The 56214-nt window shown below is 69.1% G+C and carries 57 protein-coding genes (1 of these 57 only partly in view); 41 read left to right on the top strand and 16 right to left on the bottom strand.

Going from position 1 to position 56214, the window contains the following annotated elements; all coding sequences use genetic code 11:
* The 5 genes from dacB to ACWEQQ_RS00265 form a co-directional block, all read left to right on the top strand.
* A protein-coding gene (gene dacB / locus ACWEQQ_RS00285; RefSeq protein ID WP_452346638.1) for a D-alanyl-D-alanine carboxypeptidase/D-alanyl-D-alanine endopeptidase crosses the window boundary here: on the top strand, positions 1-393 show its end. It extends 1068 nt beyond the left edge of the window; the window shows 393 of its 1461 coding nt (coding positions 1069-1461); its start codon lies off the left edge, out of view; its stop codon occupies positions 391-393.
* A 13-nt stretch (positions 394-406) separates the two neighbouring features.
* A complete protein-coding gene (locus ACWEQQ_RS00280) occupies positions 407-1477 on the top strand; it encodes a zinc-dependent metalloprotease (RefSeq protein WP_452346637.1) in 1071 nt (356 codons plus the stop codon).
* 94 nt (positions 1478-1571) lie between these two features.
* Complete coding sequence (locus ACWEQQ_RS00275) at positions 1572-2588, top strand: tRNA lysidine(34) synthetase (protein WP_452346861.1); 1017 nt, start codon at positions 1572-1574, stop codon at positions 2586-2588.
* Positions 2589-2630: 42 nt separating this feature from the next.
* Positions 2631-3188, top strand: a complete 558-nt coding sequence (gene hpt, locus ACWEQQ_RS00270; protein ID WP_354831477.1) for a hypoxanthine phosphoribosyltransferase — start codon at positions 2631-2633, stop codon at positions 3186-3188.
* Between the two features lie 377 nt (positions 3189-3565).
* Positions 3566-4453, top strand: a complete 888-nt coding sequence (locus ACWEQQ_RS00265; RefSeq protein ID WP_452339676.1) for a LysR family transcriptional regulator — start codon at positions 3566-3568, stop codon at positions 4451-4453.
* Between the two features lie 153 nt (positions 4454-4606).
* On the opposite strand, the gene ACWEQQ_RS00260 is transcribed toward ACWEQQ_RS00265, so the two are convergent.
* Positions 4607-5992, bottom strand: a complete 1386-nt coding sequence (locus tag ACWEQQ_RS00260; RefSeq protein WP_452346636.1) for an amidase — start codon at positions 5990-5992, stop codon at positions 4607-4609.
* Between the two features lie 259 nt (positions 5993-6251).
* On the opposite strand from ACWEQQ_RS00260, the gene ACWEQQ_RS00255 reads away from it, so the two are divergent.
* The 3 genes from ACWEQQ_RS00255 to ACWEQQ_RS00245 are packed head-to-tail and all read left to right on the top strand — an operon-like array spanning position 6252 to position 11700.
* Positions 6252-8795, top strand: a complete 2544-nt coding sequence (locus ACWEQQ_RS00255) for a serine/threonine-protein kinase (protein ID WP_452346635.1) — start codon at positions 6252-6254, stop codon at positions 8793-8795.
* Complete coding sequence (locus ACWEQQ_RS00250; RefSeq protein WP_452346634.1) at positions 8792-10993, top strand: protein kinase domain-containing protein; 2202 nt, start codon at positions 8792-8794, stop codon at positions 10991-10993. Before ACWEQQ_RS00255 ends, ACWEQQ_RS00250 begins: the two co-directional genes overlap by 4 nt.
* 26 nt (positions 10994-11019) lie before the next feature.
* Entirely contained in the window at positions 11020-11700 is a 681-nt protein-coding gene (locus ACWEQQ_RS00245) for a nucleoside/nucleotide kinase family protein (RefSeq protein ID WP_452346633.1), read from the top strand.
* A 5-nt stretch (positions 11701-11705) separates the two neighbouring features.
* On the opposite strand, the gene ACWEQQ_RS00240 is transcribed toward ACWEQQ_RS00245, so the two are convergent.
* Genes ACWEQQ_RS00240 through ACWEQQ_RS00230 form a run of 3 tightly spaced genes read right to left on the bottom strand, consistent with a single transcriptional unit; the run spans position 11706 to position 15105 of the window.
* Entirely contained in the window at positions 11706-12599 is an 894-nt protein-coding gene (locus ACWEQQ_RS00240) for a PfkB family carbohydrate kinase (RefSeq protein WP_452346632.1), read from the bottom strand.
* 20 nt (positions 12600-12619) lie between these two features.
* Positions 12620-13450 (bottom strand): SDR family oxidoreductase, encoded by an 831-nt coding sequence (locus ACWEQQ_RS00235; RefSeq protein ID WP_452346631.1) that lies wholly within the window; start codon positions 13448-13450, stop codon positions 12620-12622.
* The gene (locus ACWEQQ_RS00230) at positions 13450-15105 is read right to left on the bottom strand and encodes an aldehyde dehydrogenase family protein (protein ID WP_452346630.1); all 1656 of its coding nucleotides are present in this window, start codon (positions 15103-15105) and stop codon (positions 13450-13452) included. Before ACWEQQ_RS00230 ends, ACWEQQ_RS00235 begins: the two co-directional genes overlap by 1 nt.
* A gap of 158 nt (positions 15106-15263) precedes the next feature.
* Between ACWEQQ_RS00230 and ACWEQQ_RS00225 the strand changes: the two genes are divergently transcribed.
* A complete protein-coding gene (locus ACWEQQ_RS00225; RefSeq protein WP_452346629.1) occupies positions 15264-16511 on the top strand; it encodes a PucR family transcriptional regulator in 1248 nt (415 codons plus the stop codon).
* Positions 16512-16522: 11 nt separating this feature from the next.
* Here ACWEQQ_RS00225 and ACWEQQ_RS00220 read toward each other — a convergent pair whose 3' ends face one another.
* Positions 16523-16792 (bottom strand): DUF2277 family protein, encoded by a 270-nt coding sequence (locus tag ACWEQQ_RS00220; protein WP_356998658.1) that lies wholly within the window; start codon positions 16790-16792, stop codon positions 16523-16525.
* A 216-nt stretch (positions 16793-17008) separates the two neighbouring features.
* Between ACWEQQ_RS00220 and ACWEQQ_RS00215 the strand changes: the two genes are divergently transcribed.
* A complete protein-coding gene (locus ACWEQQ_RS00215) occupies positions 17009-17833 on the top strand; it encodes a DUF1266 domain-containing protein (RefSeq protein WP_379393533.1) in 825 nt (274 codons plus the stop codon).
* A gap of 56 nt (positions 17834-17889) precedes the next feature.
* On the opposite strand, the gene ACWEQQ_RS00210 is transcribed toward ACWEQQ_RS00215, so the two are convergent.
* The gene (locus ACWEQQ_RS00210) at positions 17890-18756 is read right to left on the bottom strand and encodes a hypothetical protein (RefSeq protein WP_452346628.1); all 867 of its coding nucleotides are present in this window, start codon (positions 18754-18756) and stop codon (positions 17890-17892) included.
* Positions 18757-19124: 368 nt separating this feature from the next.
* On the opposite strand from ACWEQQ_RS00210, the gene ftsH reads away from it, so the two are divergent.
* The 21 genes from ftsH to ACWEQQ_RS00105 all read left to right on the top strand — a co-directional run bounded on the left by ftsH (position 19125) and on the right by ACWEQQ_RS00105 (position 39946).
* Positions 19125-21488, top strand: a complete 2364-nt coding sequence (ftsH, locus tag ACWEQQ_RS00205) for an ATP-dependent zinc metalloprotease FtsH (protein WP_452339665.1) — start codon at positions 19125-19127, stop codon at positions 21486-21488.
* Positions 21489-21663: 175 nt separating this feature from the next.
* Complete coding sequence (gene folE / locus ACWEQQ_RS00200; RefSeq protein WP_379425124.1) at positions 21664-22263, top strand: GTP cyclohydrolase I FolE; 600 nt, start codon at positions 21664-21666, stop codon at positions 22261-22263.
* Positions 22264-22274: 11 nt separating this feature from the next.
* Positions 22275-23204 (top strand): dihydropteroate synthase, encoded by a 930-nt coding sequence (gene folP / locus ACWEQQ_RS00195; RefSeq protein WP_364606788.1) that lies wholly within the window; start codon positions 22275-22277, stop codon positions 23202-23204.
* Positions 23201-23596: a dihydroneopterin aldolase gene (gene folB / locus ACWEQQ_RS00190; protein ID WP_452346627.1), complete on the top strand. Its 396-nt coding sequence runs from the start codon at positions 23201-23203 to the stop codon at positions 23594-23596. Before folP ends, folB begins: the two co-directional genes overlap by 4 nt.
* Positions 23597-23600: 4 nt before the next feature.
* Positions 23601-24134 (top strand): 2-amino-4-hydroxy-6-hydroxymethyldihydropteridine diphosphokinase, encoded by a 534-nt coding sequence (gene folK, locus ACWEQQ_RS00185; RefSeq protein WP_452339663.1) that lies wholly within the window; start codon positions 23601-23603, stop codon positions 24132-24134.
* Between the two features lie 16 nt (positions 24135-24150).
* Complete coding sequence (locus tag ACWEQQ_RS00180) at positions 24151-24621, top strand: DUF3180 domain-containing protein (protein ID WP_452339662.1); 471 nt, start codon at positions 24151-24153, stop codon at positions 24619-24621.
* Positions 24622-24690: 69 nt separating this feature from the next.
* Positions 24691-25731 (top strand): DUF6779 domain-containing protein, encoded by a 1041-nt coding sequence (locus ACWEQQ_RS00175; protein WP_452346626.1) that lies wholly within the window; start codon positions 24691-24693, stop codon positions 25729-25731.
* Between the two features lie 225 nt (positions 25732-25956).
* Positions 25957-26889, top strand: a complete 933-nt coding sequence (locus tag ACWEQQ_RS00170; RefSeq protein WP_452339660.1) for a Rossmann-like and DUF2520 domain-containing protein — start codon at positions 25957-25959, stop codon at positions 26887-26889.
* Positions 26890-26894: 5 nt separating this feature from the next.
* Positions 26895-27821, top strand: coding sequence for a pantoate--beta-alanine ligase (gene panC / locus ACWEQQ_RS00165; protein ID WP_452346625.1), 927 nt, complete (start codon positions 26895-26897; stop codon positions 27819-27821).
* A gap of 13 nt (positions 27822-27834) precedes the next feature.
* Positions 27835-28254 (top strand): aspartate 1-decarboxylase, encoded by a 420-nt coding sequence (gene panD, locus ACWEQQ_RS00160; RefSeq protein ID WP_452339658.1) that lies wholly within the window; start codon positions 27835-27837, stop codon positions 28252-28254.
* Positions 28255-28264: 10 nt separating this feature from the next.
* The gene (locus tag ACWEQQ_RS00155; protein ID WP_364606510.1) at positions 28265-29080 is read left to right on the top strand and encodes a type III pantothenate kinase; all 816 of its coding nucleotides are present in this window, start codon (positions 28265-28267) and stop codon (positions 29078-29080) included.
* Positions 29081-29272: 192 nt separating this feature from the next.
* A complete protein-coding gene (locus ACWEQQ_RS00150; RefSeq protein WP_364606507.1) occupies positions 29273-29884 on the top strand; it encodes a cysteine dioxygenase in 612 nt (203 codons plus the stop codon).
* A gap of 5 nt (positions 29885-29889) precedes the next feature.
* Positions 29890-30312, top strand: a complete 423-nt coding sequence (locus ACWEQQ_RS00145) for a rhodanese-like domain-containing protein (protein ID WP_364606785.1) — start codon at positions 29890-29892, stop codon at positions 30310-30312.
* Between the two features lie 159 nt (positions 30313-30471).
* Entirely contained in the window at positions 30472-31938 is a 1467-nt protein-coding gene (gene lysS / locus ACWEQQ_RS00140; protein WP_452346860.1) for a lysine--tRNA ligase, read from the top strand.
* A 116-nt stretch (positions 31939-32054) separates the two neighbouring features.
* Positions 32055-32417, top strand: a complete 363-nt coding sequence (locus ACWEQQ_RS00135) for a histone-like nucleoid-structuring protein Lsr2 (protein WP_452339657.1) — start codon at positions 32055-32057, stop codon at positions 32415-32417.
* A 191-nt stretch (positions 32418-32608) separates the two neighbouring features.
* Positions 32609-33232, top strand: a complete 624-nt coding sequence (locus ACWEQQ_RS00130; RefSeq protein ID WP_379425133.1) for an FHA domain-containing protein — start codon at positions 32609-32611, stop codon at positions 33230-33232.
* 151 nt (positions 33233-33383) lie between these two features.
* Positions 33384-34028, top strand: coding sequence for an anthrone oxygenase family protein (locus ACWEQQ_RS00125; RefSeq protein WP_452339656.1), 645 nt, complete (start codon positions 33384-33386; stop codon positions 34026-34028).
* 189 nt (positions 34029-34217) lie between these two features.
* Positions 34218-35171 (top strand): esterase/lipase family protein, encoded by a 954-nt coding sequence (locus tag ACWEQQ_RS00120; protein ID WP_452346624.1) that lies wholly within the window; start codon positions 34218-34220, stop codon positions 35169-35171.
* 258 nt (positions 35172-35429) lie between these two features.
* Complete coding sequence (locus ACWEQQ_RS00115; RefSeq protein WP_379383285.1) at positions 35430-37988, top strand: ATP-dependent Clp protease ATP-binding subunit; 2559 nt, start codon at positions 35430-35432, stop codon at positions 37986-37988.
* 170 nt (positions 37989-38158) lie between these two features.
* Complete coding sequence (locus ACWEQQ_RS00110; protein ID WP_452346623.1) at positions 38159-38947, top strand: phytanoyl-CoA dioxygenase family protein; 789 nt, start codon at positions 38159-38161, stop codon at positions 38945-38947.
* 75 nt (positions 38948-39022) lie between these two features.
* The gene (locus ACWEQQ_RS00105; protein WP_452339652.1) at positions 39023-39946 is read left to right on the top strand and encodes an LLM class flavin-dependent oxidoreductase; all 924 of its coding nucleotides are present in this window, start codon (positions 39023-39025) and stop codon (positions 39944-39946) included.
* Here ACWEQQ_RS00105 and ACWEQQ_RS00100 read toward each other — a convergent pair.
* Both ACWEQQ_RS00100 and ACWEQQ_RS00095 read right to left on the bottom strand, forming a co-directional pair.
* Positions 39927-40589: a response regulator transcription factor gene (locus ACWEQQ_RS00100; protein WP_452339651.1), complete on the bottom strand. Its 663-nt coding sequence runs from the start codon at positions 40587-40589 to the stop codon at positions 39927-39929. The two genes, ACWEQQ_RS00105 and ACWEQQ_RS00100, sit on opposite strands and share 20 nt — an antisense overlap.
* Positions 40590-40611: 22 nt before the next feature.
* On the bottom strand, positions 40612-41838 hold the full coding sequence (locus ACWEQQ_RS00095) for a sensor histidine kinase (protein WP_452346622.1): 1227 nt from the start codon (positions 41836-41838) through the stop codon (positions 40612-40614).
* 167 nt (positions 41839-42005) lie between these two features.
* On the opposite strand from ACWEQQ_RS00095, the gene ACWEQQ_RS00090 reads away from it, so the two are divergent.
* Together ACWEQQ_RS00090 and ACWEQQ_RS00085 are read left to right on the top strand one after the other, a co-directional pair.
* A complete protein-coding gene (locus tag ACWEQQ_RS00090) occupies positions 42006-42935 on the top strand; it encodes an ABC transporter ATP-binding protein (protein ID WP_452346859.1) in 930 nt (309 codons plus the stop codon).
* Complete coding sequence (locus tag ACWEQQ_RS00085; RefSeq protein WP_452346621.1) at positions 42932-43780, top strand: ABC transporter permease; 849 nt, start codon at positions 42932-42934, stop codon at positions 43778-43780. The genes ACWEQQ_RS00090 and ACWEQQ_RS00085 overlap by 4 nt, the downstream gene beginning before the upstream one ends.
* Positions 43781-43841: 61 nt before the next feature.
* On the opposite strand, the gene ACWEQQ_RS00080 is transcribed toward ACWEQQ_RS00085, so the two are convergent.
* Entirely contained in the window at positions 43842-44444 is a 603-nt protein-coding gene (locus tag ACWEQQ_RS00080) for a TetR/AcrR family transcriptional regulator (protein WP_452339648.1), read from the bottom strand.
* 105 nt (positions 44445-44549) lie between these two features.
* On the opposite strand from ACWEQQ_RS00080, the gene ACWEQQ_RS00075 reads away from it, so the two are divergent.
* The 4 genes from ACWEQQ_RS00075 (at position 44550) to ACWEQQ_RS00060 (ending at position 46573) form a co-directional block, all read left to right on the top strand.
* Positions 44550-45197: an FMN-dependent NADH-azoreductase gene (locus tag ACWEQQ_RS00075; RefSeq protein ID WP_452346620.1), complete on the top strand. Its 648-nt coding sequence runs from the start codon at positions 44550-44552 to the stop codon at positions 45195-45197.
* A 1-nt stretch (position 45198) separates the two neighbouring features.
* A complete protein-coding gene (locus ACWEQQ_RS00070; RefSeq protein ID WP_354831388.1) occupies positions 45199-45519 on the top strand; it encodes a DMT family transporter in 321 nt (106 codons plus the stop codon).
* A gap of 30 nt (positions 45520-45549) precedes the next feature.
* Complete coding sequence (locus tag ACWEQQ_RS00065; RefSeq protein ID WP_452346619.1) at positions 45550-45990, top strand: SRPBCC family protein; 441 nt, start codon at positions 45550-45552, stop codon at positions 45988-45990.
* Positions 45991-46129: 139 nt separating this feature from the next.
* Complete coding sequence (locus tag ACWEQQ_RS00060; RefSeq protein WP_452346618.1) at positions 46130-46573, top strand: OsmC family peroxiredoxin; 444 nt, start codon at positions 46130-46132, stop codon at positions 46571-46573.
* Between the two features lie 73 nt (positions 46574-46646).
* Here the strand turns inward: ACWEQQ_RS00060 and mhuD are convergent, their stop codons facing one another.
* Positions 46647-46958 (bottom strand): mycobilin-forming heme oxygenase MhuD, encoded by a 312-nt coding sequence (gene mhuD / locus ACWEQQ_RS00055; protein WP_364606466.1) that lies wholly within the window; start codon positions 46956-46958, stop codon positions 46647-46649.
* Positions 46959-47031: 73 nt separating this feature from the next.
* On the opposite strand from mhuD, the gene ACWEQQ_RS00050 reads away from it, so the two are divergent.
* The 3 genes from ACWEQQ_RS00050 to ACWEQQ_RS00040 all read left to right on the top strand — a co-directional run bounded on the left by ACWEQQ_RS00050 (position 47032) and on the right by ACWEQQ_RS00040 (position 50052).
* Complete coding sequence (locus tag ACWEQQ_RS00050) at positions 47032-47775, top strand: alpha/beta fold hydrolase (RefSeq protein WP_452346617.1); 744 nt, start codon at positions 47032-47034, stop codon at positions 47773-47775.
* Between the two features lie 78 nt (positions 47776-47853).
* The gene (locus ACWEQQ_RS00045) at positions 47854-49026 is read left to right on the top strand and encodes an acyl-CoA dehydrogenase family protein (RefSeq protein WP_452339642.1); all 1173 of its coding nucleotides are present in this window, start codon (positions 47854-47856) and stop codon (positions 49024-49026) included.
* 213 nt (positions 49027-49239) lie between these two features.
* Positions 49240-50052, top strand: a complete 813-nt coding sequence (locus ACWEQQ_RS00040; RefSeq protein WP_452339641.1) for an enoyl-CoA hydratase/isomerase family protein — start codon at positions 49240-49242, stop codon at positions 50050-50052.
* A 37-nt stretch (positions 50053-50089) separates the two neighbouring features.
* On the opposite strand, the gene ACWEQQ_RS00035 is transcribed toward ACWEQQ_RS00040, so the two are convergent.
* From ACWEQQ_RS00035 to carD, 6 genes are all read right to left on the bottom strand, one after another.
* Positions 50090-50368 carry a DUF4190 domain-containing protein gene (locus ACWEQQ_RS00035; RefSeq protein ID WP_452339640.1) on the bottom strand — a complete coding sequence of 93 codons (279 nt, stop codon included), beginning with the start codon at positions 50366-50368 and terminating at the stop codon, positions 50090-50092.
* Between the two features lie 114 nt (positions 50369-50482).
* Positions 50483-51466: a 23S rRNA (guanosine(2251)-2'-O)-methyltransferase RlmB gene (gene rlmB / locus ACWEQQ_RS00030; protein WP_452339639.1), complete on the bottom strand. Its 984-nt coding sequence runs from the start codon at positions 51464-51466 to the stop codon at positions 50483-50485.
* 328 nt (positions 51467-51794) lie between these two features.
* Positions 51795-53195, bottom strand: a complete 1401-nt coding sequence (cysS, locus tag ACWEQQ_RS00025; RefSeq protein ID WP_452346616.1) for a cysteine--tRNA ligase — start codon at positions 53193-53195, stop codon at positions 51795-51797.
* Positions 53196-53240: 45 nt separating this feature from the next.
* Positions 53241-53708: a 2-C-methyl-D-erythritol 2,4-cyclodiphosphate synthase gene (gene ispF / locus ACWEQQ_RS00020; RefSeq protein WP_364606775.1), complete on the bottom strand. Its 468-nt coding sequence runs from the start codon at positions 53706-53708 to the stop codon at positions 53241-53243.
* A gap of 14 nt (positions 53709-53722) precedes the next feature.
* On the bottom strand, positions 53723-54469 hold the full coding sequence (ispD, locus tag ACWEQQ_RS00015) for a 2-C-methyl-D-erythritol 4-phosphate cytidylyltransferase (RefSeq protein WP_452346615.1): 747 nt from the start codon (positions 54467-54469) through the stop codon (positions 53723-53725).
* A 2-nt stretch (positions 54470-54471) separates the two neighbouring features.
* A complete protein-coding gene (carD, locus tag ACWEQQ_RS00010; RefSeq protein ID WP_019931623.1) occupies positions 54472-54960 on the bottom strand; it encodes an RNA polymerase-binding transcription factor CarD in 489 nt (162 codons plus the stop codon).
* A gap of 440 nt (positions 54961-55400) precedes the next feature.
* On the opposite strand from carD, the gene ACWEQQ_RS00005 reads away from it, so the two are divergent.
* Complete coding sequence (locus ACWEQQ_RS00005; protein WP_452339636.1) at positions 55401-56045, top strand: hypothetical protein; 645 nt, start codon at positions 55401-55403, stop codon at positions 56043-56045.
* Positions 56046-56214: the final 169 nt, after the last annotated feature.

Below are 56214 nucleotides of genomic sequence, written 5' to 3'. Positions count from 1 at the left end.
ACCGACGACCACATTCCCCCGCGCCTGCTCAACCGGGTGCTGACCGTGTCCGCGCTGCCCAACGGTGCTGGTCCGCAAGGCAATTCGACCGCCGATACGGCCGCGACCAGCACCGACGGCTCCCCGCTCGCGCCGCTGCTGGACTTCCTGCCGGTGGCGGGCGGCACCGGCTCGCTGGCGACCCGCTATGTCGACCGGGATCGCGACGGGGCGGGGTGGATCCGGGCCAAAACCGGAACTCTGTCCGTCTCGAGTGCGTTGGTGGGTTATGTGCTGGACCGCGACGGACGGGTCCTGACGTTCGCCTTGATGTCGAACGATCGGCCGCCGGAGGTGAGCCGACCTGCGCTGGATGCCGTCGCCAACGCACTGCGCAACTGTGGCTGCTCCTGACGGGTGGATGAACATGACCGGATCCGAAAACCCTGTGGCCCCCGCTCGCACCCGGACCAATCTGACCGGTGTCGTGGACTGGAAGGTGGCCGCCCGCACCGGCGCCGCGCTGGTGCCCGCCGGGCCGCGGACATCCCGGTACTCGGCCGAACACGCGGTCGCCGAACTCGCCGCCGCCTCGGTGCGCGCCGAGGGGCCGGTCCGCGAGGTCAGCGGTCTCGACGACGGGTCGGTGGTACCGGACGCGCTGATCGTCGACCGGCCCGGCTGGATCCACGCCGCCGCCGAATCCATGGCCCAGCTCACCGGCAGCGGCGTGGAACCCGGGGAGAAGGGCAAACTCGTCGGCAAACCGGCCGGCGTGCAGGCCGGGGCCATGCTGGCGTTTCTGTCGACGGCCATCCTGGGCCAGTACGACCCGTTCACCGGGCCCGACGGCACGCTGCTGCTGGTCGCGCCCAACATCATGGCGGTGGAACGCGCGCTCGGCGTGCCGCCCAGCGACTTCCGGCTCTGGGTGTGCCTGCACGAGGTCACCCACCGGGTCCAGTTCTCTTCCGCCCCTTGGATCGCCGGCTACATGCGCCGCAATGTCGAGGTGCTCGGTGAGGCGGGCGACGAACCGCTCGCCGACATGCTGGCCCGGCTCGTCGACGCCGTGAAGGAGCGCCGCCGCGGCGACGACCCGGCCGGCGGTGTCATCGGGCTGCTGCGCGCCACCCAGGCCGCACCGCAGCGCGAAGCCCTCGACCGCCTGCTCATGCTCGGCACGCTGCTGGAGGGCCACGCGGACCACGTCATGGACGCCGTCGGACCCGCCGTGGTGCCCTCGGTCGCCCGCATCCGCGCCGCCTTCGATCAGCGCCGCAAGCGCCCCGCCAACCCCATCCAGCGGCTGCTGCGGGCACTGCTCGGCATGGACGCCAAGGTCGCCCAGTACGTGCGCGGCAAGGCCTTCGTCGACGAGGTCGTCGACACCGTCGGCATGGCGCGGTTCAACACCATCTGGACCGACCCCGAAACCCTGCCCCGCACAGACGAAATCGGTGAACCGCAGCGCTGGGTCGCCCGCGTCCTCGGCTGAGCCGTTGCCGCCGCACCGGGCCCCGGGGCCCGCGTGCGACGATCAGGGCGTGAACGATCGGCCCCGGCTGCCCGAGACGCCTGCCGCACTGGAGATGCGGCACGCCGTGCGGGAATGGCTGGAACGGTACGCACCTGCGGGGGTGGTCGCCGTGGCCCTCTCGGGTGGGGCGGATTCGGTTGCACTGACGGCCGCCGCCTGTGCGGAGGCGGACGTGGTGGACGCCCTGACGGTCGATCACGGTTTGCAGGCGGGGTCGGCGGAGGTGGCAGCGACGGCGGCCGCGCTGGCGTCGAAGCTGGGCTGCCGGTCGGCGCGGGTACTGACCGTGACGGTCGAGCGTGCCGGGACGGGCCCCGGCATCGCCGATCGCGACCCGGACATCGGCCGCCCCGCAGGCCTCGGCGAGCGCGCGGGCAAGGCCCGGTATCCGGGTGGTCCGGAAGCGGCGGCCCGGCGCGCCCGGTACGCGGCGCTGGACCAGGCGCGGCAGGGATTGCCGGTGTTGCTCGGGCACACGCTGGACGATCAGGCCGAGACGGTATTGCTCGGGCTCGGGCGCGGGTCGGGGGCGCGGTCCATCCGGGGGATGCCGGAATTCGATGCGCCGTGGGGGCGGCCACTGCTGGGGGTGCGGCGGAGCGTGGCCCGCGAACTGTGCGCGGATCTGGGGATCACGCCCTGGGAGGACCCGCACAACAGCGCGCCGGAATTCACCCGGGTACGCCTGCGGCACGAGGTGCTGCCGTTGCTGGAGGACGTGCTCGGCGGCGGCGTGGCCGCCGCGCTCGCGCGCACTGCAGCGCACCTGCGGGAGGACGGGGAGGTGCTGGATGCGCTCGCCGGAGAGTTGCTGGCGGCCGCCCGGGACGGTGACGGGCTGCGAATCGAGATGCTCGCCACTGCCGCGCCCGCGGTCCGCCGCCGCGTCATTCGCGAATGGTTGCTCGAGCGTGGCGCAAAATCATTGACGGACAGCAATTTACGGGCGGTCGAGGCGCTGGTCACGCGGTGGCGGGGGCAGGGCGGGGTCGCGGTGGGCGGTTCGCCCAGTGGGACGAGGTTGGTTGCCGCGCGTGAACATGGCAGGCTCATACTCGGTTCGGAGTGAACCCGGATTCGGGTCGACATCACTGAAGGGAAACCAGCGGACGTGTACGGGGACGACATCGCGTCGGTGCTGATCAGCGAGGAACAGATCGCCGACAAGGTCGAGGAACTGGCCGAACTGGTCGCCAAGCGCTATCCCGCCGATGCCCCCGAGGGCGACCTGCTGCTGGTGGGCGTGCTCAAGGGCGCCATCTTCTTCATGACCGACCTGGCCAAGAAGCTCACCGTGCCGACGCAGATGGAGTTCATGGCCGTCTCGTCCTACGGGTCCTCCACCTCGTCCTCGGGCGTGGTGCGCATCATGAAGGACCTGGACAAGGACATCGCCGGGCGCAATGTGCTGATCGTCGAGGACATCATCGACTCCGGCCTGACGCTGTCGTGGTTGCTGCGCAACCTGTCCAGCCGCAACCCGGCCTCGCTCGAGGTGGTGACGCTGCTGCGCAAGCCCGACGCGCTGCGCACCCAGGTGGATGTGATGGCCGTGGGCTTCGACATCCCGAACGAGTTCGTGGTGGGCTACGGCCTCGACTACGCCGAGCGCTACCGTGATCTGCCGTACATCGGCACCCTGGACCCGAAGGTCTACGGCGGGGAGTAACAACTCTCGAGGATCGAAACGAAGGCCGCTGCCGGTTACCGGGAGCGGTCTTCTGCGTTGATGTGACGAAACTCACTCGGTGGGCTGGTTTGGGGCGTGGGCCGGGGGGAGTGGTCGTTGCTGGATGTCAGCGCTCGGGTCGAGCGGGAATCGGGCACGGGCGCGGATTTATGTGTAACTGCTGGTCAAGTGTCCGCTAGGGGGTCGGTGGGTGAGCGTCGGTGAATGGCCAGGAATTCGCGGGTCCGGTTAACAGAATGTTTCGGGGGAGTCCTATGCTGTCTGTAACAAACCTGACGGCTGTTTTCTGATCCAGTTGCAAACTTTTGGGTCAGATACGGCTGGAAAATCAAGACCGATTCTGATAGCAAGGGGCTATGGACCCGCATTTGCGCGACCTGCGGTATTTCGTCGCCGTCGCTGAGGAACTGCATTTCACCAACGCCGCTCAACGGCTGCACATCGCACAACCCACCCTGTCACGACAGATCCGTCAGCTGGAGCGCCAGCTCGACGTCGTGCTGTTCGACCGCAACCAGCGCAGCGTGGCCCTGACCGTCGCCGGCAAGGAACTCCTCGAAGGCGCGCGGAAAATTCTGGAACTGTGGGAAGTCACCAATGTCGCCCTGCAGGAGGCCGGTGAGGTGCTGCGCGTCGGCATCCAGTCCTCCATCGGCCGCGGCCTGATCACCGACCTGGAGAGCGCCAGCGGCCACCGGCTCGCCCTGCACTCCGCGTCCTGGACCGACCCGTCCAGCGGGCTGGCCGGCCGTCAGGCCGACCTCGCGCTCATGTGGCTGCCGGTGCCCGACACCAGCCGCTACCGCTGGCAGGTGCTGCGCACCGAACCGCGCTGGGTGCTGCTGCCCGAGAACCACGCCCTGGCCGGCCGGGAGCAGATCGACTTCGCCGACCTGATCGACGAGCCCTTCATCGCCATGCCCGCCGAAGCCGGTGCGGCACGGGACTTCTGGCTCGGTGCGGACGCCCGCGGCGGCCGTCAGGCCAAGATCGGCGCGGAAGCGGCCACCGCCGAGGAGCGTCTGGAGGCGGTCAGCCTCGGCCTGGGCGTGTGCCTGCTGGCCGAGAACAATGTCCCCATGTACCGCTGGCCCGGCCTCACTGCCCGCCCGGTCGCCGGCCTGGCCCCCTGCGAACTGGCAGTGGCCTGGCGCGCCGACGACGACCGCCCCACCATCCTCGAGTTCGCCGTCCGCGTCCTCGACGGCGGCTTCGCCGAGAAGGAACCGGTCGCGGCCCAGTAGGCCCCGGCCCGGACCGGTCGAAATGGGCGGCGGCAGAGGGTCGGAGGTTGCCGCGGTCCGTCCTGGAGTACGGGATCGAGACAGAAGCACAGCGCCGCGTCACCGAGTGACGCGGCGCTGTGCTGTATCCTGGCGCGCTGTGCCGGGGTGTGCTCAGGGAGCGACGCGCTGCCAGGGGTGGGCGGCCTCGATCTGCGCGGCCAGCCGGAGGATGGTCGACTCGCTGCCGGGCGGGCCCGCGATCTGCGCCGCGACCGGGGTGCCGGTGCGCGGGTGCAGGCCCATGGGTAGTGACAGCGCGGGCCAGCCGACCAGGTTCCACAGCGGCGTGAACGGCGAGAACTTCGTGTTCGCAAGGACATTCGCCAGCCAGGGACGGGAATGCCAGCGGCGGGCGCGCGGGGCAGGGGTCGCCAGGGTGGGTGTGATGACCACGTCGTAGCGCTCGAAGTAATCGAGCAGCCGGGCCTCCACCCGATCGACCTGCGACGGGCGCAGCAGTCCGGACTTCAGCACCGCCTTGCCGAGGGCGACGTGCACCCGGGTGCGGCGCTGCAGGCGATCCGGGTGCTGGACGGTCGCGGCCTCGCGGGCGGCATTGCCCAGCCAGCGCAGCAGCAGCGCGAAAGTCGAGCCCTGGTACGGGAGTTCGGCGACGCCGATGATGTGGCCGGCCCGGGAGGCGGCCGCGGCGGCCTTGTCGGCGGCTGCGGTCCAGGCCAGGTCGATATGGCCGAGTGGTGTCGGAGCCCCCGTGGCCAGGCCGATGCGCAGCGTCGAGGGCGTCTCCAGATCGGCCAGGTCGGGGCGGTCCGCCAGCACCGAGAGCATGAGCGCGGTATCCGCGACCGTCGTCGCGAGGACCCCGTTCTCGGTCATCCCGCCCCACGAGTCCAGCCCCACCTCGGCGGGCACCAGACCGCGGCCGGGCTTGAGGCCGACCACGCCGCAGCAGGCCGCCGGAATGCGGACCGAGCCGAGCCCGTCATTGCCGTGCGCGATCGGGACCATGCCGGAGCCGACCGCCGCGCCGGAACCACCCGACGAGCCGCCCGCGGAGTAGCGGGTGTTCCACGGGCTGCGGGTGATGCTGCCCGGGCCGTCGGTGACACCCCAGAGCCCGAATTCGGGCACCGTGGTCAGGCCCACGACGACCGCGCCCGCGGCCCGCAGCCGCCGCACCACCGGGTGATCGCCGGTGGCGGGGGTATCGGGACCGGCCAGCGAGCCGCCCCGGGTGACCTCGCCGGCGACGTCGATATTGTTCTTCACCGCGATCGGCACGCCGGCCAGTGGCAGCATGTCCAGATCCGGTCGTTCGGCCACCGTGCGGGCCTCGGCGCGGGCCGCTTCCTCGCGAACGAGACTGAAAGCGTTCAATTTCCGATCGCGGGCGCGAATCCGGTCCAGCGCCGCGCCGACCGCGTCCTCGGGGGAGATCGAGCCGTTCTGGACGGCCGCGGCGATGCCGGTGGCCGTGGTCAGGTCCACGGGGGGACGGTCGGATGGGGTGTCGGAATCGGCCGTTGTGCGTGCCACCGCTACCTCCTCGGCGGTGCCGGCTGTGGCGATTTCAGCCGCTAGCGCCGTGCCCTCGTCGTGCATGCTGGTCTTCCCCCGTCGCCTCGTGTCGAAATCGGGTGATCCGCTCGTGAGCCGCAAGTTATCATTCCGGCTAGCAGTCGGGGATGATGGTGTGGGGTGTGGCGGGTTCTTTGTCCCAATCTCAGAATCCACGACATCCTCGGATCGACAGTGCGGATCGACGACATCCGTGCCGAGCCAGAGGGGTGCGGACATGGCTTCTGGTTCCGACCACCGTTCCGGCGGTTACTCGGCGAAAACGGAATCAAGTGCGATCGCCGCCTTCACGGCGGCGTGGGACTCCACTGCGGCCCCACCCCGGATCGCCGACTATCTGCCCGATGCCACCACGCTGCGGCGGGGTGCGCTGATCGAGCTCATCCGGGTGGACATGCGTCACCGCTGGCTGCACCGACCCGCCGGAACCGAGGTCTCCCCGGCCAAACGGCTGCACGACTACTGCGCCGAATTCCCCGAACTCGCGGATCGGGATCTGCCCGCCGGGCTGGTGTACGAGGAGTTCGTCATCCGCCGGCACAGCGGCGAGCGCGTGGATCCGCGCGACTGCCTGCGCGAATATCCGCATCAGGCGACCGAACTGCGGGAACTGCTGAATGCCGACGACGACGATCAGAGCACGCGGCGGGCCGGGCTGGACGAATCCACGCGCGGTGACTTCGGGCTCGAACGCTCCGAGCGGACACAGCTCGAGCGGACGCAGCTCGAGCGGACGCAGCTCGAGCCGACCGCCCGGCCCGGGCCGCTCGTGGACGGCGACACCACCCGGGTACCCGAACCGGGTGAGGTGACGCTGTACGAGGATCCCTCGCAGCTGGTCGGCGCACCGGCCGAGCCCACCCGGGCCACCGGCGGGATCACCACGCCCGAGACCGGGGAACTGCTCGATCGCATCGAGATCGGGCAGCGCATCGATGATTTCGACCTGCTGACCAGTCTTGGTTCCGGGGCGTTCGCCCGGGTCTTCCTGGCCCGGCAGCGTTCCCTGCAGCGGCTGGTGGCGGTGAAGATCTCCGCCGACCACGGCACCGAGCCGCAGACCCTGGCCCAGCTCGACCACGACTACATCGTGCGCGTCTTCGACCAGCGGCTGATGTCGGACCTGCGCACCGAATCCGGGCGGCGCCTGCGACTGCTGTACATGCAGTTCCTGCCCGGCGGCACCCTGCTCGGCGTGCTGCGCTGGGTGCGGGCCACCCCGCCCGCGCAACGCAGCGGACAGCTGCTGCTCGACGCGGTCGATGCGGCGATGGAGGAGAAGGGCGAGATCCGGCCCACCGACTCCAGCGTGCGCGCCGAGCTGGCCGGGCTGTCCTGGCCGGAAACCGTGGCGTGGCTGGGCCGCCGGCTGGCCGAGGCACTGGACTACGCGGACGGGCACGGGGTCCTGCACCGGGATGTGAAACCCGCGAATGTGCTGCTCACCGCCGAGGCGGTACCGAAACTGGCCGACTTCAACATCAGCTTCAGCCGGAATATCGACAGCGCCGGCCCGGTCGCGTACTTCGGCGGTTCGCTGTCCTACATGTCCCCGGAACAGCTGGACGCGTGCCACCCCGGCACCGCCGTCAGCGCCGGCGACCTGGACACCCGCGCCGATATCTTCTCCCTCGGCGTGGTGCTGTGGGAGCTGCTCACGGGGGCGAAACCCTTCGACGACACCACCGCCGGGCCCGGCGACCACGGCGACCGCACCACCCTCGAGGCCATGCTGGCGCGGCGGCGCGGCGGCGTCGAAACCGCTGCCCTCGGCCGGGTGCCGCCCGACTGCCCCGCCGCGCTGCGCCGGGTCCTGCTCACCTGCCTGGAGCCCGCCCGCGAACAGCGCTGGAGCAGCGGCGGGATCCTGGCCAAACAGTTCGACATGTGCCTGGACGAACGCGCCCGCGACCTGGTCGACCCGCCGCCGCACAGCTGGCGAATGCGGTTGCGGCCGTGGATGATTCCGCTGGTCACGCTGGCCATCGTGGTGCCGAACCTGCTGGCGTCGCTGTACAACATCGCGCACAACCGGGCCTTCATCATCAACCACCTGTCCGAGTCGGCCATGCACACCTTCATGGTCACCACGACCACGGTGAACCTGGTGTTCTTCCCGCTCGGGACGGCCGTCATCGCCTATCTGTGCCGATCCCTGATCTTTGTGCCGCGCGGGGTGCGGCTGGGCCGCGAATACGACCCGGAGACGCTCCGCAGAGCCCGCGCGGACGTGCTGCTGGCCGGGGAGCGCATCTCCCTGGTGGTGTTCTCGCTGTGGGTGCTCGCGGGCATCACCTTCCCGACGGTGCTGCGCATGACGGCTCCCGACCTACCGGCCCGTGGCATGGTGCACTTCCTGGTGTCGCTGGTGGTGTGCGGGGCCATCGCCGTGGCATATCCGTTCTTCCTGGTGGCCTTCTATCTGGTGCGGTGCATCTATCCGATGTTCCTGCGGCACGGGGACATCAGCGCCGAGGACGCGGTGTGGCTGCACCGGCTGGGTCACCGCTGCACCACCTATCTGGCGGTCGCGGCGTCGGTCCCGTTGCTGGCGGTGGCGGGCGTGACGTTCCTCCCGCCGGACGACATTCCGCAGGTGATCGTCGCGGTGCGGGTGCTCAGCGTCGGCGGGATCGCGGCCTTTGTCCTGATCTATGCCATGTTCCGGGCGCTGGAGGCCGACCTGGCGGCGCTGGAGCGGGTGGTGTCGTCGACCCCGTCGTCGCGGGCGCCCGGAAACGGGGCGGGTACCGAATCGTGAGTGAACTCGCAGCGCAAGCCCTCGCCCGCTTCGCTGCCGACTGGGAATCCACCCTGCGCGGCGACCGCGACGAACCGCCGCCCCTGGCCGGTTACCTGCCCGACGGGCACGAGGTGCGGCTCGCGGTCCTCACCGATCTGGTGCGGGTGGACATGCGGCAGCGCCGGCGGCGCGCCGGAATGGAGAAGCGGCTCGCGGAGTACCGCCGGGAATTCCCGGAGGTGGGGACCAGTCCGGACTTCGCCGACCTGGTCTGCGAGGAGTACGTGGCCCGCAGCTGCTTCCGGCCGGTGGACGTGGACAGCTTCACCGCCGAGTACCCGGAGGCGGCCACCGAGATCCGCCGCCGCTTCACCGGCGACACCCCACCGCCCCCGCCGCCCGTGCTGCCCGAGGGCATCGGAACCGGCCGCAGCCTCGACGATTTCGACCTGCTCACCGATCTCGGCGGCCGCGAACACAGCCGCATGTTCCTGGCCCGGCAGCGGTCCATGCAGCGGCTGGTCGCGGTGCGGGTGGAGGCGGGCGTGGACAGCGACACCGACACCGTCGCGCAGCTCGACCACCAGCACATCGTGCGGGTCTTCGACCAGCGCCTGATCGCCGACGGCAGCACCGGAAAACCGTTGCGGCTGTTGTACATGCAGTATCTGCCCGGCGGCACCGTCGACGGCGTGCTGGCCCGGCTGCGGCAGGAATCCGCGACGGCCGGGCGCGACAGCGCCGATGGCGGACTGCTGCTGCGGGCCATCGACGCGGCCATGGAGGCCAAGGGCGAGATCCGGCCGGCCGGGTCCCGGGTGCGGGCCGAGATCGCCGGGCTGAGCTGGCCGGAAACCGTGGCGTGGGTGGGACGGCGGCTGGCGGAGGCGCTCGACTACGGGTTGCGGCAGGGGGTGCTGCATCGCGACATCCGGCCCGGCAATGTGCTCTTCACGGCGGAAGGGGTGCCCAAGCTCGCGGATTTCGCGCTGGGGCCGGTGTACTGGAGTGGGGCGTTCCTCGGGGCGGGCGCGAATGATGCCGGGGCGCTGCGGTATCGGTCGCCCGAGGCGCTGGCCGCGCAGCTGGATCCGGCCGCGCCGCTGCCGGACACCCGGGGCGACATCTACTCGCTCGGACTCGTGCTGTGGGAAATGCTCACCGGCGCATTGCCATTCGACGATGCGGACGGCGGGACCGATACCGGGGCGGTGCGGGCCATGCTGGCCCGGCGGATGGCGGGCGTGCCCGCGGCGGCCCTGGATACCCTGCCCGCGGACACCCCGGCCGCGCTGCGGCGGGTGCTGCTGGAATGCCTGCAACCCGATCCCGCGCGGCGCTGGCAGACCGGCGGCCAGCTGGCCGGGCAGCTGAACCTGTGCCTCGACCCGCGGGCCCGGGATCTGGTGGATCCGCCGCCGCACACGCTGTGGGCCAGGTTGCGCGGCTGGCCGGTGCCGATCGCGATGCTGTGCGTGGGCCTGCCGAATGCCGTGGCCAGCTGGTACAACGTCCGGATCAACCGGAGTCTCGTCGTGAACGAGCTGCCGCTGGTGGATCAGCAGCGGTTCGAGCAGGTGGCGCTGGTGAACAATCTGGTCGCCTTCCCGCTGGCGGCGCTGCTGCTGTTGTGGTTGGCGCGGCGGCCGCTGACCGTCTCCTACCGCTTGGCCCGCGGGCACCGGTACACCCCGGCCCAGCTGGCCCACGCCCGCTCCGACACGTTGCTGATGGGGGAGCGGGCGGTGTGGGTGCCGTTCGCCATGTGGCTGATCGCCGGGGTGGCGTGGCCGCTGGCCCTGTCCGGTACGGGAGCGCGGTTGCCGCACAATGCCTTCGCGCACTTCTTCACCGCGCAGGTGGTGTGCGCGACCATCGCGCTGGCCTATCCGTTCTTCCTGATCATGGTGTACGCGGTGCGGTCGCTGTATCCGCAGCTGCTGGCGCGCGGTTCGGTGGGGCCCGCCGATCGCCGGCAGCTGTCGGCGCTGGCCCGGCGCAGCAATTTCTATCTCGCCGCGGCCGCGTCGGTGCCGCTGCTGGCGGTGGCCAGCGTGACCTTCGTGTCGACCGCCGATCTGTCGCTGGTGATCGTGCCGCTGCGGCTGATCAGTGTCGGCGGCGTGCTGGCGTTCGTGGTCACCTACCGGCTCTCGCGGCTGCTGGAGGAGGACCTGCAGGCGCTGGTGCGTGCCATTCCCGAAGGCGGGCATTGATTCCCCGTAGGCTCGGAGGGGTGGCGATGCGTGGCAGTGTCGAAACCTCGTTGGCGGAGTTGGCGGCTCGCGTTCGCCGCCGCGCCGACGGGCATTCCGGTCGGTTTCTGCTCGGTATCGCGGGCCCGCCCGGCGCCGGCAAATCCACCCTGGCCCGCGGCATTCGCGACGAACTGAATCTGGCCGCCGGCGCTACGATCGCCGAAGTCGCGCCCATGGACGGATTCCACCTCACCAACGCCCAGCTGCGCACCGCCGGATTCCTCGATCGCAAGGGCGAACCCGACACCTTCGACACCGACGGCTATGTGGCGCTGTTGCGCACCATTCGCGAGACCGCGCCGGGCACGCCGGTGTCCTGGCCCACCTACGATCGCGAGATCCACGAACCGGTCCCCGGCGGCATCGTGTTCGACCGCCAATCCATCGTGGTGACCGAGGGCAACTACCTGCTGCTCGACGACCGCGCCCATCCGGCCTGGGCCGCTGTGCGCCCCCTGCTCGACGAGACCTGGTACCTGGAGGTGCCGCGCCCGATCATCGAACAACGCCTGTTGCGCCGCCACATTCGCGGCGGCCGCACCCTCGCGGCCGCGCGGACCAAGGTGGCGCACAGCGACCTCCGCAATGCCGCCCTCGTCGAATCCACCCGCACCCGAGCCGATCTGGTGCTGCGCAAGGCCGGACGCGGCTACCGCATCGACTGAACGTGTTATCCGATCGACCGAATGTCGAAGTGCCGCATCCACTCCCGGGTACCGGGGAAACCGCAGGAGGCCGTTGCCACCGCGGCCGCGCGCCGCAGCGCGACCGGGAAATCCGCGCCACGCTCGTGGAAATGGCAGAACGCGCCGTGCAGAATGTCGCCCGCCCCGAGGGTGTCCACGGCCGGCGCCGCGGGGACGGGGATCTCGCCGCGTTCGCCGGGCATCGAGTATCGGATCGGGCCGCCACCACCGGTGATCGCGACCAGCCGCGGTCCCGCCGCGTGCAGGTGGTCGAATATCTCACCGGCCGAATCACCCTGTACCCCAGGTGGAGTGAAGGTACTCGAGCAGATGGCGATATCTACGACCGGCAGCAGCGCGCCGTGCACCGGACGCCAGCGGCCGGCATCCAGCACCACGGGCACGCCCGCCGCCCGCGCCGCCGTCGCCAGCCGTAGCGCGGGTTCGGGATAGTGGCCGTCCACCAGCAGCACCGTGGCGCTGTCGAGCACCTCGGCCGCGGACTCGTCGAGGGCCGGGTGGATCCGGGATCCGTCCAGCGACACGATGGTCCGGGTGGCCGCCGCGGTGGCGACGATGATCGAGGACACCGGCGGCTGCTGATCGCCGTCGGGCGTGAGGTCCACGGCGGTGACCCCGTGCCGGTACAGATCACCGCGAATCAGTTCCGCCAGTGGATGTTTGCCCAGCGCGGTCACCAGGGCCGGGGTCGCGCCGGACAGGAAGGCGTAGGTCACCGCCGCGTTGGCCGCCGGTCCGCCCGCGCCGAGGAACAGGTCGGCGGCCTGGGTCTTGGAGTCCTCGGCGGGATACCGGTCGACGGCATAGGCGAGATCCAGTGTCGACAATCCGGCGAAAACCGCACTCCTGCTACCCATGCCGCCGACCCTACGGTGAGCTACTCGCGCACCCGGTTCTCATAGGCCTTGCGCGCGTCGGAGTCCACATCGTCCAGGAACGCGGTCTGCGCACCCAGCGCGCGCCCGATGGCATCGCCCACCGACTGCGGCAGCAGACCCACCACCTGCGAGATGATGCCCGCCACCGCCGTGACGCGAACCTTGGAGCGCGGCTCCACGATCAGCTCGGTGATGGCGTCGGCGATCTCCTCCGGCTCGGCCGGGCGCAGCAGCTTGGGCCCCGTAACCCCGGATCCCAGTTCGGTTCTGGTGAGCGTCGGCAGCACCGAGGAGAAGCGCAGCCCGGTGCCCCGGTACTCCTCGCGCAGGGTGTCGGTGAAGCCCAGCACCGCGTGCTTGCTGGCGTTGTAGGTGGCCAGGCCCGGAATGTGGGTCTCGCCGGCGAGCGAGGCGATATTGATGACGTGCCCGCGCCCGCGCGGCAGCATGCGCCCGATGGCCAGCTTGGAACCCAGGATCACGCCGTACACATTGATATCGAGAATGCGGCGGGTGATCTGATCCGGTTCGTCCACCACGCGGCCGGTGGGCATGATCCCGGCATTGTTGATGAGCACGTCGATCGGGCCGAGGCGGCGCTCGACCTCGTCGAGAAAGGCGTCGAAGGACTGGTGGTCGGTGACATCCAGCCGGTCGTAGACGTCGAAACCCCGTGCGGCGCCGGACTCTTTGACGGTGGCCTCGTCGATATCGCCGATGGCGATCCTGGCGCCGAGGGCCTGCAGGGCGGTCGCGGTGGCCAGGCCGATGCCGCGCGCACCGCCGGTGATCACCACGACCTTGCCGGCGATCGTTCCGAAGTCGGCCATCACATCCCCCGCACGGTCTTGATGATGGCGGGCAGGTTGATCCGCCGCAGTCCGCGGGTGCCCGCGGCCCGCATGGCGCCCATGGCGATGGTCAGCTTGGCCGGCGAATACGGGAACCACAGCGGCTCTTTGGTTTGCGTGGGCAGGATCGGCTTGGTGATGGCCTGCTGACGGCAGTACTTGCGCACGCCGCTGGCCCCGCCCCAGCGCGCGCCGGTGCCGGACAGGCCCCAGCCGCCCATGGGCAGCGCGAAGCTGAACATATTGGCGAACACGTCGTTGATGTTCACCGCGCCCGCGTTCAGTTGGCGCGCAACGCGTTCGGCGCGATCCTTGTCGCCGGACCAGACCGAGGCGGACAGGCCGTAGATCGAATCATTGGCCAGGCGAATGGCTTCCGCCTCGTCGGCCACCTTCATGACCGGCAGCGTGGGCCCGAAGGTCTCCTCGGTCATGCAGGTCATGGTGTGGTCCACGTCGGCGAGCACGGTCGGCTCGAAGAGCGTGCCGACGCCGGTGCGCTTGCCGCCGGTCGTGACACGCGCACCCGCCTCGACGGCCTCCTCGACGTGCCGCTGCACGATCTGCGCCTGGTTCTCGTTGGCGAGTGCGCCCATGTCGTACTGGGGTTGGCGGCCGTCCACGCCCAGGCGGACCTCCTTGACGGCGGCGGTCAGCTTCGCCAGGAACTCGTCGTAGACAGGCGCTTCCACGTACACGCGCTCGACCGAGATGCACACCTGCCCGGCGTTGAACAGCCCGCCGAAGGCGATGCCGTGCGCGGCGCGCTCCAGGTCGGCGTCGGCCAGCACGATGGCCGGGTCCTTGCCGCCGAGTTCCAGGCTGTACGGGATCATCCGCTCGGTGCAGGCCGCCGCGATCTTGCGGCCGGTGGCGGTGGAACCGGTGAACTGGATGTAGTCGGCGTTCCCGACCACGGCCGCGCCCGTCTCGCCCGCGCCGGTGACCACCTCGAACACGGGCGGCGCACCGATCTCGCGCCAGCCGCGCGCCAGCTCGACCGCCGAAAGCGGTGTCACCTCGGACGGTTTCAGGATGACCGCCGCGCCCGCGGCCAGCGCCGGGATCACATCGATGACCGGCATGGCCAGCGGGAAGTTCCACGGCGTGATCACACCGACCACCTGGTAGGGCCGGAACACGGTGGTCAGCTGCTTGACCCGGGCCAGCGGGCTGTGCGGCGAAGGGTGTTCGTCGGCAAGGAATTTCGCGGCACGGCGGGCGTAGTAGCCGGTCAGGTCGACCGAGAACGCCGGGTCGATCAGCGAGTCCACCCGGGCCTTGCCGGTCTCGGACTGCAGCACGTCGGCCAGGCGATCGGTGTTGTCCACCAGCCAGTCCTGCAGTTTCAGCAGCCACTCCTTGCGCCCGTCGGGGCCCAGGGCCTCCCAGGCGGGCTGCTGCGCGCGCAGGGCGGCGACCTTGGCGGCGACCGTCTCGGCCGAATCGATCGGCACCGTGCCCGCGAGTGCGCCGGTCGCCGGATTGCGGACCTCGAGTTCGGTGGCGGGCGCCGGGGCCGCCTCCGGTTTCGGGGTGGCTCCCGGTTTCGGGGTGGCCTTGACGGCCGTCCCGGCCGGCTTGCGAGTCCCGGTCTTGCGAGCGGTGCCCGCGGCGGGTTCGGTATTGGTCACGATGTGCCTCTCCCCACGTGCGCTACGTTGCGACGGCGAGCTGTGCCCCAGCTCACTGGACTATGATCGTGACACAATTTCGTGAGCCCATGCTTGGCCAATCGGGTCAATTCTTCCGGTCGGTTTTGTGCTCTGAGTACAACCTCGGAGGAGTGCCCGTGGCGACGCCCGCGAACCCGGCGGAGATCCGGCTATGGATCGCCGATTTCGTCGCGGAAACCCTCCCGGCCGAAACCCTGGAACAGGTCGTCACCCGCCTCGACGACGCCATCATCGCCCGCATCCCGGAGATGCGGGACCGCGATATGCGCCGCGACCTGGCCGCCAGCAGCCGGGCCCACGCGGTCGCCGTGCTCAGCGGCCTCACCCAGGACCTGTTCGAATACCCGGTCCCGCCCGAGGCGCACGCCTTCGCCCGCACCGTCGCCCGCCGCGGCTACGACGTGCGGCTGCTGCTGCGCGTCTACCACCTCGGCCAGGAGGCGGTCATCGACTACATGACCGAGGTGCTCGAACAGCGGCAGCTGCCGCAGGACATCGAAAGATCGGTGCTGCTACGGCTTTTCGACCGCACCACGCGCTGGGTCAGCACCTCGGTCGAGGCTCTCACCGACACCTACATGGCCGAGCGGGAGCGGGGCCTGCGCGCCGCGCTCACCCAGCGCGCCGAGACCGTGCGCGCTTTGCTGGACGGCGCCGAGGTGGATATCGAAACCGCTTCGGGCCGGCTCGGATACCGGCTGTCGCAGCGGCATCTGGCGCTGGTGCTGTGGACGGACGAGGATGCCGCGCCACTGCCGTCGGACAGCAACGGCGAGGCCGTCGGCCGGCTCGACCGGATCGTGGCCCGCTACGCCGGCACGCTCGGCAACGGCAGCCTGCTCACCGTGCCCTCGGGTGCGACCGCGCTGTGGGCGTGGATCGGCGTGGACGACGCGCTGCCCGAGCCCGGCGATCCGGTGTGGTCGGTGGACGCGCCCGTGCGGGTGGCGATCGGCGTGCCCGCCGCGCACGCCGCCGGCTTCCGGGCCGGTCACCGCGAGGCGGTCGCCGCCCGGCAGGTCGCCGAGCGCGCCCGCCCGGGCCTGCCGCGCGCACTGCACTACGCGGAGGTGGAGATCGCCTATCTGGCGGGATCCGACGAGACCGCCATGCGGTCGCTCATCGACAGGGAACTGGGCGCACTCGCCGCACCCGACGCGCAGTCGGCGCGACTGCGCGAAACCTTGCATGCCTACCTGCGAGCCCGCCGCAGCCCGGACGGGGCCGCGAAACTGCTCGGCGTGCACAAGAACACGGTGCGATACCGGATTCAGCGCATAGAAGAACTACTCGGTCACTCTCTCGACCAGCGTGGTACGCGACTGGAGGTCGCGCTCGACTGCGTGGCGGTCTACGGCGTGTGAGTCCGCGAGCGTCAGCTCGCTTCCTCCGCGACGGTGTCCCGGGCGGCGCGTCGCCGGGTGGGCGGCTCGCCTTCGGAGGCCCGGCGCTCCGGTAATTCCGCCAGCAATTGCGTGGTGGCCGCGGCAATGGCGGCCACCGCCTTGTCCACCGCGGCCTTGGTGGCCGTCGTCAATCCCGACACCCCGCCGACTTTGCGCACGTATTCCTGTGCGGCGGCGTAGATTTCCTGCTCCGTGGCGGCCGGACTCAGCCCGCGGAGGAGGGTGATGTTCCCACTCATGCCCCCAGAGGTTAGCGCCCGATTACCCGCTGTGACAGGGCAAGATTCAGACAATTGCGTGAGTGCGTCGCGCAGCGCCCGTGAGAATGCCGCCCAGTGGCCGCCGGAATTCCGAACCGAATGGTTTGCCGATTATTCGCACCGGACGCGGCCGGTGTGGCACACGCGATCGGCGAATAGCGGGCCACTCCAAGATCGATGGGGAACAATCGGGGTATGGCTGCCCGCGACGTGCCCACGCTGACGACTTTTCCGTACCCGGAGCTGGACCAGCGCGAGGACGATCACTGGTCCGGTGCGCAGGTCTCCGACGACGAACTGCGCGCCCTCGCGCTCGGCGGCTTCTACTCCTCCCGCTGGGACGCCTTCCACGACGCCCTGCTGCTCGGCCCCGAACGCGACCATCCCCTCGGTGATCGCCGCGAACTTGCCATCGACACGCTGACCGGCGCCTGGGGCATCACGGACGGCACCGAGGCCATGGCCTCGATGGAACAGCTGCTGGACGGTATGCACGGCCCGCTCTACGCGCTCGTGCATCCACTCGTCACGGCGGCCATCAACTCCCCTGAACGGGATCGCTTCGGCGAGCGCGCCGACCGGCACCGCGCGTTCCTGCGGCAGGTCGGATCGTTCCGTGGCATGGAGAATCCGGAAGCGCTGGTCCGCGATTACGACATCTGGTCGCAGGCCATCAAACTCGGCCTCACCGACCATCTGGTGCGCCCGCTGCCCACCGACATCCAGGCCTGGGATCTGGCCCGCGTGGTCGCCGTCGCCCGCATGGCCTACACCGCGGGCTACCTCGACGCCGATGTCGCCTGGGATTACCTCATGCGCGCGCTGCCCCCGGCCCAGCGGAAATACCGGAACTGGCGGCAATTCGGCGATGCCTATCTCGCCGGGTGGACCTACTGGCAGGCGTGCGAGGACCTCGCGGAACTGAAATCCGGTGGCGTGGACCGGCGGATGGAATTGCTGCGCCTGTGGATGCGCCCCACCAGCCCGTGGCGGCGTATCGCGCTGCAACCGGACGAATAAGTCGCCCGGGTTCGGGGGGCTTGACCCCAAACCTTTCCACTCGATCCGCCCAGGGCTCAATCGGGCAGCGACCGGAGAATTCCGCGTCCGTACCGCTGGAACTGCGCGTCGTCGACCATGCCGAGCGAATGCCGCTCGACCAGCAATTCCCATTCGGAGTACAGCTTCGCCACGCCCGGATCCGCCGGCCCGGCGGCGCCGTCGACCACCTCGCGTTGGATGGCGAAATTCAAAGCGCCCGTCACGCGATCGGTGTCGGCCCGGTCGGTGCCGGTGAAATGCCAGGTCAGATTGCCGTCGCTGACCTCGACGCCGTACTCGGCGAGCACGGCGCCCGGCGCCTCGGCACCGTCGGTGGTGCGTGCCCACAGCAGGGTCGCCACCGGTAGCTCATGGGCGAAACGCTTGCCCGAGCTCAGCGAGACGAAGATCATCCGGGTGGTGGTGATCGCGAGCAGTCCGGTGGCCCGGGGCGCGGGCGCCTGCGCGGTGACGAGGGCGGTCTCCAGCACGTATTCGCCGGGGGTGACATAACGCTGCAGCGCGGCGACGGCCGCCTTTGCGTCCCGCTTGGGCGCCATCCGGCGCACCGCGCGATCCACATCCGCGCGGGCGGGCCCGCTGCGTCCCCAGGAGGGCGCGGGCGGGGCGAGGTCGGGGGCGGCCACGTCCAGTCGCTGGGTGGCCAGGATCTGATTGTTGATGCGCTCGACGATGACGGTGGCGGCGGGCACATCGTGCTCGGCGATGAGCACCGGCAGCGGGGTCCGGTCGGCGGGGACGCCGGTCAGGACGGGGGTCGGGTAGCGCAAATATATTTCGATGACGACGGCGTCATCGGCGCGCCGGTTCAAACGCACCTTGAGCAGGTCGCTTACCGGCACGTCGAGCACGCGCTCGCCGTCGGTTCCAGGCCGCAGCACCGTCAAACGCCCGTTGCCATGACGCACAATCGCTGTGGGTGTCCGTAGCTCGACTATGTCCATACCCCCTGCGCTCTGTTGTGTCGTCACTCACGATGAGACGACCATGCCATGATTGTGACCACTCGGTCCGACACCAGGGGGTGATCGACCCAGTGTGTTGCCGCAGATGGTCGGGGAACCACCCGCGTTCTCCAGCCGTTTACCTGTTGAACTGCACTAGCTGCCGAACTGCGCGATGTAACGACTAGACCGTACGCGGTAACGTGGCATGTCCGCATCCGTTCGCCGGAACGGGCGTGCCACGCAAGCATCGCAGGCAAACCGGATACACCCCCCGGAAAGGACTGGCCGCCGGCCGACGCTCTATGAACCGCAAGACTGTGTTCCGCAACCTGGCCATAGTCGCGGGCTTCCTGCTCGTGATCTGGTTGGTCAGCTATTTCAGCAACGACACGCGCGGCTGGCATAGCGTCGATACCTCGGTGGCGCTCTCCCAGCTCCAGGACAAGTCGAATGTCGATTCGGTCCAGATCGACGACAAAGAACAGCAACTGCGCATCACGCTGAAGAACGGCAACGATGCCACCAAGGGCGAGACCAAGCTCATCGCCAAGTATCCGGGCGGCGGCGAGGTGTCCGCGCAGGTCTTCAAGGCCGCGCAGGATTCCGGCGCCAAGGTCAACACCACCGTCAAGCAGGATTCGTGGCTGAGCCAGATTCTGCTGTTCATGCTGCCCATGGTGATTCTGCTGGGCCTGTTCATCTTCGTGATGGCGCGCATGCAGGGCGGCGGCCGCGGCGGCATGATGGGCTTCGGCAAGTCGAAGGCCAAGCTGCTGTCGAAGGACATGCCCAAGACCACCTTCCAGGATGTGGCGGGCGCCGACGAGGCCATCGAAGAGCTCTACGAGATCAAGGACTTCCTGCAGAACCCGGCGCGGTATCAGGCGCTGGGCGCGAAGATCCCCAAGGGCGTGCTGCTCTACGGTCCGCCCGGTACCGGTAAGACGTTGCTGGCCAAGGCCGTTGCCGGTGAGGCGGGGGTGCCGTTCTTCACCATCTCGGGTTCGGACTTCGTCGAGATGTTCGTCGGTGTCGGCGCCTCCCGCGTGCGCGACCTCTTCGATCAGGCCAAGCAGAACAGCCCCTGCATCATCTTCGTGGACGAGATCGACGCGGTCGGCCGTCAGCGTGGCGCCGGCCTGGGCGGCGGTCACGACGAGCGTGAGCAGACCCTGAACCAGCTGCTGGTGGAGATGGACGGCTTCGGTGAGCGCACCGGCGTCATCATCATGGCGGCCACCAACCGGCCCGACATCCTGGACCCGGCGCTGCTGCGCCCGGGCCGTTTCGACCGGCAGATCCCGGTCGGCAACCCGGACCTGAACGGCCGCCGCGCGATTCTGCAGGTGCACTCCAAGGGCAAGCCGATCGCGACCGACGCCGACCTGGAGGGTCTGGCCAAGCGCACCGTCGGCATGTCGGGTGCGGACCTGGCCAATGTGATCAACGAGGCCGCGCTGCTCACCGCGCGTGAACACGGCAATGTGATCACCGGTGCGGCCCTGGAGGAGTCGGTCGACCGTGTCATCGGCGGCCCCCGCCGCAAGTCGCGGGTGATCAGCGAGCACGAGAAGAAGATCACCGCCTACCACGAGGCCGGTCACACCCTGGCCGCCTGGGCGATGCCCGATATCGAGCCCGTCTACAAGGTCACCATCCTGGCCCGCGGCCGCACCGGCGGTCACGCCATGACGGTGCCCGAGGACGACAAGGGCCTGATGACCCGTTCGGAGATGATCGCCCGCCTGGTCATGGCCATGGGCGGCCGCGCGGCCGAGGAGCTGGTGTTCCACGAGCCGACCACGGGCGCCTCGTCCGATATCGACCAGGCCACCAAGATCGCGCGCGCCATGGTCACCGAGTACGGCATGAGCGCCCGCCTGGGCGCGGTCCGCTACGGCGAGGAGCAGGGCGACCCGTTCCTGGGCCGGTCGATGGGCATGGCCTCGAGCTACTCGCACGAGGTGGCCCGCGAGATCGACGAGGAGGTGCGCAACCTCATCGAGGCCGCGCACACCGAGGCGTGGGCGGTGCTCAACGAGTACCGCGACGAGCTGGACTCCCTGGCCACCGCGCTGCTGGAACGCGAGACCCTGCACCGCAAGGATCTCGAGGAAGTGCTGACGACGGTCGAAAAGCGGCCGCGCATCACGGCTTTCAACGATTTCGGTGACCGCACCCCGTCCGATCGCCCGCCGGTGAAGACCCCGCGCGAGCTGGCCGCCGAGCGCGGTGAGCCGTGGCCGGAGGAGGACTCGCGGCCGTCGCATCCGGTGGCGCAGCCCGCCAACGGCTATCCGGAACCGGTTTACGGCTCCGCGCAGCCGCAGTACGGCGGCTATCCGGCGCCCGCGCCGCAGGGCTACCCGCTGCCGCAGGCTCCGGCCTATCCGCGGCACGGTGCGCCGACACACGGTTCGCGTCCGGACTACGGCGCCCCGGCCGGCTGGTCGGCGCCGGGCTGGCCGCCGCAGGAGGACGAGGCTCAGGCCCCGCAGCCGCGCGGCGCGTACGGCGGCTGGGCGCCCGCGGGCAGCCAGCGCTATCAGCCGGGCGCCCAGTATCAGCCGGGCTACTCGCAGCCGGAGCATCCGGCCGCGCAGCCGGCGTCCGGGAATGACGAGGACGAGAAGAACGGTTGGGACGGACCGAACGGTCGTCGCTGACCGCGGTCCCGATAGGCTCAATGGGTTCGCGGCCCGCCTCGGGCGGGGTTCGGACGCTGGGTGAACGCCCCGTCCGGATCCGCCCGAGTGGTTCGGCGACCGCGTCCAGGCCGCGTGTGCACGTGCGGCAAGTCAACACAGGAGGTGTCGATTGTCGGCCACCAACAATCGTGTCGTGTCCGGCCTGATCGCGCTCGACACCGGTCGACCGTTCGATCAGGACCGTGCGGAGGCTGCCGTGCGGGAGCTGCTGATCGCGGTCGGCGAGAATCCGGATCGCCCCGGGCTCGCCGACACCCCGTCCCGGGTGGCGCGGGCCTACCGGGAGATGTTCGCCGGACTGTTCACCGATCCGTCCGAGGTGCTCAACACCACCTTCGAGGAGGGGCACCAGGAGCTGGTGCTGGTTCGTGACATTCCCATGTACTCGACCTGTGAGCACCACCTGGTGGCGTTCCACGGTGTCGCGCACGTCGGCTACATTCCGGGCCCGCACGGCCGGGTGACCGGACTGTCCAAGCTGGCCCGCCTGGTCGATCTGTACGCCAAGCGCCCGCAGGTGCAGGAGCGGCTGACCAGCCAGATCGCCGACGCGGTGATGGAGAAGCTGGATCCGCGCGGCGCCATCGTGGTGATCGAGGCCGAGCATCTGTGCATGGCGATGCGCGGTATCCGCAAGCCGGGCGCCTCCACCACCACCTCGGCGGTGCGCGGCCTGCTGCAGACCAACGCCTCTTCTCGCGCGGAGGCCCTGGACCTCATTCTGCGAAAGTGAGCGCACCGACCATGGCCGAGAGCGGTACACGGGGGGCCAACCTGGTTGTTCCTCGTGGGGGCCGCTCGTGCGTGGTGATGGGCGTCGTGAACGTCACCAGCGACTCGTTCTCCGACGGGGGCCGCTACCTGGATCCGGGTCTGGCGGTGGCACACGGTCTCGAGCTGTACGAGATGGGCGCGGACATCATCGATGTCGGCGGCGAGTCCACCCGGCCCGGTGCGATTCGCATCGACCCGGAAACCGAAGCGGCGCGGGTGGTTCCGGTGATCCGGCAGCTGGCCGCGGCCGGGGTGCCGACCAGCGTGGACACCATGCGGGCGAGCGTGGCCGAGGCCGCCATCGCGGCGGGCGTGTCCATGGTCAATGACGTGTCGGGCGGGCGTGCCGACCCGAACATGGTGAAAGTCGTTGCGGCGACCAGGATCCCGTGGATCCTCATGCACTGGCGGGCCGAGGCGGACTACCGTCACGCCGGTCCCGCGGAGCAGTACGACGATGTGGTGTCCAAGGTCTGGGAGGAGCTGAACGCGCAGGTCGAGTTCGCCCTCGCGGGTGGTGTCGACTTCGGGCAGCTGGTGCTGGACCCGGGTCTGGGCTTCGCCAAGAACGCCGACCACAACTGGGAGTTGCTGGGCGGCCTGTTCTATCGCATGACGGAGATGATGGACGCGGGCCTGCCGATCCTGATCGGGGCCTCCCGCAAGCGTTTCCTCGGCGGCCTGCTGGCCGATGCCGAGGGCCCGCGTCCGCCGGACGGCCGTGAGGTCGCCACGGCCACGATTTCCGCCCTGGCCGCCGAGCACGGCGCCTGGGGTGTGCGGGTGCACGATGTCCGATCGTCGCTGGACGCCATCGCGGTGGTCGACGCGACCACCAATGCGGCCCGGCGCCTGCGGGAGCGGTATGTCCGGGAGCGGGAGACGGGGGAGCGGCTGTGAGCATCCATCGCGCCGGATCACCGGGTGACCGTATCGAATTGCGCGGGCTGCGCGTCTTCGGCCATCACGGTGTCTTCGACTTCGAGAAGCGCGACGGCCAGGAGTTCGTCGTGGATCTGACGCTGTGGACGGATTTCACCGCCGCCGCGAAGTCGGACGACATCGCCGACACCGTCCACTACGGCGAGCTGGCCGAGCAGGTGGTGCAGATCGTGGCCGGGGAGCCGAAGGATCTGATCGAGACGGTGGTCTCGGCCATCGCTGACGAGGTGATGACCGATCCGCGCATCCAGGCCGTGGAAGTGGTGCTGCACAAGCCTTTCGCGCCGATTCCACATACCTTCGAAGACGTCCGTGTAGTCACGTCCCGTCGTCGCGAACCGGAGGAGTAGAGCGGTGACCCGCGTTGTCCTGTCGATCGGATCCAATCTCGGTGACCGGCTGGCGCATCTGCGCAGTGTCGTGGAGGCGCTGGGCCCGCGCGTGGTGGCGGTCTCGTCGGTGTACTCGACCCCGCCGTGGGGCGGGGTGCCGCAGCAGGACTACCTGAATGCCGTGCTGGTGGCCGAGGATCCGGCCATGGAACCCTCGGACTGGCTACGTCTGGGTCAGGAGCTGGAGCAGGCCGCGGGCCGGATCCGGGAAGTCCGCTGGGGCGCACGCACTCTCGATGTGGACGTGGTGCAGGCCGAGTCGCGCCGCCGCGACGGCCGGGTGGTGGTGCGCAGCCTGGATCCGGTGCTGACGCTGCCGCATCCGCAGGCCCACCATCGTGCGTTCGTGCTGGTGCCGTGGCTGGAGATCGATCCCGACGCGGAGCTGGAGGCGACCGGCGCGCTGCGCACGCTGCGAGAGTGGCTGGCCGCCTTGGATTCCGCCGAGGTGAGCGGGGTGCGCCGCACCGAGCTGACGCTGGGCTGGACGCCGTGACGCCGGAGCTGCTGCGGTGAAGCCGACCCGCATTCTCGATCTGTGCGCGAATGTGCTGCTGGCGGCGATCGTGGCCTGGGTCGCCACCAATATGGCGTATTCGAGCTTCCCGCCGATCTCGGTCTTCTCGGGCGCCTCGCTGTTGCCGGTGGCGCTGCTCGAGGTGGTGCTGGCCTTCGTGATTCGGCAGCGTAAGGAGAATCACGGGATCGGTCCCGGTTCGGGGCAGCTGCATGCGATCACGGCGGCCCGGGCGGTGGCGCTGGCGAAGGCGTCGGCCCAGGTGGGGTCGCTGGTGGGCGGGATCTGGCTGGGTTTCCTGGTGTGGCTGCTCATGCAGCGCTCGGATCTGCGTGCGGCGGCTTCGGATACGCCGGGCGCGGTGGTGGGTCTGCTGGGCGGGGTGGCCCTGGTGGCCGCGGCCCTGTGGCTGGAGTATTGCTGCCGCGCTCCCATTGAGCCGCCCGATGAGGCAGCTACTTCGTAGCTAACGGATTGGCACTGATCATCGCCAAGGTGGGGGCCACACTCCCGAGATCAAGCTACGCTGGCGGACATGGTTTCACCCTCCCGTAGCAGTGCTTCCCGTCGCCGCCGGGAGGATGCGGGAAAGTTCTTCACCGGCTTTCTGCTTCTCCTCGGACTGGTTGCCAGCGTTTTCCTGGTCTTCAGTGACAACCTCCACCTGATCCGGGTGGGCCTGGTCGCGGCCCTCTGGGCGGCCGCCATCGGCGCGCTCGCGGCCACCCGTTATCGCAGGGAGGCGGCCGTCGACAAGGCGAAAGTGGGTGACCTCCAGAAGGTCTACCAACTCCAGCTGGAGCGCGAGGTTGCTGCCCGCCGCGAATACGAGCTCGGCGTGGAGACCCGGGTCCGTCACGAGGTCGGCGCCGACGCCGCGGAGATGGCCGCGCTGCGCGCCGAACTCACGGTCCTGCGCGAGAGCCTGCAGCGTCTGTTCGACGGCGATCTGCCCTCCGAGCGTCCGGCCCTGCGTGCGGATGCCGTTCGGGTCCAAGAACTTCCGAGCAGCGAGGCCGGTTCGGCCCCCGAGGCGGCGAACGATAACTGGCCGGACGCGGATCCCTGGGACCCGTGGTCGTCCCCCGACCAGGCCGAGGACGACGACGACCCGCGCGCCCGCATGGCCCCGAAGTTCGATCCCGAGCACCCCGAACCGCCCGCCTTCGCCACCCCCTTCGACGACCCGGTCACCGCCGAGACGTCGATCATCACCGACGCCATGCGCCAGGACTACGAGGCCGAACGCGCTGTCGCCGAACCGGATTCACCCACCCCGCCCCCGAACCCGGAGGCCGCCAACGAATCCGCCGCCGCGGCCAACGGTAATGCCGGCGCCACCGGCAGTGCCGGCGCCAACGGCAGTGCGCCCACCAATGGCGGTACCGCCACCAATGGCAACGCCACCAACGGCCCCGTTCCGCGCCTGACCCCCGACCCGACTCCGGCGGCCCCGGTGGGCCGCGCCACCGCCCGCCGTCGCCGCCGCTCCGAGGACGATGCCGACGCCGAAGGCAACCACCGCCTCTCGGTCGCCGAGATCATGGCCAATCTCAAGTCCGAGAACAGCAACTGACCGCAAGTCCACCGGGCATTCGGGGCCAGCGCCCCCGAGAATCCCGAGGGAGTTCGGGGGCCGAGCCCCTGAGAGTCGCGAGGGGGTTCGGGGGCGGAGCCCCTGAGAGCCGCGAGAGTTGCCTATCCCACAGTGGGTAGCTCTGGCGAATCGGCGGCGATATCCTCGCTCGAGTAACGTCCGGTACCCGCAAGGCGGGACTGGAACGACTTTCGAGAGGACAAAGTGACCTCGGACAAGGATGTCTGCGGGACCGATCCTGCGCCTGCACGCTTGACGGTGGGAATCGTCTCGGCGGGACGCGTCGGATCCGCGCTGGGTGTGGCACTGGAGCGTGCCGGTCATGTCGTATTCGGGGTTTCCGCGATTTCGGATGCCTCGGTGCGTCGTGCCACCACGCGCCTGCCGGAATCCCGCATCCTGCCCGCCGAGGAGGTGGCCTCCCGCAGTGAGCTGCTGATTCTCGCGGTGCCGGACAGTGAACTGCCGGGTCTGGTCGCGGGTCTGGCGGCCGCGACGGCGGTGCGCGCGGGCACCATCGTGGCGCACACGTCCGGTGCGAACGGGGTCGGCGTGCTGGCGCCGCTGACCGCGCTGGGCACGCTGCCGCTGGCGATTCATCCGGCCATGACGTTCACGGGACACGACGAGGATGTGGCCCGTCTGGCCAATGCCTGCTTCGGTGTGACCGCCGCCGACGACATCGGCTATGCCATCGGGCAGTCGCTGGTGATCGAGATGGGCGGCGAGCCGGTGCGGGTCGCGGAGGAGAACCGCACCCTGTATCACGCGGCTCTGGCACACGGCAGCAACCATCTGGTGACCTTGATCGTGGATGCGGTCGAGGCGTTGCGCGCCGCGTTGTCCGGTCCGGGTCTGCTGGGTCAGCAGACGGTCGACGATCAGCCGAACGGCCTGGCCGAGCGCATGCTGGCGCCGCTCGCCTCGGCCGCCCTCGACAATGCCCTGCGCCGCGGCCCCGCCGCGTTGACGGGTCCGGTGGCGCGCGGCGATGTGGCCGCGGTGGCCGCGCATCTGGACGCTCTCGAAGCCCTGGATCCCCGGCTGGCCGCGGGCTATCGCGCCCTGTCGCTGCGTTCGGCCGAGCGCGCCAAGACCAATCCCGCCCTGATCGATCTGCTGGAGAAAGGACACTGACGCCCATGGACCCCAAGCTGATTGGCACGTACAAGCGCGGCGAGCTGACCGTGCTGCACGATCCGGCCGTCATGACCAAGGTCGTGAAGGCGCTGCGGTCGGTGGGCCGCCGGATCGCGCTGGTGCCGACCATGGGCGCGCTGCACGAGGGCCATCTGGAGCTGGTGCGGCTGGCGAAGCTGACCAACACCACGGTCATCGTGTCGATCTTCGTGAACCCGCTGCAGTTCGGCGCGAACGAGGATCTCGACAAGTACCCGCGCACCCTGGACGCGGATGTGGAACTGCTGCGCGGCGAGGGCGTGGAGCTGGTGTTCGCGCCGAGCGCCCAGGACATGTACCCGTTCGGCACCCGCACCACGGTGCAGTCCGGTCCCTACGGCGACATCCTCGAGGGCGCGACCCGCCCGGGCCACTTCTCCGGTGTGCTGACCGTCGTGTCGAAGCTCTTCAATATCTGCATGCCGCACGAGGCGTTCTTCGGCGAGAAGGACTACCAGCAGCTGGCGCTGATCCGGCAGATGGTCGTCGATCTGAACATGGATGTGAAGATCGTGCCGGCGGCGACCGTCCGGGAGGCGGACGGTCTGGCCAAGTCCTCCCGCAACCGCTACCTGAGCGCGGCGGAGCGCGAGCTGGCCGCCACCCTGTCGGCGGCGCTGCTGGCCGGCCGGCACGCGGCGGGCCGGGGTCCGGAGGCCGTGCTGGAGACCGCGCAGTCGGTGCTGGATCTCGCGCCGGACATCCAGGTCGACTATCTGGCCCTGCGGGCTGCGGACTTCTCCGAGCAGTGGCCGACCGGCAATGCCCGGCTGCTGGTCGCGGCCCGGGTCGGCACCACCCGTCTGATCGACAACATGCCCGTCTCCATCGGCAAGCCGCTCGATGGCCACCCCACTGCCCCCGATCAGCCTGCCCAGGCAGCTCTCTAGGAAGGCGACGACGATGTTGCGCACCATGATGACGTCGAAGATCCACCGCGCCACGGTGACTCACGCCGATCTGCACTACGTGGGTTCGGTGACCGTGGACCAGGACCTGCTCGATGCCGCCGACCTGCTCGAGGGCGAGAAGGTCAGCATTGTCGACATCACCAACGGGGCCCGCCTCGAGACCTATGTGATCGCCGGTGAGCGCGGTTCCGGCGTGATCGGAATCAACGGCGCCGCAGCGCATCTCGTGCATCCCGGCGACCTGGTCATCCTGATCGCCTACGGCATGATGGACGAGGCCGAGCTGACGAACTACGCCCCGCACGTGGTCTTCGTCGACGAGCGCAATCGCCCGATCGAGCTGGGCACCGATCCGGCGCACGCCCCGGAGGGGTCCGACCTGATCTCGCCGCGTTCGCTCTCGCTGGCCTGAGCGGCGGGCCATGCTGCTGACCATCGATGTCCGCAACACCAGCATCGAGCTGGGCCTGTTCTCCGGCAGCGGAGACCACGCGAAGCTGGTGCGGCACTGGCGGATGCACACCAATCCGCTGCTGACCGCGGACGAGTTCGCGCTGCAGGTGCGCGGCCTGATCGGCGCGGACGCCGAACAGGTGGTGGGCGTCGCGGCGCTGTCCACGGTGCCGCCGGTGCTGCGCGAGCTGCGTGAAATGCTGTCCCGCTATTGGGCTCATGTCCCGCACGTGCTGGTGGAACCCGGTGTGCGCACGGGTATTCCGCTGCTGGTGGACAATCCCAAGGAGGTCGGTGCGGACCGCATCGTGAATTGTCTTGCGGCATATCACCGTTTCCGCTCGCCGGCCATCGTGGTGGATTTCGGGACGGCGATCTGTGTGGATCTGGTGTCGGCCAAGGGGGAATTTCTCGGCGGCAGTATCGCGCCCGGGGTGGAGATTTCCACCGAGGCGCTGATCGCCCGCAGTGCGCTGCGCCGCGCGGAGCTGACCCGCCCGCGGTCGGTGGTGGGCAAGAACAGCATGGAGTGCCTGCAGTCGGGCGCCATTTTCGGCTTCGCGGGCCTGGTGGACGGCCTGATCGATCGCATTCGCGATATCGACGCCTTCTCCGGCGACGATGTGGCGGTGGTGGCGACGGGCGCGACCGCGCCGCTGATCGTGCCGGAGTCGGAGACCATCGAGCATCACGAGCCGCATCTGACGCTGGACGGCCTGCGCCTGGTCTACGAGCGCAATCAGCAGCGCCGGACCCGGCCCGAGCCCAGCGCCGCCCGGCCCTGAACAGGCCGGCTGGAATAAAAGTGACGCAGTCGTCGCCGGGAGCCCTGGTGATTCCCGGCGAACCGCTGTTAGACTCGCCGACGTGTATTTCCGCGTGAGCACCCAGGAGTGTTGTCGAGGCTGATTCGCCTCGACGGTCGTCGAGGCTTCGTATAGCCCCCGGCCACAAACACACTTCTTGGAGTTTCGCTCATGCGTTCCTCTGTTTTTTCCCTTCCTGTCGATACCCGCGCCGCCGCCTCGCCGCTCCTGCCCGAGGTCACCGAGCGGGCCACCGCCTCCGCCCTGCCGACCCGGCTGCGTCCGGCCGACCTGCTGCGCCTGACCGATGAGGGCGCCCAGGACGTGCTGGAGGGCCGTTACGACCACCTGCTCCCCGACGGCGGCCTGTGGCCCACCGAAAACCGCTGGGCCACAAGGCTTGTCGCCGATGACGAGGTGGACATCTGGCTGATCAGCTGGGTCGAGGGCAAGTACACCGAACTGCACGACCACGCCGGCTCGCTGGGAGCGCTGACCGTGCTCTCCGGCGCGCTGTCGGAATATCGCTGGAACGGCCGGGACCTGCGTCGCCGCACCCTCACCGCGGGTGATCAGGCCTCTTTCCCGCTCGGCTGGGTGCACGACGTGGTGCGTGCCCCCGAGGCGGAGGCCGGCATCACCGGCCCGCTGAATCCGACTCTGAGCGTGCACGCCTATTCCCCGCCGCTGACGGCCATGTCCTATTACGAGGTCACCGGCCATGGCACCCTGCGGCGCACCCGTTCCGTCCTCACCGACCAGCCCGAAGGCGAACTCGAATGACCCACATGACGATCGACGGCATGCTCGCCCAGGCCCGCGGGCAGCTGCGTCGCCTGCTTCCGATCGAAATCCCGCAGGCCATCGCCCGTGGCGCGATTCTGGTGGATATTCGCCCGCAGGCGCAGCGGATGCGCGAGGGCACGCTGCCGGGCGCGCTGGTGATCGAGCGGAATGTCCTGGAATGGCGTTTGGATCCGTCGAGTTCCGCGCGTCTGGCCATGGCCGAGCACCACGACATGGAATGGATCATCGTCTGCTCGGAGGGATACACCTCGAGCCTGGCCGCCGCCTCCCTGCAACAGCTGGGACTGCGCCGCGCCACCGACCTCGAGGGCGGATATCAGGCCTTGAAAGCGGCGGGCCTGCTGACCGCCGCGGCCACTGCCCCGCACTTCGAACGCGAGGTCGCGACCCTCGCCTGGCTGTAGCCGAAGCGGCGGGGAGGCGGCGGAAAAAAGAAATTCCGCCGCAGGATAGTCTTGAGACCCGTGAGCACCTCCACTCCTTCTTCTCCCTCGAGCAACCCCGTTCCTGCTGGGCAAAAGCGTGCCGCGGCGGCCCCCGTGGAGCATGACGTTCCCGAGCAGATGCGGATTCGCCGCGAGAAGCGTGAGCGGTTGCTCGAGGAGGGCCGTGAGGCCTATCCGGTGGTGGTGAACCGCACCCACACCCTCGGTGAAATTCGCGAGGCGTACCCGGATCTGGCCGCCGATACCCAGACCGGTCAGACGGTCGGGATTGCGGGGCGCGTCATTTTCGTCCGAAATACCGGCAAACTGTGTTTCGCCACCCTGCAGGAGGGCGACGGCACCAAGCTGCAGGCGATGATCAGCCTCAATGGCGTCGGCGCGGAGTCGCTGGCGGCCTGGAAGTCCGATGTCGACCTGGGTGACTTCGTGTACGTGCACGGCGAGGTGATCGCCTCGCGCACGGGCGAATTGAGTGTGATGGCCGATACGTGGGAGATGGCGGCGAAGTCGCTGCGCCCGCTGCCGGTGGCCCACAAGGAGATGGGCGAGGAGTCGCGCGTCCGCCAGCGCTATGTCGACCTGATCCTGCGCCCGGAGGCCCGCGAGATGGCCCGCACCCGCGTCGCGGCCGTGCGCGCGCTGCGAAATGCGTTGGAGCGCAGAGGTTTCCTCGAGGTCGAGACCCCGATGCTGCAGACCATTCACGGCGGCGCCGCGGCCCGTCCGTTCGCCACGCACTCGAACGCGCTCGATATGGAGCTGTTCCTGCGCATCGCTCCGGAGCTGTTCCTGAAGCGTTGCGTGGTCGGCGGCATCGAGAAGGTCTTCGAGATCAACCGGAACTTCCGCAACGAGGGCGCGGACTCGACCCATTCGCCCGAGTTCGCAATGCTGGAAACCTACGAGGCGTACGGCACCTACGACGATTCCGCCACGATGATGCGGGAATTGATCCAGGAAGTCGCGCAGGAGGTCTACGGCACGCAGGTCGTGACGCTCGCCGACGGCACCGAATACGATCTGTCCGGCGAGTGGGCGACGGTGGAGATGTACCCGTCGCTGTCGGAGTCGATCGGTACCGAGGTCACCCCGGAAACGTCGGTCGAGGAATTGCTGGCACTCGCGGACCGGGTCGGTCTGGAAATTCCGGAGGGCAAGGGCTACGGGCACGGCAAACTGGTCGAGGAACTGTGGGAGCACGTCTACGGTGACAAGCTGTACGCGCCGACTTTCGTGCGGGACTTCCCGGTCGAGACATCGCCGCTGACGCGCCAGCATCGGAGCAAGCCCGGGGTTACCGAGAAGTGGGACCTGTACGTGCGCGGCTTCGAACTGGCCACCGGCTATTCCGAACTCGTGGATCCGGTGATCCAGCGGGACCGTTTCATGGATCAGGCGCGTTTGGCCGCGGCCGGTGACGAGGAGGCCATGCGCCTGGACGAGGACTTCCTCACCGCGATGGAGCACGGTATGCCTCCCACAACCGGAACGGGTATGGGTATCGATCGTTTGCTGATGGCCCTGACTGGCCTGGGAATCCGGGAAACGATACTCTTTCCAATTGTGCGTCCGGTAGCCCGATAGTTCTCCGGATTGCATTTCCGGGGCCTGTTCTGGGACTATCGGAATTAGCGGTATTCTGGCGTCGGGTAATCGGCCTGACTATGCGGGTCGCACGATTTCGAGAGGACGTTCATCTCATGGCAAAGAAGGTCACCGTTAGCTTGATCGACGATGTCGACGGTGAGTCCATCGCGGAGGAGACCATCGAGTTCGCTATCGATGGCGTCTCCTACGAGATCGACTTGTCGACGGAGAATGCGGCCAAGCTGCGGGAGGGTCTGGACAGTTGGGTTTCGGCCGCTCGGCGTGTGAGTGGCCGGCGTCGTACCAAGGTGGCCGGTGCTCCGGCCGCGGGCCCGAAGAACCGGGTGTCGATCGATCGCGAACAAAGCGCGGCCATTCGCGAATGGGCGCGCCGGAATGGTCACAAGGTGTCCGCTCGTGGTCGTATCTCCGCTGACATCACCGAGGCTTACAACAAGGCCGCTGCTAAGAACTAGTTGTCCGACTAGTCGCCGATTCGACTGCCGTCCGGGTGTTTCGTGCGTGCCCGGGCGGCAGTGGTTTTCTTCATACGCTTTGCGTATAACCGGGGGACCGACTGCGATCTTGCTAGTGCCGGGGAGGCCAGGCACCATTGAAACGTGCGGACGATGTCACTGGCTGGAAGTAGAGAAGAGGTATCGGCGCAGTGACCGCTTTCCACGGTTCCTTCCTCCGGGTCAAGGATCAAGAGGGACGTCAGCATGAGCTGATGCTGTCCCCTGACCAGCCGCGAATCACCATCGGGCGATCGCCTCAGGCCGACCTGTCCCTGTTCTGGGACGTCGAGGTGTCGCGGCTGCACGCCACCGCCGAGTACCTGGGCGCGCACTGGACCATCGTCGACGACGGCCTTTCCCGCAACGGCACTTTCGTCAACGGGGATCGCCTGGTCGGCCGTCATCGCCTGCAACCGGGGGACGTCATCCGGATGGGCACCTCGCGGGTCACCTTCCACGACTTCAGCGGCGCCGCAGGCGATGTCACGCAGACCTCGACCGGCGGGCTGCCGACGCTGCGCTCGCTCACCGAAACCCAGCGGTCGGTATTGGTCGCGCTCTGCCGGCCGCTCCGGAGCAATGACGGGTTCGCCTCACCCGCCTCCAACCAGCAGATCGCGGCGGAACTCTTCCTCAGCGTCGACGCCATCAAGACCCACCTCCGCGCGCTGTTCGCGAAGTTCGGTGTCGAGGACCTCCCGCAGAACCAGAAGCGGGTCCGCCTCGCCAACCTGGCCATGCAGTCCGGCGTCATCTCCGAGCGCGACCTCTGATTCGCCGATCCTGGTACTGCCCGTGCCTGTTGGACCCCTGCGCATGCGTGCGAGCTTCTGAGCCATGGGTTTCCGTGCCCGCCGGCGATTGACTGGATGTAGTCGATCACCCGGGAAGAACACGGGTGGCAGATCCAGTCAGGAGAGAACCATGTTCGCATTTCGCATCGCCGCGCTGGTGGCGGCGACGCTGACCACCGGACTGATCGCCGGGGTGTTCTACGCCTACGCGACCTCGGTGATGACGGCCCTGGGCCAGTCCGACGACCGCACCTTCATCGATGTCATGCAGAAGATCAACGTGGTCATCATCAATCCGTGGTTCATGCTCGGATTCATGGGCACGGTCGGCTTCACCGTGCTGGCCGCGGCCCTGCACCTGGGCAAGGACAACCGCACCACGCTGATCTGGATCGGGGCCGCGCTGGCCCTCAATGTGATCGCCTTCTGCGTCACCTCGGGCCTGAACGTGCCGCTCAACAATCAGCTGGCCAATGCCGGTGACGTCGGGCAGATTCCGGATCTGGCGGCGGTGCGCTCGCAGTTCGAAAGCTCGTGGGTGGCTTGGAATATCGTCCGCGCGGTGCTCCACACGCTGGCCTTCCTGGTGCTGACGGGCGCGCTGTTCGTGGCCGGCATGCAGCATGCCAAGGCGAGCGCGGTCGCCACCGTCGCGCCGGCCGCGCAGCCGGGCTTCCCGCCGGCGCCCGGCGCGTATTCGGCTCCGGCGGCGTGGTCCGCTCCGGCGCAGCAGCCCTTCCCGGCCCAGCCCGGATTCGTCTCCGGTCAGCAGTAGTTCGGTCCGATTCCGGCGGTGGCCGGGACCCTGGATGCGGCCTCACAAGCCGCCTGCGGGGCCCGGCCGTCGCCGTTTTCCTGTACTGAAACAGGTTTCAGAACTTACTCGCCAGTAATCCATCCCTCGTGCTTGTTTCCTGATTAGGTATGCGGAACGCGTTCTAATTTGGGAGGGAACATGCGAAGGATGCCCAGACGAGGAACGCCGGGATCACTGCTGATCATGGCGGTTCTGGCGGTCTTGTGGATCGGTGCGAGCGGTACCGCCCGAGCGGAATACCCGGTCACTTTCAACTTCTTCGCGGGCATCCCCAACGAGCTCGCCAATCCCGGTGGTTCGCTGCCCGGCGCCAATGACTGGTCCTGCAAACCCAGTGCGGCGCACCCGGATCCGGTGGTCCTCGTGCACGGCACCGCGGGCGGCGCGCAGACCAACTGGGGCGCCTACGCGCCGCTGCTCGCCAATCAGGGCTACTGCGTCTACGCGCTGACCTACGGCGCCCTCGACGTGCCGTGGCCGCTGTCCGCGCTGGGCGGTATGAAGCCGATCCCCGAGAGCGCCGCGCAGCTGGGCGCCTTTGTGGGCCGCGTGCTGGCCGCGACCGGTGCGGCGCAGGTCGACTTCGTCGCCCACTCGCAGGGCAACACGGTCGGCGAGTACTACATCAAGCGGCTCGGCGGCTCCGGCAAGGTCAACCGCTTCGTGGCCATCGCGCCCCCGTGGCTGGGCATTTTCGGCGACCAGATGAACGTCGTGCGCGCCTTCGGGCGGCAGCTCGGCGCGAGCGCCGACCAGGTGGACGATCTGGCCGCGATGGGCGTCGTGTGCCAGGCGTGCCCGGAGATGCTCGGCAACTCCTCGTTCATGAATGCCCTGAACGCCGACGGCGTCTACGACCCGTCGGTCACCTACACCAACCTGGCCTCCAACTTCGACGAGGCGGTGTGGCCCGCCATCGCGCTGGTCCCGGCCCCGAACGTCACCAATGATCTGATGCAGGACGGTTGCCCTGTCGACTTCTCCGATCACATGGCCATCGCCGGCAGTCGCCGCGCGGCCATGATGGCCCTCAACGCGCTCGATCCGGAGCATGCCCAGCCGGTGCCGTGCGAGTTCGTTCCGCCCGTCACCGGGGCCTGAGGAACCCCGAACGCGACTGTTCGCTGTGGGCGTAGCCGATTCGGAAACGGTCCGCGCAACTGCCCCGTTATGACTGAATGAGTCGTACTGTCGCCGGTTCGCAATAGGGTGGACGGACGACGTGCGTGACCCCCGGCAACTAGAGTGGAGTCGGGGGATGCAACCCCAGGGCTTCATGGCAGGCTGGCGACCAGAAGGGCAGCACAGGGTCTGAAGCGCCGGATGCCAGTGATGGCGGAGCAGGAGAGTGAGGGAGCGATGTTCGAGAGGTTCACCGACCGCGCGCGGCGGGTCGTTGTCCTGGCCCAAGAAGAGGCCCGGATGCTCAACCACAACTACATCGGCACCGAGCACATCCTGCTGGGCCTGATCCACGAGGGCGAGGGCGTCGCGGCGAAGTCGCTGGAGTCCCTTGGCATCTCGCTGGAGGGTGTGCGTTCGCAGGTCGAGGAGATCATCGGTCAGGGCCAGCAGGCCCCGTCCGGCCACATTCCGTTCACCCCGCGTGCCAAGAAGGTGCTGGAGCTGTCGCTGCGCGAGGCGCTGCAGCTCGGGCACAACTACATCGGGACCGAGCACATTCTGCTCGGCCTGATCCGCGAGGGTGAGGGCGTCGCGGCGCAGGTGCTGGTCAAGCTGGGCGCGGACCTGAACCGGGTGCGCCAGCAGGTCATCCAGCTGCTGTCGGGCTACCAGGGCAAGGAGCCGGTCGAGGGTTCCGGTTCGCGCGGCGAGCAGGGCACTCCGTCCACCTCGCTGGTGCTGGACCAGTTCGGCCGCAACCTGACCCAGGCCGCCCTCGAGGGCAAGCTCGACCCGGTCATCGGCCGCTCGAAGGAAATCGAGCGCGTGATGCAGGTGCTGAGCCGCCGTACCAAGAACAACCCGGTCCTGATCGGTGAGCCCGGCGTCGGTAAAACCGCCGTCGTGGAGGGTCTCGCCCAGGCCATCGTCAACGGCGAGGTGCCGGAGACGCTCAAGGACAAGCAGCTGTACACCCTCGACCTGGGTTCCCTGGTCGCGGGCAGCCGCTACCGCGGTGATTTCGAGGAGCGCCTGAAGAAGGTGCTCAAGGAGATCAACACCCGCGGCGACATCATCCTGTTCATCGACGAGCTGCACACCCTGGTGGGTGCGGGCGCGGCCGAGGGCGCGATCGACGCGGCCTCGATCCTGAAGCCCAAGCTGGCTCGCGGTGAGCTGCAGACCATCGGCGCCACCACCCTCGACGAGTACCGCAAGTACATCGAGAAGGACGCCGCCCTGGAGCGCCGGTTCCAGCCGGTCCAGGTGGGCGAGCCGACGGTCGAGCACACCATCAACATCCTCAAGGGTCTGCGCGACCGCTACGAGGCGCACCACCGGGTTTCGATCACCGATGGCGCTCTGGTCGCCGCCGCTACCCTCGCGGATCGCTACATCAACGACCGCTTCCTGCCGGACAAGGCGATCGACCTCATCGACGAGGCCGGTGCGCGCATGCGCATCCGCCGGATGACCGCGCCGCCGGACCTGCGCGAGTTCGACGACAAGATCGCCGAGGCGCGCCGGGAGAAGGAGTCCGCGATCGACGCGCAGGACTTCGAGAAGGCCGCGCGTCTGCGCGACAAGGAGAAGCAGCTCGTCGCCAAGCGGGCCGAGCGCGAAAAGCAGTGGCGCTCCGGCGATCTGGACGTCGTGGCCGAGGTCGACGACGAGCAGATCGCGGAGGTGCTGGCCAACTGGACCGGTATCCCGGTGTTCAAGCTCACCGAGGAGGAGACCACCCGTCTGCTCCGCATGGAGGACGAGCTGCACAAGCGGATCATCGGCCAGGAGGACGCGGTCAAGGCCGTGTCCAAGGCCATCCGCCGCACCCGCGCCGGTCTGAAGGACCCGAAGCGTCCGTCGGGCTCGTTCATCTTCGCCGGTCCGTCCGGTGTCGGTAAGACCGAGCTGTCGAAGGCACTGGCGAACTTCCTGTTCGGCGACGACGACGCGCTCATCCAGATCGACATGGGCGAGTTCCACGACCGCTTCACCGCCTCGCGCCTGTTCGGTGCCCCTCCGGGCTACGTGGGCTACGAGGAGGGCGGCCAGCTCACCGAGAAGGTGCGCCGCAAGCCGTTCTCGGTGGTGCTGTTCGACGAGATCGAGAAGGCCCACCAGGAGATCTACAACACCCTGTTGCAGGTCCTCGAGGACGGCCGGCTCACCGACGGTCAGGGTCGTACGGTCGACTTCAAGAACACCGTGCTGATCTTCACCTCTAACCTCGGCACCTCCGACATCTCGAAGGCGGTCGGCCTCGGCTTCGCCCAGAGCAATGCCGAGGGCTCGAACTACGAGCGGATGAAGCTCAAGGTCAACGACGAGCTGAAGAAGCACTTCCGCCCGGAGTTCCTGAACCGCATCGACGACGTGATCGTGTTCCACCAGCTGACCCAGGACCAGATCATCGAGATGGTCGACCTGATGATCGGCCGCGTCGCCAATCAGCTGCGGAACAAGGACATGGAGATCGATCTGGCTCCGCAGGCCAAGAGCCTGCTGGCCAAGCGCGGTTTCGATCCGGTGCTCGGTGCGCGACCGCTGCGTCGCACCATTCAGCGCGAGATCGAGGACCAGCTGTCGGAGAAGATCCTCTTCGGCGAACTGGGCGCCGGTCAGGTCGTGGTCGTGGACGTCGAAGGCTGGGACGGCGAAGGCCAGGGCGAGAACGCCAAGTTCACCTTCACGCCGAAGGCCAAGCTGACCAAGAAGTCGGACTCCGGCGTCGAGGACAAGCCGGTCGCCGCCCTCGCGGGTGAGGCTCCGGCCTCCTCCTCGGGCGAGTAAAGGCTCAGCCTCGGGTCGAATAGGCCTCAGCGACAACGAAAGCCCCGTTCTCCTTCGGGAGGGCGGGGCTTTTCGTTTGCCCGGGCGGGAAATTCGGTGGCGGCGCGATCCCGGTATCGCCCATGCTCGGATAGCTGTCCGGAGGGACCGGGCGCGGAAAGGGCGGCAGCATGCTCTCCGAGACACAGATCGAGGACTTCATCACCGAGGGATTCGTGAAGGTCGAGGGCGCCTTCTCCGCCGAGACGGCCGCCGCGGGCCGCGAGATCCTCTGGCGCGCAACCGGTTGCGACCCGGAAGATCCGTCGACCTGGACCCAGCCGGTCATCCGGCTGTGGGACCACGCCCAGGAGCCCTTCGCGCGGGCGGTCACCGCGCCGCCGCTGCTCGCCGCCTTCGATCAACTGGTCGGTCCCGGCCGCTGGTTCCCCCGGAGAACCCTGGGCAGCTGGCCGATTCGATTCCCCAGCCCGGAGCCGCCGGGCGACGACGGCTGGCACGTCGACGTGAGCTTTCCCGGCGATGCCGCCCGCGACGACTACCTGAGCTGGCGCGTGAACATCCACTCCAAGGGCCGCGCCCTGCTGATGTTGTTCCTGTTCTCCGATGTCGGCGTCGATGACGCCCCGACGCGTATCCGGGTCGGCTCGCACCTGCGGCTGGCGCCGGTGCTGGAGCCGCTCGGCGAGGCGGGTACCACCATGTTCGACCTCCACGAGTTCTACACCGCCACGGCCGATCTCCCCGAGGCCGTCGCGACCGGCCGGGCCGGCGACGTCTACCTCTGCCATCCCTTCCTGGTGCACGCCGCCCAGCCCAATCGTGTCGGCCGCCCGAAGTTCATGGCCCAGCCGCCGCTGCTGCTGCGCGAGCCGTGCGTGCTGGACCGCCCGGACGGCGCGTATTCAGCGGTGGAACGGGCCATCCGGCGCGGGCTGGCGCTCGGGGCCGCGCACTGACTACGCGCCGAGGCGTAGCCGGGATGTGTTCTCCGGACGGATGTTTCGCGCCGCCGCCGGGCGGAGGGTGAAGTCATGGAACTCGGATTGCATCTGACGAACTTCGCCCTGGACACTCCTTCGGAACGGATCGGATCGCGGCTGGCGGAGGTGGTCCGCACGGCCGAGGACAGTGGGTTCTCGGTCATCGCGGTGGGTGACCATCTCTGGCAGAGCCCGTGGCTGGGCCGTGTGGAACAGAATGTGCTGGAGGCGTATTCGACGCTGTCGTTCATCGCGGCGCACACCTCGCGGGTGGAGCTGACAGCGCTGGTGTCGGGGGTGCACTATCGGCATCCGGCCATGCTCGGGAAGCTGGTCACCACCCTGGATGTGCTGTCCGGCGGCCGGGCCTGGCTGGGGATCGGTGCGGGCACCTCCACGGGTGATGTGGAGGGCTACGGCCTGCCGTTCCCGCCGCTGCGCGACCGCTACGAGATGCTGGAGGAGGCGCTGCGGATCTGCCTGGCCATGTGGACCGATGAGCGGGGCGCTTCGGAATCCGTGCTCGGCAAGCACTTTCAGGTGCAGCGTCCGCTGAACGCGCCGCAGGCCGTGCGGAACTCGCCGCAGGGCGGGTATCGGCCGCATCCGCCGATGCTCATCGGCGGGGACGGCGAGCGCCGCACGCTGCCGTTGGTGGCGCGCTACGCGGATGTGGCGAGCCTGCGCCCGGGCCCGGACCTGCCCGCCAAGATCGCGCTGCTGGACCGGATGTGCGTGGAGATCGGCCGCGATCCGCGCGAGATCCGCAAGAGCTGTGCCTTCGCCTTCGATCCCGGCCCGGGCGGAGGGGGCGTCGGCCAGGTGCTGGGGCAGCTGAAGTGGCTGGCGGACATGGGGATCGACCTGGTCATCGGCCGGGTCGCGGGTGTCGACGACCTCACGGCGCTGGAAGTGCTCGGCCGCGAGGTGATTCCGGCGGCCGCCGAGTTCGGCGCTACTGCCAGCCCGGTCTGACCAGACCCGATTCGTAGGCCATGACGACCAGCTGGGTGCGGTCACGCGCACCCAGCTTCACCAGGATCCGGCTGACGTGGGTGCGGGCGGTGGCGGGACTCATGTAGAGCCGATCGGCGATCTCGGCGTTGGTGAGGCCCTCGGCGACCAGGATCATGACCTCGCGTTCGCGGTCGGTGAGTTCCGAGAATTGCGCCGCGGGTGCGGGTTTGGCGTGCGCGGCGAATTCGGCGACCAGGCGCCGGGTGACGCTGGGGGAGAGCAGCGCGTCACCGCCCGCGACCACGCGCACGGCCTTGACCAGGTCGGCGGGTTCGGTGTGTTTGACGAGGAAGCCGGTGGCGCCGGAACGCATGGCCTCGAAGACGTATTCGTCGAGTTCGAAGGTGGTCAGGACGACGACTCGCACTGCGGCGAGGACCGGATCGGCGGCGATGGCGCGGGTGGCGGCGAGGCCGTCCAGCACCGGCATGCGGATGTCCATGAGTACGACATCGGGCACGAGTTCGCGGGCCAGGTCGAGGGCTTGGGCGCCATTGTCGGCCTCGCCCACCACCTCGACGTCCTCCTGCGCGCCGAGCAGCGCCACGAAGCCCGCTCGCACCAGCGCCTGATCATCGGCGATCACCACCCGGATGGGCATGACGCGTCCTCCAATTCCGTGCTCACTCAATCGGTTCGTTCCGCACGAGGTGGGTGGGCAGCCGGGCCTTCACCCGAAATCCGCCGTCGGCCTTCGGTTCTGCGGACAGTTGCCCGCCCAGGGCGTGGGCGCGTTCGGTCATGCCGGTGATGCCGTGGCCGCCGGTCGGCGACTGCGGCGCGGGCTGGCGGGTGGGCCGGGTGTTGTCGATGGTGAGCTGCAGCCGCTCGGCGGCATAGTGCACGGTGACGAGCACGCTCGCGCCGGGCGCGTGCCGCACCACATTGGTGAGCGACTCCTGCACGATCCGCGCGGCGGCCACGTCGACCACGGCCGGCAGCCGTCGCGGCCCACCGGTCACCATGGTGTGCACCTCCAGCCCGGCGGCGCGGGCCGGTCCGGTGAGCTTGTCGAGGTCGGTGATGCCGATGGTGGGTGCGGTCGGTGCGGTCACGGTGGCGGTGCCGCCGCGAATGGAGCGCAGCAGCGCGTTCACCTCGCCGAGCGCGTCCTTGCTGGCGGATTTGATGGCGGCCAGCGCGGTGGCGGCCTGTTCGGGCTTGCGGTCGAGCAGTTCCAGCGCGACCGAGGACTGCACATTGATCAGGGAGAGGCTGTGCGCGAGCACGTCGTGCAGTTCGCGCGCGATGGCCAGGCGCTCCTCGGTGACCCGCTGTTCCCGCTCGGCCGATTCCAGTGCGCGCTGGGCCTGTTCGCGTTCGCGCTCGGCCTGTTCCTCGCGGCGGGCCGCCTCGCCGCGCTGCCGCCGGGCGATGACGGCGGCGCGTCGCTGCCGGATGCCCTCGGCCGCCGCGGCGAGCACGAAAAGCCAGGCGAGCAAACCGAATTCCTGCCAGGTGCCGGTGTGGTACCCGCGCCAGCCGGGCACCGGCCACACCATGAGCAGGTAGCCCGCGGCCACGAACGGATAGGTGTACCAACGGGATTCGAGGACGGCGGCGGTCAGGAAGGCGACGATGAGCGAGACGAAGATCGGCCCGTAGCCGTAACCGAGCAGTAGGTACGCGACCGCCACGGCCAGCGTCGCGTAGAACACTTCCAGCGGGCGGCGCCGACGTAGTACCAGCAGTACCGGACCGGCGATGAGCAGTGCATATCCGTACACATCGAGCTGGCGCACCACCGGCTGGTGATGATTGGCCAAGGTTCCGAAGCCGAGTTGTATCGCCCCCACCGCCAGCGCCGGGAGCACGTCGCGCCGCCCGAGCCTTCCCCCGCGTGTGTCCATAGCTGCACCGTAGCGCCGTCCGCGGGCAGCGGCACTGTGTCGCGGCCAAATACGTCCAGATACGTACGCCGGATCGCGCGTTGCGACGGATTATTTCCCGTGCGCGGCGGCGGATCGTTGAGCCCATGAACGAAGCAGTATCCGATGGCGGCCGTCGCGGGCCCTCCATGGTGACGCAGGCTGCCTCCTCCGGGCCTGACACACCGATCGCGGTCGTCGTCACCGATCGGCTGACCAAGCGCTACGGCTCCCACACCGCCGTGGACGCCGTGAGCATGAGCGTCCGCCGCGGTGAGATCTACGGTTTCCTGGGGCCCAATGGCGCGGGCAAGACCACCACGTTGCGCATGCTGGTCGGTCTCATCCGTCCGTCGTCCGGCGGGGCGACCGTGCTCGGGCGGCAGCCCGGCGATCCGGAAACCTTGCGCCGCACCGGCGTTCTCATCGAGGGCCCCGGCTTCTACCCCTACCTGTCGGGCCGGGACAACCTGCGCGTCCTGGCCCGTTACCGGGGTGTCGGCGACGACGCGGTCGCCGACGCCCTGGACCGGGTGGCCCTCAGCGCCCGCGGCAAGGACCGGTTCCGCACCTATTCGCTCGGCATGAAGCAGCGCCTCGGTGTCGCGGCCGCCCTGCTGGGCCGCCCCGACCTGCTGATTCTCGACGAACCCACCAATGGCCTGGATCCGGCGGGCATGGCCGAGATGCGCGAGCTCATCACCGGACTCGCCGGCGACGGGCACACCGTGGTGCTGTCCAGCCACCTGCTCAGCGAGGTGCAGGAGATCTGTGATCGCGTCGGCGTCATCTCCGCCGGGCGACTGCTGGTCGAGTCGACGGTGCGCGAATTGCGCGGCACGGCCTCGCTTCTGGTGCGCGCGGAGCCACTGGAGGTGGCCTTCCCGGCAGTGCGCGCGGTGGTGGGGGAGCGGTCGGCGCTGGTGACCGCCAACGGTATTCGTGTCGACGCCGGGGCCGCGAACGCCCCCGTGGTGGCGCGCGCGGTCATCGAGGCGGGCGCGGAGCTGCTCGAGCTGCGCACCGACGAAAAGTCCTTGGAAGAAGTCTTTTTCGAGATGACGGAGACGGCGAAATGACCGACCTGCTGGCCAGCACCCGGGCCGAACTGCTGCGGCTGCGCAAGTGGCCCGCCTTCTGGATCGTGCTCGGCACCTGGATCCTGTTGAATCTCACCTTCGCCTACCTGTTCAACTACCTGGCCTACACCACCGGCAGCACCACCCGCATGTCCAACGGCCTGCCGCGTGAGCTGCTCCTGCAGCAGATGCTGCCGGCGGCCGTGCCGGAGGTGTTCACGCAGGGCATGGCCATGTTCGGCGGGGCGCTCATGCTGGTGCTGGGCGCGCTCGCAGTGGGCAGCGGCTACGGCTGGGGCAGCTGGAAAACCGCACTCACACAGGGGCCTTCGCGGGTGCAGGTGATCGGCGCGGTGGTGCTGAGCCTGGCGGTGACGGTGGTCGGGCTGGTGCTGGCCGCCTTCGTGATCGACACCGGCGTGGCCGCGCTCATCGCCGGCTCCCAGGGCCAGTCCCTGGCGCTGCCGTCGGCCGGCCGGATGCTGCTCGGAATCGGTTCCGGCGCCGCCATTCTGGGCATGTGGACGCTGGCGGGCGCGCTGATCGGGGCGGTCGCCCGGGGTCCCGCGCTGGCGGTGGGCCTGGGCCTGGTGTGGGTGCTGGTGGTGGAGAATCTGCTGCGCGGCGTCGCGGCGATCTTCGCGCCCATCCGGGCCGTCACCGACCACCTGCCCGGCACGGCCGCCGGCTCCCTGGCGGGTTCCCTGCGCACGGTGAGCGGCCCGGCGACCCCCGGTGTCCTGGACGTCCTGGGCCGCGGCGAGTCCCTGCTGGTGCTCGCCGGGTACGTCGTCGTCTTCGCAGCCGGAACGATCTGGCTGATTCGGCGCCGTGACATGGTGTGAGACAGGCGAATACCGCGCGATGCGGCCGTTCACCCGCGCGGTGAGCGGCCGTGTCGTCGGGTCAGCCCGCCGGATCCAGCACGCCGTGCGCGAGTTTCGCCAGGCCCGCGGCGATCTGCCCGGACCCGAGCCCGCGTTCGCGCTGATGCCGGTACACCTCGGCGGCGAGCGGTGCGAGCAGCGGGTCCACGAGTGAATCGGGTTCGGCCACACCGGCTTCGGTGAGCAGGGCGCGTACGTGCACCGCCCAGAACTGATAGGCCCCGGTGCGGAAACGCGCACCGCCGGTCTCCGCGCCGAGCACCAGATGGGCATGGGTGTCCAGCAATTCGACCATCGCCGCGTAGAACGCGGCCAGTCGTTCGGCGGGCGGCGCGCCCGGTCCCAGTGGTGGCTCGCCGCGCAGCAGCTGCTCCTGGAGTGCCCGCTCGTGCTCGTCGAGCAGCGCGACGGCGATGGATCCCACGTCCGGATAGCGCCGGTACAGCGTTCCCCGCCCGACCCCGGCCGCCTTGGCGATGTCGTCCATGGTGACGGTGCGCGGGTCGCGCCCGGCGAACAGTTCCGCGGCTGCGGCCAGCACCTTGGCCCGATTGCGGGCGGCGTCGGCGCGCTCGGCGGGCGCGGACCGGTCGTTGAGCAGTGGCAGGCCGGGGGTGTTCATGCAGCTCACTGTAGCCCTCGGGGAATAAGTGGACAATTTGTCCGGTTGTGGCCTACCGTCGGAGAAGTAAACGGACACAACGTCCACTTGATTGGAGCCTCGACCATGACCGCCCTGCTGCACCTCGACGCCAGCGCCCGCCGTACCTCGGTCAGCCGCGAGCTGAGTGGCGCCTTCGCCACTGCCTGGCGCGCCGAACACCCCGGCGCCACCTACGTTCACCGCGACCTGGCCGCCGAGCCGATCCCGTTCATCGGCGAGGGCTGGACCGAACTGTGCGACCGGGTGCTGGCCCGCGGTCGCACCGATCTCGACCGCCTGGCCGAACTGGCGGATTCCCCTGCGCAGCAGCGGGCCTGGGAGATCGTCGAGCCACTGCTGGCCGAGATCCGCGCCGCCGATGTCGTGCTGATCGGCACGCCGATGTACAACTACTCGATCCCGGCGAGCCTCAAGGCGTGGCTGGATCAGATCACCTTTCCGCGAATGTCGCTGGCCCCCACCCGATTCGTGGTCGTGACCGCGCGTGGCGGCGCGTACTCGCCGGGCGCGCCGAAGGCGATCTACGACTATCAGGAGCGCTACCTCCGCGACTTCTTCGCAGGCCATTTCGCCGTCGACGACACGGTTTTCGTCCATGCCGAGCTGGTGAACTCGCGCCAGGATCCGGCGCTGGCCCACCTGCGCGACGAGCACGACGCCTCCTACGCCGCCGCGCTCGCCACCGCCCGCGCCCTGGGTAAGGAGTACTGAAATGAACTGGCTCGTCCTGGGTTTGGCCGGCGTGGTGGAGATCGCGTGGTCGCAGTCCATCAAGCCGACCCAGAATTTCACCAAGCCGCTGCCGACCCTGCTGTGCTTCGTGCTCGCGGCGGTCGCGGTGTACCTGCTGTCCCACGCCATGCAGTCGCTGCCGGTGGGCACCGCGTACGCCATCTTCACCGGCATCGGCGCGGTGGGCGCGATCGGGCTGGGCATCGTGGTGCAGAAGGACCCGGTGAGCGCGGGCCGGGTGCTGGCGCTGTCGATGATCATCGGCGGCATCGTGCTGGCCCGGGTCACCAATCCCGGGTGAGCGCGGGCCGGGGCGGTATCGTCGCGCCCTATGGACGTTGCGCCCCTGCGGCCACCCGACCTCGCCGCGCGACCGTTCTTCCTGGTCGCGGAACGCATCATGGCGGCCTCGCCCGCCGAGCTCTACCGCCAGTGCACCCAGCAGTTCGGACTCTGGTTCGCCGACCCGGGTTCGATCCTCATGCGCCCGGTGGTGAACCAGCCGTTCTTCTTCACCGCGGGCGGCGGCCACCCGCACTACGGCAGATTCCTGCGCCTGGAACCCGACCGCCTGGTCGAGCTGACCTGGGTCACCGGCGGCACCGAGGGCACGGAAACCGTGCTCACCCTGGAACTTTCGGCGCACGGCGCGGGCACCGCCCTACTCCTCACCCACGCCGGCTTCCCGAACGACGTGACCCGGGAGCGGCACGAGAAGTCGTGGCCGCGGGTGCTCGAGGACTGGGACCACCGCACGGCCGCGGCCGTCTGAGGGATGAACACCGAATGATCGTGAGCCCGCCCCGCTTTCGGGCGGAGTAGGTTCGACCCGTACCGATTTCCCGGGGTTCGGGGGCGTAGCCCCTGAGAGCCTCGAGAGTTGAGTTCTCCCCTCTCACGAAAGGACAGTGATGCCTACACGTAGCGCGCGTACCGCCTGGTCCGGCGGCCTGCAGGACGGTTCCGGTCAGGTCGAGCTGGTCAGCTCGGGTGTCGGCAAGTACGACGTCTCGTTCCCGAAGCGCACCGCCGACGAGGCCGACGGCACCACCAGCCCCGAAGAGCTCATCGCGGCCGCGCACTCCTCCTGCTACGCCATGGCGCTGTCGGCTGAGATCGGCAATGCCGGCGGCACCGTGCAGAGCCTGGACATCACCGCCGACGTGACCCTGGGCCCGGACCCGGCCGGCGGCTTCCGCATCTCCAAGATCAAGCTGACCGTGGCCGGCAAGGCGTCTGGCATCGACGACGCCGGCTTCCTGGCCGCCGCCGAGGCCGCCAAGGCGGGCTGCCCGGTGTCCAAGGCGCTGGCCGGCGTCGACACCATCGAGCTGGCCGCCACCTTCGAGGCGTAACTCGCGAGTTCCCGGCTGACGCTGTCGTCAGCCGGGACCCGGCGCGGGCCGGGGTTGTGGACGATGGCGTTGATCAGGCGTTCTTGCCCGGTACATCGAGGACGACCTCGAACTCCAGCAGCGACGCGCCGGTGGAGACCGGCTTGCGTGCCTCGCCCGCGTGCGCCTCGCGCGCCGGGCCGTCCCGCCACGCCGCGAAGGACTCCTCCGAATCCCACTGCGTGACAACGAAATACCGGTTGTCGCCGGAGACCGGGCGGAGCAGCTGGAAACCCAGGAAACCCGGCGAGTTCTCCACCGCGTGCGCACGGTGCGCGAAGCGCTTCTCCAGTTCGGGGCCCGCGCCCTCCGGAACCTCGATTGCGTTGATCTTGACGACTGCCATGGGTGCGAATGTACTCCGTGCCCGCGACGTATCGTTCGAGGCAATAACCAACTCGGAACACATGGTCGAGGCGATGTTGTACGACGAAGGCGGCGCGGGTGCGCCGATCCTGCTGCTGCACGGATTGATGGGCAGCGCCCGGACCTGGCGGGCGCAGCTGCCGTGGTTGCGCGAATTCGGGCACGTGTACACGTTCGATGCCGCCGGGCACGGACGCCCCGCGCCCGCCGAGCTCACCACCGAGGCGTTCGTGGCCGATCTGGCCGCGGCGACCTCGGACATCGCCGAACCCATGGTGGTGATCGGGCATTCGATGGGCGGACTGCACGGGTGGATGTTCACCGCGGCGCACCCGGAGCGGGTGCGCGCACTGGTGGTCGAGGACATGGCGCCGGACTTCCAGGGACGCACCGCGGAGAACTGGGCGGCCGTGATTTCGGCTTGGCCGCAACCGTTTCCGGACGAGCGGGCCGTGCTGGAATTCTTCGGCCCGGTCGCGGGCCGCTACTTCCTCGACTCGTTCCGGCAGGGCCCCGACGGCTACCGCCTGCACGGTGAGGTCCCGACCTTCCGGGACATCTCGGAGGAATGGGGCGCGCGCGATTTCTGGGCGCAGTGGAAATCCGTGACCGTCCCGGCCCTGCTGATCGAGGGCGAGCACAGCATCACCCCGCCGGGGCAGATGCGCGAGATGGCCGAGCTCCACCCGGATGCCCGCCACGTCGTCATCCCCGACGCCGGTCACCTCGTTCACGACGATCAACCCGCCGCCTACCGGGCCGAAGTCGAGGATTTCCTGCGCCGCGTCCTCGTTTGATGGCGGGTGCCTTCAGTCGGGTGGGGTGGTCGTCGTATGCTCGGCTCGACCCCGACTCCTGACGGATGGTGACCAACGATGATCGACTTCTCGATTCCCGCCGACCTTGCTGCCGAACGCGATCGGGTTCGCCGGTTCGTCATCGACAAGATCGTGCCCTTCGAGCGTGATCCGCGCCTGACCGCGCACGGCCCCGACGACGAGCTGCGGCAGGAACTGGTCGAACTGGCCCGCGCCGAGAAGCTGCTCACCATCCAGGCCCCGGTCGAGCTGGGCGGGCGCGGCCTGACCCACCTCGAGCAGGCCGTGCTGTACGAGGCGGCCGGCTGGTCCACCCTCGGCCCCGTCGCCATGAACTGCGCCGCGCCCGACGAGGGCAATATGTTCCTGCTCTCCAAGATCGCGAATCCGGAACAGACGCAACGCTTCCTGCAGCCGGTGATCGACGGCCACCAGCGCAGCGTCTTCGCCATGACCGAGCCGGGCGGCGCCGGCTCCGACCCCAACCAGCTCGCCACCGAGGCCACCTTCGACGGCGAGAACTTCACCATCAACGGCCGCAAATGGCTGATCACCGGCGCCGACGGCGCCAAGACCTGGATCATCATGGCGCGCTTGGCCGCCAACCCGCACCTGCCCGAGGGCCCCACCCTGTTCCTCTGCGACGGCGACGCGCCCGGGATCGTGATCGAACGCGTCATGAACACCATGGACCGCAACTACGTCGGCGGCCACGCAGTGGTGCGCTTCGACAACCTGGTGCTGCCCAGGGAATCCGTGCTGGGCGAGACCGGCCAGGCGCTGCGCTACGCCCAGTTGCGGCTGGCCCCGGCCCGCCTCACCCACTGCATGCGGTGGCTGGGCGCGGCCGAGCGGGCGCAGGCCATCGCGGTCGACTACGCCAAGACCCGTACCGCCTTCGGCAAGCCCATCGGCGAGCATCAGGGCGTGTCGTTCATGTTGGCGGACAACGAGATTGCGCTGCACCAGTGCCGCCTGACCATCTGGCACGCGTGCTGGCTGATGGATCAGGGCCACAAGGCCCGCCACGAATCCTCCATCGCCAAGTCCTACGTCTCCGAGGAGCTGTTCAAGGTCACCGACCGCTGCGTCCAGGTGCTCGGCGGCATCGGCATCTCCGACGAGACCGTGGTCGAGATGATCTTCCGCGACATGCGCGCCTTCCGGCTCTACGACGGCCCGACCGAGGTGCACAAGTACGCCATCGGGCGGCAGATCCTGCGCGGCTGAAAGCCCGGTCTGCCCAGTCGGACCGGCCTTCGGTGGGCGAACCCCCATGGTTCGCGGCGCGTCTCGTTCTGGACTGCGCTCCGCCTCCCCGCGCTTGGAGCGGGGGAGCGAAGCGGAGGAGCGGAGGGAGGGAAGAACGAGACCTCCAGCGCCGCGAACCCGCCCGGAGCGGAGCGGAGGGCAGATCAAACACAGAGGGCATAATCTTCCAGCATGAGTTCGGAATTGCACGTGGACGTCTCCGGCGGCGTCGCCGTGCTCACGCTCAATCGGCCCGCCCAGCAGAACGCCCTGACCCCGGCCATGGCGTCGGAACTCGGTGCGTCGCTGCGCCGCTGCGACGAAGACGACGCGATCGGCGCGGTCGTCATCACCGGGACCCCGCCCGCGTTCTGCGCGGGCGCGGACCTGTCGCTGAAGGTCGGCGAGGTCAACGGCCTGATCGATCCGCCGCCGTTCCGGATCCGGAAACCGGTCATCGCGGCGGTGAACGGGCACGCGGTGGGCATCGGCCTGGAGATCGCGCTGCAGTGCGACCTGCGCTATGTCGCCCGCGACGCGGTGTACGCGCTCAACCAGGTTCGCCGCGGCGCGCTCGCCGACGGGTTCGCGCACTGGACCCTGCCCCGCCTGATCGGCAGCGCCCGCGCCGCGGACCTGCTGCTCACCGGCCGCACCTTCGACGGAGACGAGGCGTACTCGCTGGGCATCGCCAATTCCTGCCTGCACGCCGCCGAGGTGCTGCCCACCGCCCTCGAGGTGGCCCACGACATCGCCCACGGTTCGGCCCCGCTCCCGGTGGCCCTGTCCAAGCGCCTGCTGTGGGAGGCCCCCACCATGGCCCCGGAAACCGTGGGCCGCTTGGAAAGCGAGCTCAACGGCTACGTCGCCAAGAGCACCGACGGCGGTGAGGGCGTCGCGGCCCTCAAGGACCGCCGTCCGCCCAAGTGGACCGGCAGCGTCAGTGGCGAATGGCCCGCCTGGGATGCCGTGACCGGTGGCGAGCGCCTGCCCGGTCTGGACTGACCCGGGCCGTTCGGCCGGACCTGAGCGGGCCGTTCGGCTAGGCGCGCCCGCTGATGACCATCAGCAGGAAGATGCAGGCGAAGACCACCATCAGGCAGGTCCCGATGACGCCGAGGACATAGCCCACCAGGACCTGCACCCGGCCACCGAAGCGGCCCCCGCCCTCCTCGATCTCGTTCAGCGCGCGCCGTCCGAGCGCCCAGGCGACGGGACCCAGCGCGCCGCAACAGAACACGCTGAGCGCACCCAGCAGCAGGACGGCCGTCGCATGCTCATGCTCGACAGGGGATCCGAGGGGCGGCTGATCGAAGACCACCGCCCGAGTTTACGGGCGGAAGCCCCGCGGCGGCAGGCTGACGCGCGGTGTTCGCTTGCGCCGCTTGGATATCGAGGCTCGATAGCCCCGATATGCGGTGGTCGAGTGACCGAATCAGGCCCGGCGCTGCCGCGCCACCTCGGCCAGCACCACGCCCGCCGCCACCGAGGCATTGAGCGACTCGACCGGACCCGCCATCGGAATGCTCAGGATCGAATCGCAGGTCTCGCGCACCAGGCGCGACAAGCCCTTGCCCTCCGAGCCGACCACGATGACCGTCGGTGCGCTGCCGTCGAATTCGTCGAGGGTGGTGTCGCCGCCCGCGTCGAGGCCGACGATCTGGTAGCCCTTGTTCGCCCAATCCTTCAGCGTGCGAGTCAGATTCGTGGCCCGCGCGACCGGAAGCCGCGCTGCCGCACCCGCACTGGTGCGCCATGCCACCGCGGTGACACTGGCGCTGCGCCGCTGCGGGATCACCACACCCTGGCCGCCGAAGGCCGCCACCGAGCGGATGACCGCACCCAGATTGCGCGGATCGGAGATATTGTCCAGCGCCACCAGCAGCGCCGGCTCGCCCGAGTTGTGCACCCGGTCGACCAGATCGTCCGGATGGGCGTACCGGTACGGCGGCACCTGCAGCGCCATGCCCTGATGCATGCCGTTGTGGCTCATCTTGTCCAGGTCGGTGCGCGGCACCTCCAGGATCGAGATACCGATCTCCGCGGCCGTCTTCACCGCCTCGCTGAGCCGGTCGTCGTTCTCGGCGCCATTGGCGACATAGAGCGCGGTGGCGGGCACACCCGCGCGCAGGCACTCCACCACCGGGTTGCGGCCGAGCACCAGCTCCGGACCCTCGTTGTCCTTGCGGCCCGCGATGGGCCGGGCCGCATTGCGCGACCGGGTGGTGGCGGCCGACGTCTGCGCCTTGGCCTTCGCCTTGGCGCGCTTCGCGGCCGGGTGGTAGACGCGGTCCTCGGCCTTGGGCGTCGCGCCCTTGCCCTCGAGCCCGCGGCGGCGCTGCCCGCCCGACCCGACGGTCTGCCCCTTCTTGGTGCCTGACTTGCGCGTCGCCCCGCGTCGCTGGGAATTGCCTGCCATCACTTCGCCTTCCGTATTTCGCGGGTATCCCGCCTCGGCCCGGCCGCGGGACGAACCCGCTCACGGTCGATCATGCGGGAAACCTGCCTCCGGTCGGCGCAGCGAACGGCTGCGCCCCTGTCTGAACTTTCGCGCTGCCCAAGAGCAGCGCCTCCGGCCGGCCACGAGCCGCGCGGCATTGCCGGAGGGACGCTACGAATTGTGCCCCACGCTGGGTCGCCGCCCCGAATTCGGTGCGCTCCGCCACACCGCGCGAGCGAGCCCGCGCGGTATTCGGGCGACCCGACGCGGTATTCGAGCTATACGGGTTCCGCCGATGCGGAACCGGTTACTTCTTCTCCTTGGCCAGGGACCACTCCGCGCCCTGCGGCGTGTCGGTGACCTCGACGCCCGCGGCCGAGAGCCGGTCGCGGACCGCGTCGGCGGTGGCCCAGTCCTTGTCGGCGCGCGCCTGCTGCCGCCGCTGCAGTTCCGCGCCGATGAGCACATCGAGCGCGGCGATGGCGGCGGAATTGTCCGCGGGCGCGGCCCAGTGCTCGTCGAGCGGATCCACACCGAGGATGCCCAGCATGGCCCGAACCTGCCCGGCCAGCATGCGCGCGCCCGAGAGGTCACCCGCGTCGAGCGCCTTGTTGCCCTCGGTCACCACGCCGTGAAGCGCGGCCAGCGCCTGCGGAACTCCGAGGTCGTCGTTCAGCGCGTCCCCGAAGGCCGGGGTCCAGGTGCCGACCGGAACCTGGCCCGTGCGCTCGGCCACCCGCAGCACGAAGGCCTCCAGCCGCTGGTACCCGGCGGCCGCCTCGGTCAGTGCCTGATCGGAATACTCGATCATGGACCGGTAGCTCACGCTGCCCAGGTAGTAGCGCAGCTCGACCGCGCGCACCCCGACCCGTTCCAGCACGTTGGGAATGGACAGCACATTGCCCAGCGACTTGGACATCTTCTCGCCGCCCATGGTCACCCAGCCGTTGTGCAGCCAGTAGCGGGCGAATCCGTCCCCGGCCGCGCGCGACTGCGCGATTTCGTTCTCGTGGTGCGGGAAAACCAGATCCATTCCGCCGCAATGAATATCGAATTCCGGTCCGAGATAGAACTCGGCCATGGCGGAGCATTCCAGATGCCAGCCCGGGCGACCCGGACCCCACGGCGACGGCCAGCTGGGCTCACCCGGTTTGGCGGCCTTCCACAGCGTGAAGTCGCGCGGATCCTTCTTGCCCTGGCCCGCGCTCTCGCCCTGGTGCACGTCATCGAGCTTGTGCCCGGACAACTTTCCGTAGTCCGGGAAGCTCAGCACGTCGAAATAGACATTGCCCTCGGAGGCGTAGGCGTGGCCGCGTTCGATGAGCCGCTCCATCATCCCCACCATCTGGGTGATGTGCCCGGTGGCGCGCGGCTCGCCGGACGGCGGCAGCACGCCCAGCGTCTCGTAGGCGCGGTCGAAGGCGCGCTCGTGGGTCGCGGCCCACTCCCACCACGGGCGGCCGTGCTCGGCGGCCTTGTTCAGAATCTTGTCGTCGATATCGGTGACATTGCGAATGAAGGCGACGTCGAAATCATTGGCGGCCAGCCACCGTCGGAGCACATCGAAGGCGACGCCGCTGCGCACGTGCCCGATGTGGGGTTCCCCCTGAACGGTCGCGCCGCACAGGTACACCGAGGCTTTGCCAGGGACCAGCGGCGTGAATTCACGCAGGGTCCGCGTCTCGGTGTCGAAAAGGCGCAGAGTCACGACAGAGCATCCTAGCTGTTGGGAAATGGGCGGATGACGGGTGCGTCAGGCGCGACAACACAGCAGCGCGGTGGCGACCGCCGCCACACCCTCGCCGCGGCCGGTGAGGCCCAATCCGTCGGTCGTGGTGCCGGACACCGAGACCGGCGCACCCAGAATCTCGCCCAGCACCTGCTGCGCCTCGGCCCGTCGCGGGCCGATTTTCGGGCGATTCCCAATTACCTGTACAGCCGCATTGACAATTGTGAATCCGGCCTCGTCGAGCAGACGGCGGACTTCTTTCAACATGGCCGCGCCGGACACGCCCGCCCATTCCGGGCGACCCGTGCCGAAAACCGCACCCACATCGCCCAGTCCGGCGGCCGACAGCAGCGCGTCGCACAGCGCGTGCGCCGCGACATCACCGTCGGAATGTCCCGCGCAGCCGCTGTCGCCCTCGAACAGCAGGCCCGCCATCCAGCAGGGCCGGCCGGATTCGACGGGGTGCACATCGCTGCCGATGCCGGTGCGCAGGGCCATGGGATCCATCACGGGGCGATCACCGCTTCGCGTGTCGTGTCCAGCCCACCTGCGGTGTCCGCCGTATCACGGCGCGCGGCAAGGGTATTGGCGAGGACCAGGTCCAACGGCGTAGTGATCTTGAAAGCCAGGGCGTCACCGAGCACCGTGTGAACGGTCGCACCCAGCATTTCCACCAACCCCGCGTCATCTGTCGCCTGTGTACCCACAGCGTAGGCGGCGCGCAGCAGCGCGGCATCGAAGCCCTGCGGAGTCTGGATGGCACGCAGCCCGGATCGATCCGGGGTACCCGTCACGGCGCCGGTCGTGTCCACGGACTTGATGGTGTCGGTCACCGGCAGCGCGGGCACCACGGCCCGCGCGCCCGCGCGCAGCGCCTCCACCACGCGGGTGACGAGCGCCGGGGGAGTCAGGGCCCGGGCGGCGTCGTGCACCAGCACCAGGGTGGCATCGGGCGCGGCCGCGAGACCGGCCCGCACCGAATCGGTGCGCTCGGCCCCGCCCGCGACGACGTGCACGGGCACGTCGGAAGCGGGCAGCAGGGCGCGGGTCTCGGCGACGAGTTCGGCGGGCACCATAACCACAACGTCGTCGACCGACCCGGAATCGATCAGTCCCTGGACCGCCCGAGTGAGCATGGGACTGCCGCCGACGTGGACGAACGCCTTCGGCTTGTTCTCACCGAGACGCACGCCCATGCCGGCGGCAGGAACCAGAGCGACGACACGACTGCCGTCGCCGGGTGTAGTTTTCACGGTCAGGAGGCCGCTGCGAGAACCTCGTCGAGCAGGGTCTCGGCCTTGACGTCGTCGGTACCTTCCGCGAGCGCGAGCTCACCGACGAGAATCTGGCGGGCCTTGGCCAGCATCCGCTTCTCACCGGCGGACAGGCCGCGGTCCTGCTCACGACGCCACAGGTCGCGGACGACCTCGGCCACCTTGTTCACATCGCCGGAGGCGAGCTTCTCGAGGTTGGCCTTGTAACGGCGGGACCAGTTGGTCGGCTCTTCGGTGTGCGGAGCCCGCAGCACCTGGAAGACCCGGTCCAGGCCTTCCTGCCCAACGACGTCGCGGACGCCGACATACTCGGCATTCTCCGCGGGAACCCGAACGGTCAGGTCGCCCTGTGCGACCTTCAGGACCAGATACTCCTTTTGTACACCCTTGATGGTGCGGGTTTCGATAGCTTCGATCAGCGCCGCTCCGTGGTGGGGGTAAACGACGGTGTCTCCGACCTTAAAAATCATGTGTCCCGTGCCCCTTTCGATGTTCACAGTTTAACATGCGACTCGGTAACGGCGCGATCAACGGCGCAGGTCAGGGCCACAACGGAGCGGCGGCGGGGGTTGACAGAACGGGAATCGTGTGCATCCCGTTGTGGCATAAGGGGATAGCGCATCGCATCGTTCGCGCGCATATGCGAGTGCGTACTTCGCATACGCGACCGAGCGCCCTCTCATAAACATCAATGCATCACTCCAGAAGTCGTCTCCGAATCGTTGTCAGGGCCCCTGACACATCCCGCCCGGTCGTTCTGTGAGATGCCGCGCTCGCGCCGGGCCGTCGCGGCGGGCGCACGCCACGCGCACGCGACACCGCCCGCGTGTAGAGCGGGGGGAGGGACGCATTACTCTCTTTGACTACTACTCTCCATAGTGGAGTTAGCCCGGTCGACATGGAGGACCCCGTGACTGCCCTGAAAGCCACCACTGCGTCGAAGTCGCGGCGGCGTGCCGTGACAGTTGCTGCACTCGCTGCGGGTGCGGTGCTCGCGCTGTCGGGTTGCGGCGCCGGTCAGGTCTCGCAGACCGCCACCCAGGTCGCCGCCGTCAACGGCAACACTGCCAATGTCGGCTCCATCGCGCTGCGCGACGTGCGCTTCCTGCTCCCGCAGACCGAGGAGTACAACAACGCCAAGGGCGGCAAGGCCGTGCTGGCCTTCAGCGCCGTCAACCTCAGCGACAGCAAGGCCGACGAACTGGTCAGCATCAGCACCGACCTGGGCCAGGTCAAGATCGCCGACAAGATCGAGATCAAGCCGTCCAGCACCGTCGTAGCCGACAAGCCGACCGCCAAGGACGCGGCCGCCGCGGCCGCCGTGCACGAGCAGAACGCCGGCGAGCCCGCCTCCGACAAGGTCACCGACCCGAACGCCAAGCCCGTCCTGATCGAGGTCACCGGCCTCACCAAGGACGTCACCCCGGGCCTGACCTACCCGCTGACCTTCGTCTTCAAGGAGGGCGGCACCGTCGTCGTCAACACTCCCGTCGACGCCGGCCCGAACAACCCGCGCCAGGAGCCCGCGAAGCAGGAAAAGGGCGGCGAGCACTGAGCTCCCGCTAGAGCACCTGACCGCGCCCGCCCCCACAAATCGGGGCGGGCGCTGTTGCATCCGATCATCCCGGAGGTTCGCGGCCGTCTCGATTCTGGACTGCGGCTGGAATAGACCTCCGCCTTGGAGCGGGGGAGCGAAGCGGAGGAGCGGAGGAGGGAAGAATCGA

Source organism: Nocardia sp. NPDC004123, assembly GCF_053603795.1.
Note: the sequence above shows the minus strand (reverse complement) of the source record. Positions and strands in the feature narration are given on the sequence as shown.

Bases quoted from the DNA above. Each gene is read 5' to 3' on its own strand.
- ACWEQQ_RS00280 (WP_452346637.1), top strand. From the start codon at position 407: ATGACCGGATCCGAAAACCCTGTGGCCCCCGCTCGCACCCGGACCAAT.
- ACWEQQ_RS00275 (WP_452346861.1), top strand. From the start codon at position 1,572: ATGCGGCACGCCGTGCGGGAATGGCTGGAACGGTACGCACCTGCGGGG.
- ACWEQQ_RS00265 (WP_452339676.1), top strand. From the start codon at position 3,566: ATGGACCCGCATTTGCGCGACCTGCGGTATTTCGTCGCCGTCGCTGAG.
- ACWEQQ_RS00255 (WP_452346635.1), top strand. From the start codon at position 6,252: ATGGCTTCTGGTTCCGACCACCGTTCCGGCGGTTACTCGGCGAAAACG.
- ACWEQQ_RS00245 (WP_452346633.1), top strand. From the start codon at position 11,020: ATGCGTGGCAGTGTCGAAACCTCGTTGGCGGAGTTGGCGGCTCGCGTT.
- ACWEQQ_RS00240 (WP_452346632.1), bottom strand. From the start codon at position 12,599: ATGGGTAGCAGGAGTGCGGTTTTCGCCGGATTGTCGACACTGGATCTC.
- ACWEQQ_RS00235 (WP_452346631.1), bottom strand. From the start codon at position 13,450: ATGGCCGACTTCGGAACGATCGCCGGCAAGGTCGTGGTGATCACCGGC.
- ACWEQQ_RS00220 (WP_356998658.1), bottom strand. From the start codon at position 16,792: ATGAGTGGGAACATCACCCTCCTCCGCGGGCTGAGTCCGGCCGCCACG.
- ACWEQQ_RS00215 (WP_379393533.1), top strand. From the start codon at position 17,009: ATGGCTGCCCGCGACGTGCCCACGCTGACGACTTTTCCGTACCCGGAG.
- ftsH (WP_452339665.1), top strand. From the start codon at position 19,125: ATGAACCGCAAGACTGTGTTCCGCAACCTGGCCATAGTCGCGGGCTTC.
- folP (WP_364606788.1), top strand. From the start codon at position 22,275: ATGGCCGAGAGCGGTACACGGGGGGCCAACCTGGTTGTTCCTCGTGGG.
- ACWEQQ_RS00175 (WP_452346626.1), top strand. From the start codon at position 24,691: ATGGTTTCACCCTCCCGTAGCAGTGCTTCCCGTCGCCGCCGGGAGGAT.
- panC (WP_452346625.1), top strand. From the start codon at position 26,895: ATGGACCCCAAGCTGATTGGCACGTACAAGCGCGGCGAGCTGACCGTG.
- panD (WP_452339658.1), top strand. From the start codon at position 27,835: ATGTTGCGCACCATGATGACGTCGAAGATCCACCGCGCCACGGTGACT.
- ACWEQQ_RS00155 (WP_364606510.1), top strand. From the start codon at position 28,265: ATGCTGCTGACCATCGATGTCCGCAACACCAGCATCGAGCTGGGCCTG.
- ACWEQQ_RS00150 (WP_364606507.1), top strand. From the start codon at position 29,273: ATGCGTTCCTCTGTTTTTTCCCTTCCTGTCGATACCCGCGCCGCCGCC.
- ACWEQQ_RS00145 (WP_364606785.1), top strand. From the start codon at position 29,890: ATGACGATCGACGGCATGCTCGCCCAGGCCCGCGGGCAGCTGCGTCGC.
- lysS (WP_452346860.1), top strand. From the start codon at position 30,472: ATGCGGATTCGCCGCGAGAAGCGTGAGCGGTTGCTCGAGGAGGGCCGT.
- ACWEQQ_RS00135 (WP_452339657.1), top strand. From the start codon at position 32,055: ATGGCAAAGAAGGTCACCGTTAGCTTGATCGACGATGTCGACGGTGAG.
- ACWEQQ_RS00125 (WP_452339656.1), top strand. From the start codon at position 33,384: ATGTTCGCATTTCGCATCGCCGCGCTGGTGGCGGCGACGCTGACCACC.
- ACWEQQ_RS00120 (WP_452346624.1), top strand. From the start codon at position 34,218: ATGCCCAGACGAGGAACGCCGGGATCACTGCTGATCATGGCGGTTCTG.
- ACWEQQ_RS00115 (WP_379383285.1), top strand. From the start codon at position 35,430: ATGTTCGAGAGGTTCACCGACCGCGCGCGGCGGGTCGTTGTCCTGGCC.
- ACWEQQ_RS00110 (WP_452346623.1), top strand. From the start codon at position 38,159: ATGCTCTCCGAGACACAGATCGAGGACTTCATCACCGAGGGATTCGTG.
- ACWEQQ_RS00105 (WP_452339652.1), top strand. From the start codon at position 39,023: ATGGAACTCGGATTGCATCTGACGAACTTCGCCCTGGACACTCCTTCG.
- ACWEQQ_RS00100 (WP_452339651.1), bottom strand. From the start codon at position 40,589: ATGCCCATCCGGGTGGTGATCGCCGATGATCAGGCGCTGGTGCGAGCG.
- ACWEQQ_RS00095 (WP_452346622.1), bottom strand. From the start codon at position 41,838: ATGGACACACGCGGGGGAAGGCTCGGGCGGCGCGACGTGCTCCCGGCG.
- ACWEQQ_RS00090 (WP_452346859.1), top strand. From the start codon at position 42,006: ATGGTGACGCAGGCTGCCTCCTCCGGGCCTGACACACCGATCGCGGTC.
- ACWEQQ_RS00085 (WP_452346621.1), top strand. From the start codon at position 42,932: ATGACCGACCTGCTGGCCAGCACCCGGGCCGAACTGCTGCGGCTGCGC.
- ACWEQQ_RS00080 (WP_452339648.1), bottom strand. From the start codon at position 44,444: ATGAACACCCCCGGCCTGCCACTGCTCAACGACCGGTCCGCGCCCGCC.
- ACWEQQ_RS00075 (WP_452346620.1), top strand. From the start codon at position 44,550: ATGACCGCCCTGCTGCACCTCGACGCCAGCGCCCGCCGTACCTCGGTC.
- ACWEQQ_RS00070 (WP_354831388.1), top strand. From the start codon at position 45,199: ATGAACTGGCTCGTCCTGGGTTTGGCCGGCGTGGTGGAGATCGCGTGG.
- ACWEQQ_RS00065 (WP_452346619.1), top strand. From the start codon at position 45,550: ATGGACGTTGCGCCCCTGCGGCCACCCGACCTCGCCGCGCGACCGTTC.
- ACWEQQ_RS00060 (WP_452346618.1), top strand. From the start codon at position 46,130: ATGCCTACACGTAGCGCGCGTACCGCCTGGTCCGGCGGCCTGCAGGAC.
- mhuD (WP_364606466.1), bottom strand. From the start codon at position 46,958: ATGGCAGTCGTCAAGATCAACGCAATCGAGGTTCCGGAGGGCGCGGGC.
- ACWEQQ_RS00050 (WP_452346617.1), top strand. From the start codon at position 47,032: ATGTTGTACGACGAAGGCGGCGCGGGTGCGCCGATCCTGCTGCTGCAC.
- ACWEQQ_RS00045 (WP_452339642.1), top strand. From the start codon at position 47,854: ATGATCGACTTCTCGATTCCCGCCGACCTTGCTGCCGAACGCGATCGG.
- ACWEQQ_RS00040 (WP_452339641.1), top strand. From the start codon at position 49,240: ATGAGTTCGGAATTGCACGTGGACGTCTCCGGCGGCGTCGCCGTGCTC.
- rlmB (WP_452339639.1), bottom strand. From the start codon at position 51,466: ATGGCAGGCAATTCCCAGCGACGCGGGGCGACGCGCAAGTCAGGCACC.
- carD (WP_019931623.1), bottom strand. From the start codon at position 54,960: ATGATTTTTAAGGTCGGAGACACCGTCGTTTACCCCCACCACGGAGCG.